Consider the following 56717-nt stretch of genomic DNA (forward strand, 5'->3'; position numbering starts at 1 on the left):
GAAAAAGACTCCATTCGTCCACTCATCAGAGGGATGAGGCAACGAATGCGGAGAAAAAGACTCCATTCGTCCACTCATCAGAGGGGTGAAGCAACGAATGCGGAGAAAAAGACTCCATTCGTCCACTCATCAGAGGGATGAAGCAACGAATGCGGAGAAAAACACACCATTCATTCACTCATCAGGGGGATGAGGCAACGAATGCGGGGAAAAACGCACCATTCATTCACTCATCAGGGGAATGAGGCAACGAACAAACAAGAAAATTGCATACAGGCCGCATGCACGATATTTACAGATTTGAATGGGAAATAGGGTTTGCAGAGCAATAAATATAAATTTGGAGCACATTTTAAGCTGGGAGGTGTTCATGGTGAAAAAAGTGTTCATGATAGTTATACTTTTAGCTATGTTTGGCTGGGCGGTTTACGAATTTGTTTTTCAGTCCAATGATTTTGTGGCACAGGAAGAAGCTGAGCGTGAAAATAATGACATCGAAATCGATGTAGACCTGAGTGATGATAAAACAAACAATGCCCGGGAGGAAGAAGCGGCAGCAGAGCAGGCAGAGGAAGAAGCCGATGAAGAAAGTGATGAAACGACAGAAGGCAGTGAAGTTGGACTTGAAGTCGGGAATAAGGCTCCTGATTTTCAGCTGAATACATTAAATGGAGGAGAAGCAAAACTTTCGGATTACCAAGGCAGCCGGGTAATGATTAATTTCTGGGCAACCTGGTGTCCCCCATGCCGTGCAGAAATGCCGGATATGGAACGGTTTTATCAGGATACAGATATTGAAATTCTTGCAGTGAATCTAACGGAAACAGAACCTCATACGGACCAAGTGCAACAGTTTGTCGATGAGTATGAATTAACTTTTCCTATTTTACTGGATGAAGTAATTGAAGTGGCAACAACCTATGCGATACAGCCCATCCCGACATCCTTTATGGTTGATGCGGACGGGATTATTCAATTTAAAACGTTTGGTCCGTTGACTTATGACAAAATGATCGAAGTGTATGAAGATATGGAATGATGCCTTGTGTTAGGATAAGAGTAAGAGGTGAACACGATGGATCAAACAATATTAATTGTGGAAGATGATAAAATGATCCGCGAGCTTGTCAGCATCTATTTGGAAAAGGCAGGCTACGATGTTGTCGAAGCTGCTGATGGAGAAGAAGCAAAAGAAGTTTTTATGGCAAACCATCCATGCATGGTGGTTCTTGATTTAATGCTGCCGAAATTATCGGGCGAGGAATTCTGTACCTGGGTTCGGGAACAGGAACGAAATGAAGTCTCCATCATTATGCTGTCTGCCAAGGCACGTACAGAGGATAAAATCAATGGGTTAAAGATCGGTGCTGATGATTACATCGTAAAGCCGTTTCATCCGGAAGAGCTTGTAGCACATGTGGAGGCTGTTTTGCGCCGCACAGGACAGTATTGTCAAAAAATCACCTACAATGGGCTGTGTATTAAACCGAGAAAAGGCGAAGTGTTGCTTTTTGATAAAAAACTGAAGCTGACGAAGCACGAGTTCAATCTTCTTTATCATTTCATGGAAAATCCAAATATAGTCATAACAAGGGAAGCACTTCTCGAACAATTATATCCCTATGCCGATAAAATGGTCATGGATCGTACCATTGACGCACATATTAAAAAGCTGCGTGGGAAAATAGAGAGAAATCCTGCCTCTCCAAGCCGGATAAAAACAGTGCGGGGAATGGGGTATACATTTGTTGCTGAATAATAATAACAGGACTTCCCTGCTTCCAAAACGGTTTCTGTTTCGACTGACATTTATTAATGTCATCGTAATTGCTTCTTTTATCGCATTAAGCAGCTGGGCCATTTATAATACAGCCTGCATGCTGCATGATAATCTGACAGCCGTAAGCAGCCAGTCACAGTTTGAATCGACACTTTTTCAGTATTTATGGATCTTTAGCATATCCGCTATCGTTGTTGGAAGTATGATTCATTTTTATTTAACAAAAAAACTGCTGCACCCGCTTAGGGAATTAATCGCATCTACCAAAATAATAAAACGGGGGGAATATCCCAAACCCATAAAAATAGAATCCGAGGATGAGATTGGTCAGCTGATCGGTCACTTTAATGATTTGGTATCCCAGTTGAAAGCCAATGAAGCACACAGACACAAGCTTGTTTCGGATCTTTCCCATGAATTCCGTACGCCTTTATCCAATTTAAATGGATACTTAAGCGCATTGAGTAAGGGTGTTATTGAAGGGGACAAAGAATTGTACCAATCACTCCATAATGAATCCGAGCGGCTTGTAAAATTGGTAGAGCAGATGGAACAATTGAAGGAATGGGATTTTGTATCAAAACAGAATTTTTCCGAAAAAGAAACTGTTGATATGCAGCGATTGACTAATCAATGTGTACAGATGTTTCAGAGAACATTAAAGGAGCAGGGGATCATAACAGAGGTACACGTGGAATCCGGTCTGATAAATACAAACAACGGGGGAATCTCCCAGGTGATCAGCAATTTACTTGATAATGCGATTCGTTACTATGAGGGGGAAGATCCGATAAAGATAACTGGAAGGGCGATGAATACGGAATATTTATTTCGTATTGCCGGTCCTGGTAAAAGTATTCCAGTTGCGGAACAGGATAGAATTTTTGAACGATTTTACCGTATCGATCCGTCCCGATCCAAAGAATCAGGTGGTTCAGGACTTGGTCTTGCCATCTCAAAGGAAATAATTGAGCATCATAACGGTAAAATTGGAATTACCTCTGATGGCAATCACCATACTTTTTGGTTTACATTGCCAATTTTAGGAGAATATTCATCTTCTCACATGGGTTAGATGAATTTTATAGAGAATATGTATGTCTGAAAATATTTTCAGTTGACTCATTTAGTTATCATTAAAAGATGGAGCCTGCTTTTGAAGAAATCAATCAGAACAGGCTCTTAAAAAATTTCAATTCCTTATCGGCACTTACCTGGATACTGCACTTAAATACACCTTATGAATGAATTGACGAGGCTTACTCCACTAACTCCACTGTATTCCCATCAACAGGCACGCGGTACCCTACCGGTGTCATGCTTGTTGTTGCCTTTGTATAATACAAATACTCATCAACGATATGCATGACAGTAACTTCACCCTCGTCTAACTTGTCGTTTTCACCCGTATCCGCATTATACCTGTACAGACTGCTGTCATCCTCTATATTTCGGTAAAAAATAAGATTGCCGTCTGCGTTAAACCCTTGGCTGCCTGCTTCTGTCAATTGATCGGTTTGTCCATTATCCAGGCTTAATCGGTAGATATAATCATCATTTGAACTTTCATAATAAAGCCAGCCGTCTGAAACGGAGAAGGACTTAGCCTGAATTCCTCCATACATAACAGGTTCCGTCTCTATATCATGCAGATCGAGATATGATATGTTTCCGGAATATTCCGTTTGGAAAAATAAATATCCTTGGGATACAGCGAATTGAAAGGCATCATCCAATAACCGTTCTTGTTCCGTTAGATCAGTACGGATCCGATATACTGGTGTTTCTCCCGTAGGTGTATCTGTAACGGCGGTAAAATAAATCCAGTCATCAACGACGACTAAGTTTTCAGTGAATGTATCGGTGATTTGTTTCCGCTCTGATCCGTCCGTTTTCATCTTGTAGACTTTATTTTCCTGATTTCTATCAATAAAGAAAAGCCACTCGTCCATCACATTTATGTGGGATACATCATTCTCCAGCAGCTGCTGCCTTTCACTGCCATCCGGTTTTTGCTTTATTAAACCTTCCCCGTTTAAGGAAAAGTAAATCCATTCACCATCCGTTGCCCAATTCCCGCCATTCATTAAATTAGCGCTGGAATTACCGGGGTTTTCATCTATCACTTCCGGAACATGTTCCTCCTTTGCTTTTTCCCGTTCTGCTTCAAGGATTTCCATATGTTCCTCGAAAGTCACTGCTTCTTCTATTTCTTCTTCCGGGATTGGAACATCTTCCAATCCATTATAGTTGGAAAAGGACATTTCAATTGATTCAGATAATTGAACAGGGCTGCCCGAATCAGCAAAATCATAATCCAGTATAAAATCCATCGTCATTTCCTGCACGTGGAAATTTTCCCGATTCACGGTGAGACCGACATGCAAATCGACGATGTCACTATGCTCCAGATAAAGGTCGCTGATCGATTGTTCCATTGGATCCGTTATGACAAAATAAGGGTATAATGAAGAGAAAAAGGCATGATCCTCTTCCTGTTCGACTGAATACTCATAGGTGTAATCATTTTCATTTTCTGTAACCTGTAGTTGGTCAAACCTGGAATGAAGTGCTTCTACCCCTTGAAGTAAATGGTCAGGCTGCTCATCGTTCCCTGTTCTAAATAAGAAGTCAGGTGCTGTGAAATCTTCATAATAAATCATGTCGTCTATATAATACGATTTCATTTCTCTCGATGTTCCCAACAATTCAACGTCTCGTTGGATTGAAGCATGGAACGGAGCAACAATAGTTTCCCCTTGTATGTCCAATACAATTTTATTTTCAAACCCATCTATCTGCTCAGCGTTAATCTCAAAAGAATAACTCTCCACATCGCTCATTTCTTCCATCATTCGCTCCATTATTTCCTTATGTGACAATTTTTCCTCTATATTCGTACACCCCGTAAGGAATAGAATTGCTGCCATCATCATCCACCATGTTACTCTCATTCAATTTCCCTCTCAGCTTATCTGTTACCATGAAATCATTCTAACATAGGTTTAAGGTGCCTGACACTCCCCGGATTTTGTCAAATTATGTCGAAATTGTTCCAGGATAATACGAACATTTCCAGGCACCGTTCGTATTAACCCAGAGTATATTTCCGCCCCAAACCGTCTACAATAAATAAGGATTCAGAATTTATGGATACTTTAATTTATACGCTTTTTTTAGTATTATGATAGTGTATGCATAAATAAAATGATAACCGGGTACTGACTAAGTCAGCCCGATTGATGATAAATTATAGCGTATTCACTGAGAACCGCCGGAGAGGGGCTTAAATATAATGGAGGAAACGGTTACGTACAATAGGAAGGTAGAAAAAGTACTTGCAAATATAAATAAAGTAATGATAGGCAAAGAGGATGCCGCAACACTCAGTCTTGTCGCCTTGCTGGCCCAGGGACATGTGCTGCTCGAAGATGTGCCTGGTGTGGGAAAAACAATGCTTGTCAAAACACTTGCAAAATCACTGGATTGTGATTTTAAAAGAATACAGTTCACACCTGACCTGCTACCGTCGGATGTGACTGGGGTTTCCATATATAATCCGCAAAAAATGGAATTTGAATTTCGCGGAGGTCCTATACTGGGAAACATTATACTTGCTGATGAAATTAATAGAACATCCCCAAAAACACAATCCTCCCTTTTGGAAGGAATGGAAGAAAAAAATGTAACGGTTGATGGAAAAACAATTCCGCTCAGTCAGCCTTTTTTTGTGATGGCCACACAAAATCCAATAGAATATGAAGGAACCTATCCTTTGCCTGAAGCACAGCTGGACAGGTTTATCCTGAAGCTGAGAATGGGGTATCCTTCTTTTATGGAAGAGTTGGAGATGCTCGAAATCACTTCGAAAGACCACCCGATTGAAACAATCGATGCGGTGATGACAAGAGAGGAACTGATCGGTGTACAGGAAGAAGTAAAAGAAGTATATATTGATAAGAATGTGCAGCACTATATTATTAATCTCGTATCCGGAACAAGGTCCCACCCTTCTATTTATCTCGGTGTAAGTCCGAGGGGATCGATTGCCTTAATGAAGGCGGCTAAAGCCTATGCCTATATTCTCGGCCGGGATTATGTATTGCCGGATGATGTGAAATTCCTGGCGCCATTTGTATTAACCCACCGGATTATTTTAACCAATGAAGCGAAATATGATGGTTTAACAGCTGAAGAACTGATTGATTCTATCGTGAACAAGACGCATATTCCAATTCGAAAGGAATTTCATTGATGAAGGAAAGAGTAAGATTTACAGGCAACTTTGTTTTTATCCTTTTTCTATTCCTCCTTCTCTATTCATTTGCGATGTTCCAGGGAGGGTTTGTCAGCTGGTTTCTTTTTTTCAGCTTCCTTCCGATATTCCTCTATCATATTGGACTATTGCTCTATCCGCTGAAAGAATGGCGGGTTACAAGGAAGATCTCCCGGCAAATTAACCGTGCGGGAGACAGTGTAACCATTCATGTGCACATGAAACGTAAAATACCATTTCCTTTATATTATTGTGTTTTTGAAGAAGTTTTGCCTGAATCGCTAAAGAAGATTGACAGCAGAAAAGATAAATATCATTTTATGGATGACCCTAATCAGCTTTTTGTCAACAGACAGGTAAAGAAAATCATATTCCCTTCTGTGAGGCGTGCAGTGGAGTTTACCTATACACTGGAACAAGTGCCAAGGGGAGAACATCATTTGCAGGCAATTCGCGTTCGTACCGGAGATGTTTTTGGATTTGTGAGGAAAACACATGTTTTTGAACTTCCGGACCGTCTTATAGCCTATCCGAATGAAAGGCCTGTTCGTCTCGTGGAACAATCCGCAAACTTTGAACAGGGCTCGACTGCTTCCTATATGATCAATTTAAAAAATACAAACGTAGCTACAGGAATACGTGAATATATGCCGGGAGATAAGTTTTCCTGGATTGACTGGAAACAGACTGCAAAGAAAAATACCGTTATGACAAAGGAGTTTGAGCAGGAAAAAAGCACGGACATCATGCTTGTGCTTGATGGCTGTGAATATGAAGGGATGAATTACCTTGCATTTGAAGCAGCAGTAGAGATGACGGTTTCCTTCATGGAAGAAATCCGGAAACAGTCTTCCCAGGTCGGACTTGTTACGATCGGAGAAAAAGCAGTGCATTTTCCTTTGCGGAATGAACCAGGGCAAATCAATATGGTGAAACAGCATTTAACCCATATCCAGCCTGTCGGAAAGAAGCCTTTTTCCATGAAGCTGAAAGAAGAAGTGATGAAGATGGATAGCGGGAATATCCTTGTTATTTTCACGAATAATTTAAATTCCGGTTTGCGCGGTGCGATTAAAAAAATGAAACAGCGTTCCAAACGGGTAATGGTTATATATATACAATCTGAAAATAAAATCAGGCAATTAAATCAGGAAAAAGCAAGAGAGCTAAAATTGGATGGCGTAAATGTGGTGACGATGAGCGAAGCAGATTTACTAAAAAATCCAATAGAGGTGAAACTCACATGATGCATATGGAAACAAATAAATCATTTTTATATACCTCTATTTTATATGTATGCGGATTTTTACTGTTTATGGAATGGATTTACCCGGTGAATGATATCACAGCTACAAGCAGTATTTCCGTATTCATTATTTATGCGGTTTTTTGCTTTGTTATATCCATGTTTCAGCTGAAGTGGTGGATATCTTTTTTACTGAAAGGCTTTGGATTATTGTTTATTATTAATGGACTTTTTTTTGAAGCTGGACTTTTTTCCCGGCTTTGGTTTGAACAGGGATTTTTGGAATTCAGTTATAACCTCTCGGCAATTCTTTCACAAGATTGGAATAATCTCACACCTATGTTCAGGAGTGCATTATTTCTCATTTTAATATGGCTGATGAGCTACTTATTGCATTATTGGTTTGTCGTTATGAAGCGCATTTTTCTATTTGTTATGCTGACTTTTATATACGTTGCTGTATTGGATACATTTACGGTTTACGATGCGGGCATGCCTATGGTACGCACCTTTATCATTGCATTCATTGCGCTGGGGATAGCCAATTTTATGAGGGAATTAAATAGGGAAGGCATTCATTTCAGATGGGTGAAAAAAACGCCGATATGGCTGATTCCGCTTGTGGTGACTGTTCTCTTTTCCTCTGTTATTGGGTATGCAGCACCGAAAGCGCCGCCGCAATGGCCGGATCCGGTGCCGTTCATTCAAAGTGCCGCACAGAATGCAGGCTCGGGCAATGAAGGCGGCGCAGTGCAAAAAGTTGGTTATGGCGAGGATGATACACAGCTGGGAGGTTCCTTTGTACAGGATTATACCCCTGTATTTCAGGCTGCAGCCAGTGATGAGCATTACTGGCGGATTGAAACGAAGGATGTATATACAGGTAAGGGCTGGGAAGCTTCTGATGGACCGGATTATCAGCGAATGACCGAAGGCGTCGGTCTGAATACATTTAATACCGGTTCTGATGGGGTGAATACGGAGCGGCTGGAGTCGATCGTGGAATTTCAAGATAATGTTTCCATAGAAAAGCTGGTTTATCCATATGGACTTCAGCAAGTCTATGCAGCAGAGGCTACTTTTCACATTGATATGTTCACAGAAGCCGTTCAGACGCAACTGAATCATGAAGTTGTTCAATTGGACCAATACACGCTTTCCTATGATAAGCCTTCCTTTTCCGTCGATAAGTTAAGGGAAGTGGAGCATGAAGAAAATCCAGTGGATGAGAGGTATACACAGATACCGGAAAACCTGCCGGATCGGGTCGCTGATTTGGCGGTTGAAATTACGGAAGAACATGATACACAATATGATAAAGCCAAAGCGGTTGAACAGTACTTTTCATCCAACGGTTTTGAATATGAAACCACCGGCGTTCCTGTTCCTGAAGATGATGAGGACTATGTAGACCAGTTTTTGTTTGAATCGCAAATCGGGTACTGTGATAACTTTTCCACCTCTATGGTTGTTTTGCTTCGTTCGCTGGATATTCCGGCCAGATGGGCAAAAGGCTTTACGAGTGGGGAAATGATCGAAGAAGATGTATCAAATACAGGAGATTCCTATGATGTGTATGAGGTTACGAATGCCAATGCCCATTCCTGGGTAGAGGTTTATTTTGATGGGGTTGGCTGGGTACCATTTGAACCGACACAAGGGTTTAATAACCTGTCTGATTTTCATACAGAAATGGAGAACATGGAAGGAGAACAGGAGCAGGAAAACGATCCTTTAGAGGCACCGGAAATGGAACAGCCGGAACTGCCTGAACAAACACAGGAGGAAGAAGAGGAATCGGAAGCTGTGGCGGGAAATAATACACGTCATTTCGACTTTGCATGGTGGCATGCCGGCCTGATTATTGCCGGAATTTCTATTATCGGATTTTTGATTTATAAAACAAGATTCCGCTGGCAAACCTATCTGCTGAAAAAGAAACTGGCACGCCATCAGAATGCGGCAGCTTACCAGGATGCCTACGCTCATTTATTAAAGCTCCTGGCTCATGCGGGGTTGAAAAGGGATCCCGGCCAGACCTTAAGGGAGTATGCGAAACGGATTGACGCGAGATATTCAACAAATGAAATGGGACAGTTAACCGCTCATTTCGAAAAAATAATTTATAAAAATGAGCTGAATGAGGAAAAAACGAGTAAACTCGCCGAAGTTTGGAAAAATTTAATAAACCGGATAATGACTTGACCCCTTTATGGAGGATTAGTAGAATAAAAAGATATGAAAAACGATCATGTCTAAATGCAGATAGGAGCTTAAAACATGGAACACAATGAAATGATTCTCGTTTTGGATTTTGGCAGTCAATATAACCAATTAATCACACGCCGCATCAGAGAGCTTGGCGTCTACAGTGAATTGCATTCACATCGGATCACAGCGGATGAGATTAAGCAGATGAACCCCAAAGGTATAATTTTATCCGGCGGACCGCATAGTGTCTATGATGAAAACAGCTTCCGTTGTGATGAAGAAATTTTTAAACTGGATATTCCCGTTTTGGGCATTTGCTATGGGATGCAGTTAATGGCCTTACATTATGGCGGCAAGGTGGAAAAAGCCAGAAACCGGGAATACGGCAAGGCGCTGATTGAACAAAAAGGCGAATCTGTTCTATTTAAAGATACACCCAAAAGTCAAACGGTATGGATGAGCCATGGCGATAAAGTGGTAGAAGCGCCGCAGTCCTTTATGATTGATGCTACAAGCCCATCGACACCGATTGCTGCTATGAGCCGTCCGGAGGAAAAGCTTTATGCGGTGCAATTTCACCCGGAAGTGCGTAATTCTGAATATGGGAATCATTTATTGAAACAGTTTGTATTTGAGGTTTGTGCGTGTGAGGGCGACTGGACCATGCAAAACTTTATTGATATGGAAGTAAACAATATACGTGAAAAAGTCGGGGACCGGAAAGTGTTATGTGCACTGAGCGGCGGGGTGGATTCTTCTGTAGTAGCCGCGCTCATCCATAAAGCAATCGGTGACCAGCTGACATGTATTTTTGTTGATCATGGCCTGCTCCGTAAAAATGAAGCCGATGACGTCATGAACGTGTTTGCAGATGACTTTCATATGAATATCATCAAAGTGGATGCCAAGGATCGCTTTCTTTCCAAACTGCAGGGTGTGGACGACCCGGAGGAGAAAAGAAAAATTATCGGCAATGAATTCATCTATGTATTTGACGATGAAGCAGCTAAATTAAAAGACATGGATTTCCTGGCACAAGGCACGCTTTATACGGATATTATCGAAAGCGGAACGGAAACCGCACAAACGATCAAATCTCACCATAACGTGGGCGGCCTGCCGGAAAATATGCAATTTGAGTTAATCGAGCCGCTGAATGCCCTGTTCAAAGATGAAGTGCGTGAACTTGGAACACAGCTTGGCATTCCTGATCATATCGTATGGCGTCAGCCTTTCCCCGGCCCCGGTCTTGCGATACGTGTGTTGGGTGAGATAACCGAAGAGAAACTGGAAATTGTCAGGGAATCCGATGCCATTCTCCGCGAGGAAATTGCTGCTGCGGGTCTGGAACGGGATATTTGGCAATACTTTACCGTGCTGCCGAATATAAGAAGTGTTGGTGTCATGGGAGACGCCAGAACCTATGATTACACAATCGGCATCCGTGCAGTCACCTCCGTGGACGGAATGACTTCCGACTGGGCGCGCATCCCCTGGGATGTTTTGGAGAAAATTTCCACCCGGATTGTCAATGATGTAGCGCAGATTAATCGGGTGGTTTATGACGTGACAAGCAAGCCTCCGAGCACCATAGAATGGGAATAAATGGAAATAAATGGTAATTCCTTTTAATCATCCAGATATCAACGAACTTTGTCAATAACGTTAAATAATGAAATGGTCAAAAGAGCTGGGAACCTTTGTTTAGAAGGGATTCCAGCTCTTTTTTATTACATGACAAAACCCCGGCAGCAGCGACCGGGGTTTTGTTATTGGCTGAATTTTCCTGAATGAATCTGTCTTACAATTTCTTTTTCCTTCTTTGGCGGGTGGAGAAATAATGCCAGTATAAATGCGACAAGGCTAAGAATAGTGCTCCCCATAAATGCCCATTCAAATCCAACGACCTGTGACAACTGTGCCGCCAGATCTGAAGATATATTTCCATCTGGCACATAACTTGCCGCGCCCATTGCGACCAATGTAACAAGGATAGCGGTACCGATTGATGCTGCAATTTGCTGCAATGTATTTGCCATGGCTGAACCATGCGCATACCATTTAGATGGCAGCTGATTCAAAGCGGATGTCATAATCGGCATCAGTGCCATGGAGAGTCCGAACATACGGATGGTGAATACCACTGTCATATACGTGGCTGTTGTCTCCAGTGACAGCTGGGTGAACATGAATGTTGTTACTGTCACAATGGCAAGTCCTGTCAATGCCAGCCATTTTGCACCATACTTATCAAACAGACGACCGGTAATCGGAGACATAATGCCAATCGCAATAGCCCCTGGAAGCAGTACAAGTCCCGACTCGAGCGGGGTAAAGCCAAGTACATTCTGCATAAAAAGCGGCAGCAATGTTTCTGCGCCGATTAATGACACTAATACGGTCATGGTAATAATGATAGCGAGTGTAAAAACCGGGAATTTAAACACTTTAAATTCGAGCATTGGTGTATCGAGAACGAATTGCCGCCATACGAACAGTCCAATAACCACTGCACCCCCGAATACAACTCCAAGAACGAGCGGGCTGGTCCAGCCGTGCTCCGAAGCGATGCTGAATCCGTACAGGAACGAACCGAATCCGATGGAAGACAGGATAATAGACAAAATATCGATTTTAGGCTTTCTTAAATCAGTGACGTTTTTTAAGAACAAGTACCCGACCAATAGTGTTACTGCTACTATTGGAATTACCGTGACGAATAAGGAACGCCATGAGAAAAATTGCAGGAGGAAGCCTGATAAAGTCGGTCCGATAGCTGGTCCAAATGCTATAACAATCCCCATCAATCCCATTGCGGTTCCGCGTTTTTCCACACTGATGACAGCAAGAAGAACAGTCATCAGAAGCGGCAGCATGATACCGGAGCCCGAGGCCTGGACAATCCTGCCTAAAAGGAGTAATGGGTAAGACATGGCCGCTGCTGCTATTGCGGTACCTAATCCGAATAATCCAATCGCGGTTAAAAATAATCCTCTCGTTGAAAATCGCTCAATTAAAAATGCCGATATAGGAATCATAATCCCGTTCGTCATCAGGAATGCTGTTGTCATCCATTGTACTTCATTTTGGGAAATGCCAAATGCTTCCTGTATGGACGGGAGTGCGGTTGCCAGTAATGTCTCGTTTGTTATGCCCATAAATGCTCCAGTAAGTAGTGCTGCTATCATAAATACTTTTTGTCTTTGGGGCAAATCCCAGCTGTTGCTCATTCATAACGCTCCTTCCATGCTTCCCGTGCAGTAATTGCTTTTGCTGGTTTTCTTTTAATTCCTGGTTTTGAGTAAATAATACATCTATCGTTTTCAATTTAGTATAAAACGTGATGTAAAGTGTCTGCAGAATTCACCCTTCAAGGTTCCTATGGCTGCCGTAATACCCTCGTTGCATGGGACTTTTTTCTAAAAAAGTTCCATTGCAGCATCCATTAATTTCTTCTTTTCACAAATCTACGTATTCACTGCATTTTAATTACAGGTATATTTTTTAGTGTCCATAGATTCACAGGATATACAATAACACAGCGGTTATATCCAATCAATTTTAGTGTTTGTCAAAAATTGAATAAGAATAACCATTTCCCGACCGGGTAGGCTTACTGGCTTTAGAAACACGAATAATGGAATCACTCCAACTAAACTTTATAATTAACCTACTTTGACAAAAATGGTTAGTGCATAAAGAAGTTTTTGGTAACTGACATATTTAAAATCTTTACTGAAACCAGTAAAAAAACTCCAGAAAAGTCACTTTACCTAATTGAAGAATATATACGGTGATTTTTCCAACGTTTAAAAAATACTCATAAGCGCAGAAAAGATAAAACAACCGTCCGTAAAGAAATCCGCCTCTTATTTATTAAATCTTTTGGTGAAAAAATTACATGGAACCCAGGAGAAAATTAAATAAAGAGTTGATTAAAACCAAACATTGCTAAAGTGATATATAATAATGTTCGCGTTTTATTGACATTTTAAGAGAGGGGTAGTAATATAATAACAGTTTCATAGTTTTGCGTATAATTTCGGGAATATGGCCCAAAGTTTCTACCGGACTACCGTAAATGGTCTGACTACGCAGGATACAGTAAAAGTGGATAATAGTTATTTTTGGCGGGTAAGTGTTGAAGACTTCCTTATCTGCATAAGCGGAACGAAGGCCTGGAATTGGCCGTGTTCTTAAAATATAACTGTTTTCTTCTTCCGATTACTTCATTCTGTAGTAGTAAAGTAGCGCTTTTGGCTCCGAGCTGAAAGTGCTTTTTATATTTTTAGGAGAATAAACCAAGGGGGAAGAAAATTGAAAAAGTATTTCCATTTTGAGGAATTAGGCACGAATTATAAATCAGAATTTATGGGCGGAATGACGACGTTTTTGGCAATGGCTTATATTTTGTTTGTCAATCCCGCTATGCTGAGTGAAGCCGGCATGGATGAGGGTGCCGTATTTGCTGCGACAGCTATTGCAGCAGCTGTTGGTACGCTGATTATGGGGGTGCTGGCAAAATATCCGATCGGCCTTGCCCCCGGGATGGGTCTAAATGCGTTTTTTGCCTATACAGTTGTCATCGGTTATGGAATCCCATGGGAAACAGCGCTTGCCGGTGTACTTGTCTCTGGTATTATATTTATGGTATTTACATTAACCGGTCTCAGGGAAAAGATCATCAATGCCATTCCTGCAAATTTAAAGTTGGCGGTGGGCGCCGGGATTGGTTTATTTATTGCATTTATTGGGTTTCAAAATGCACAAATTATCGTTGCAGACGAGGCAACATTGCTTGCGCTTGGCGATATAACTTCACCAGGTGTATTACTGGCAATCTTTGGTCTTGTTGTATCAGTTATATTGATGACCCTTGGGTTTAAAGGCGGTATTTTTTATGGTATGATCATCACTGCGATTTTGGGAATGATTGTTGGATTGATTCAGCCGCCGCAGGGGATCAGCGGGATTGTAGGCGGTGTTCCAAGTCTTGCGCCAACCTTTGGCCAGGCATTCCTGCACTTGGGTGATATTTTTACAGTACAAATGCTGGTTGTCATTTTGACTTTCCTTTTTGTTGACTTTTTCGATACGGCTGGCACGCTTGTCGGGGTTGCCAGGCAGGCAGGACTGATGAAGGATAATAAGCTGCCGCGTGCTGGAAAGGCGTTATTTGCTGACTCATCAGCCACGGTTATCGGTGCAGTGGTTGGTACATCTACAACAACAGCTTTTGTTGAATCATCATCCGGTGTAGGTGCCGGTGCACGTTCCGGGTTTGCTTCCGTGGTTACTGCAGGATTCTTCCTGTTGGCGATATTTTTCTCGCCATTATTAAGTGTAGTTACTTCAGAAGTAACTGCCCCGGCCTTAATCATTGTTGGTGTCCTGATGGCTTCTGCATTGAAGGATATCGAATGGGATCGATTTGAAATCGCCGTACCAGCCTTTTTAACCGTAGCAACCATGCCTTTGACTTACAGTATCGCAACAGGAATTGCAATTGGATTTATATTCTATCCAATTACTATGGTTCTAAAAGGCAGGGCAAAGGAAATACACCCGGTTATTTACGGATTGTTCGTTGTGTTTATCTTGTACTTTATGTTTTTGAGCTAGATTGTAACACCTTATAGTTTAGACGGAAGTCTTTACTGTAAGGTGTTTTTGTTTAAAAACCGATAAATTATCTGGAAAATCCTGCAGGAACGATCAAGCAGCAGTTTAACTCACTCGTGAGCGAGGCAGAATCGATCGAGCAGCAGTTAAAATCGATCGAGAGCGAGGCAGAAACGATCGAGAGCGCGATTGAATCGATCGAGAGCGAGGTAAAATCGATCGAGCAACGGTTGAAATCGATCGAGAGCGAGGCAAAATCGATCGAGCAGCAGTTGAAATCGATCGAGAGCGCGGCAAAATCGATCGAGCATCGGTTGAAATCGATCGAGAGCGAGGTAAAATCGATCGAGCATCGGTTGAAATCGATCGAGAGCGGGGCAGAAACGATCGAGCATCGGTTGAAATCGATCGAGAGCGAGGCAGAAACGATCGAGCGCAGTTCAAATCGATCGAGAGCGAGGCAAAGTCGATCGAGCAACAGTTTAAATCGATCGAGAGCGAGGCAAAGTCGATCGAGCAACGGTTAAAATCGATCGAGCGCGAGGCAGAAACGATCGAGAAGCAGTTCAAATCGATCGAGAGCGAGGTAAAAACGATCGAACTGCAGGTAATAATCGATCAAGAAAGTAAAGTGTGTAATGTTTATGGTTGCTTTTAGGCTGGTATAAGAACTATTAAATTTCAAGGCAGTCTATCAGATTTTCTTTCAATTGGAAAATTCCATCAAAAATATATCCTATTAGATAACAATATGCTATATTAGTATTAATTCTTCTAAAATTACATAAAGGAGCACAAAGAATGATACTCAGACACCGCTCAAAACCACTACCGCTGCAATTGATTGATGCAGCTATTCCGCGATTACCCCAACACTCTAAATTTCTTACAGAATTAAAAAAAGATGCAAAAATCCGGCAGCAAGGTTATAACGGCGAAATAAAGGTTGACTACTTTATTGATAGCCTGGCCCCCAAATACACAATTCTTCACGATGTTTACCTCCGCGAAAACGGCAGAAACTTTCAAATTGATTCTCTTGTCATTGCAGATCATTCTATTTTTATTGTAGACTCTAAAAATTATACCGGTAGCATTACATTTAATACTATTCTTAAACAACTCACCCGCAACGACGGCAAAGTTGAGTCAGGATACGAATATCCCATTACACAGGTCGAAAACCAAAGTTTCCATATGCAAAACTGGCTTGTCCAGCATAAAGTTACAGGGATTCCGATATACGGTTATGTTGCTATAGCTGATCCATCAACTATTATAAAAGTGGAAGGAAATGAGCAGGAAATTGCAGAAGTTGTCGGACATGGTGCAACCATTCCCAAAATGATTATGGACAAGGATGGTGCGATGGGAAGGACAGGTAAGGAAAAACTGCAAGCTTATCAAATCGGTAAAATTATATTACGGGAATGCCGCGAGTTTAATATTAATATGTTTAAGCATTATGGTATGCGTCCAACAGATATTTTGCCGGGTGTGATTTGTCCTGAGTGTAAGCTCCTGGGAATGTCCAGGGTGCACAGCAGTTGGGAGTGTAAAAGGTGCGGGTGCCATTCCCGTACTGCGCATTTGAATGCTTTATCGGATTATTTTTTATTAGTTAATGACTTGATATCAAATTCAGAATGCATGCGGTTTTTAGGATTGAATTCCAGGCATGCAGTCTCACGAATCTTAAAAAATAGTAATTTAATTTATTATCCACATGTAAGGAAGTGGGGTAAACCCGAAAATTAAAATACCAATTAGAATTCGAACGGGTAAGGAAAATCGATCGAGGCCACTTCGAAATCGATCGAGGCATCCAGAAAATCGATCGAGCTCACGACGAAATCGATCGAGCCCACCACGAAATCGATCGAGGCATCCAGAAAATCGATCGAGCCCATCCCAAAATCGATCGAGCCCGCCTCAAACATCGATCCGAAACGCCTCTCTCCACTACCTATTCCCGGCACTCAGACCTTTCCTATAGGAGTATACATGGTACACCATCAACAAAACCGTTCCAGTTGCTGCAAGGATGCCCATGGTAATATATAGTGCGCTCCCGCTGAACGTGTCGATCATTCTCCCGCCTGCCAAAGAGCCGATAATTCCGGAAACGCCAAAGAATGTTGCAAAAAACACCAAATGCCCGGTGGATTGGAGCAGCTTTGGTATGAGCCTTGTAATATAGGAGAAGGAAGCCAGGTAAAATACACCAAATGTGATCCCGTGCAAAAATTGCAGGGCAACAATATACATTGGATCATCTGCCCACCCGTAGATAAACCACCTTATGCTGTAAATTGCACCGGCAAATATAATAAAAATCAGCGGTTTAAACCTTTTGAACCAGAATCCCGCAAAGGCAAAAACCAGCGCCTCCGCAATGACGCCTACAAACCAGGCCAGACCCACTAACCCTTCCGTACCACCAAGCCTTGTAATATAAAGCCCCATATAACTATCATTTGCCCGGTGGGTAATGGAAAGGAACATGATCAGCAAAAGAAAGAGAATAAATGGCTTGTTTTTTACTATTTTGCCAATATCCCTGAATTGGACAGGTTCCGCATCGACTTTTACATCTTTCAGACGAAAAACAACCAGGAGTGCCAGGGTGCCAAAAAATAAGTAGGGCCAGATCATATATTCAATGCCTGCTCTGGCAAGAATCTCACCTACAATCAGAGAGGATGTTGCAAAGCCAACTGATCCCCACATCCGAATGGTTCCAAAGGAAATCTGAAGTTCATCTGCCCTGCGCTGTGCCAGACTGTCCCCTAACGCTCCAATCGGTGTGGTGAAAAAATAAAAAACAGCCCCCATCAGCATAATGGAAAGCAGTGTGTTCATTTGGAAGAAAAGCGTGCTGAAAATTAATAGCCCGATCACACAAATAAGCAATATCCATTTTACTGTTTTATATTTATCACTTAAATAACCGAAGAATGGCTGGGCAAAGATGGAAGCAAGCGGCCCGATAGCCAGTACCCAGCCGATTTCTGTTTCACTCAGCCCTCTGAAATCCAAATACAAAGGAAGGAAACTGAGAATGATTGTATTTGAAGCATGGAAGCTGAATAACAGCATTTTTAAAGGAACCAGGGAATCTTTCTTTATCAATGTAAGTTCTCCTCTAACTTTAAAGTCTACTTTTAACTATAGCACTTTTTGCCATGAACAGTAACAAAAAAATTTTTCTTGTCTGGACAGATGCTTCGGGGACGTTTAAACTATTGTTAAAATATACTGACATGCAGGGGGAGTTTATGATGAAACCAGTAATAGGTGTGACTGCATCCATGGAAATCGATCAGTCCGTTTATACTGTGAATAACAGAAATATAAAAGCAATCCTGAGAGCCGGCGGTATGCCTGTCATATTGCCTTATTACCTGGAAGAAGAGGATGTTCAGCAAATCGCATCCCAAATCGATGGCTTATATGCAACCGGGGGCTATGATATTGATCCTACACTATTTGGAGAAGAACCCCATCCCGATCTTGGCACGATTATTCCAGCCCGGGATCACTCGGAAATTAAATTAATGAAAAAGCTGCTGGAATGGAAGAAACCAATACTGGGTGTTTGCCGGGGCAGTCAGACGCTAAACATAGCAGCAGGTGGAGATATGTATCAGGATATTTACGCCCAAACAGATCAAGCGCTTCTGCAGCATACGCAAAAAGCGCCGATGGAGCATATGTCCCATTATGTTTATGTGGAAAAAGATTCACTGCTATACAGAATTACCGGTAAGGAGAAATTTAAGATTAATAGCTATCACCATCAGGCAAACCGTGATGTGTCCGGTGAATTTCGGATCAGCGGAAAAGCGAGTGATGGTGTTGTAGAGGCGGTGGAGAGCAAGGAATTGCCTTTTGTACTCGGTCTGCAGTGGCATCCCGAGGCAACTGCGGCAGTGAATGATCAGCCCTCGCTGAAAATATATGAAGCATTTATAGATGCATGCACCACAAAATAAAGGTTCCAGTGCTGCAGCGACAAAGCCCTTCTCTATGATTTCTTCCGCAAATGGCGCTGCAACACTTGAACCGTTCCGGTGTTTCACTTCCAAACCGATTGGATAAAGTCATCACGGCCGGATTTTTCCCGGTCTTCTTTGTAGTGCTTTTCATTTTTTTTATAATAATCCTGGTGGTAGTCTTCAGCGGGATAAAAGGTGTCAGCGGGTAAAATCTTTGTAACGATCGGTGCCGAAAATTTGCCGCTCTCCTCCAGTTCTTTTTTGGACTTTTCAGCTTGCTGTTTCTGTTCGTCCGTATAATAGAAGATGGCTGTCCGGTAGGAATCGCCCCGATCATGGAATTGTCCCCCATCATCAGTGGGATCGATCTGCTGCCAATAAATATTTAAAATTGTTTCATAGCTTATCACGGAAGGATCATACGTAATTTCCACCGCTTCGTAATGACCGGAGCCCCCCTGTTTGACTATTTCATAAGTCGGGTTTTCCACATGGCCTCCTGTGTAGCCGGAAATGACGTCATGAACCCCGTCCCACTGATCAAATGGCTTGACCATGCACCAAAAACATCCTCCGGCAAATATTGCTTTCTCCTGTTGCATTATTTTCCCTCCAAAATCAAATGATATAACTGTTATCATATTTTACGGTGTATAAAAGTATGGCATCTCCATATACTTGGCGAATGCCGGATTTTCTAATAGAATAAAGATACTATATCATAAATGGAGAGCTGATGTAATGATGGAAGAACCGCATGTTCATAAATTATTTACGGGAAAAGTAAAGAAGATGGGCACCGAAAATGCACAGGACCGAATGGAAAGACCATGGAAAAGCGGTATTTTTAAAACGGAAACAAAGGGAAAAGTGTGGCTTTCCGAAACAGGTTTTACCGGTGATGAGGTAGCAGATACAAAAAATCATGGAGGACCGGAAAAAGCCGTGTTTGCCTATCCGATTAAACATTATACAGACTGGCGACAGGAATTGGAGATTGATTCCATTGATATGGGCGGGTTCGGTGAAAATTTTGCTGTTTTGGAAATGGATGAATACTCCGTTTGCATTGGGGATACATATGAAATAGGCGATGCCATTATTCAAGTTTCACAGCCTCGTCAGCCATGCTGGAAGCCGGCCCGGCGCTATCGCATCATGGATCTGGCACTGCGTATACAAAATAGCGGGCGTACCGGGTGGTATTTTCGTGTATTAAAAGAAGGGTTTGTGGAAGCTGCATCAGATCTTAAATTAACAAACAGACCATATCCCCAGTGGACAATTGCAGCTTGTAATGAAGTCATGCATGTATATAAAGAGGATTTGCGCCTGGCAGAAGAACTTGCATCCTGTGAACTGCTGGCTCCAAACTGGAAGAGCAGATTGCAAAAACGTCTCCGCGGTACGGAATCATCCATTGACAAGCGAGTGTTTGGACCGAATAAAGAATAAACATGTTATGTTCGAATATAGCTATAGGGAAGCAGTTTCATTGAAAGTACAAGAAGCGGTAAGGACTTAGCAAGCGGGATTTACTTTTAGGGTAACTCGTTAAATCCCCCGGGTAAGAACGGATGCAAACGCAAAAATAGGAAAGGCGGGCGGTTTGATTGCTTAGTAATGCACTAGTAATGGTGGCGATTATTTTTGTCATCAATGTGGTATATGTTTCATTTTTTACGATCCGGATGATTTTAACGCTAAAAGGCCGCCGCTATATTGCAGCTTCTGTAAGCATGGTGGAAATTGTCATTTATATAATTGGGCTGGGTCTTGTATTGGATAATCTCAATGAAATACAAAATATTATTGCGTATGCACTCGGTTATGGCGTTGGAGTTATTGTAGGCACAAAAATTGAAGATAAGCTTGCCCTTGGCTATATAACCGTCAATGTCATATCTTCGAACCCGGATATTGAATTCACCAGGAAATTACGGGAAAAAGGGTATGGTGTTACAAGCTGGTTTGCATATGGCATGGAAGGGGACAGGCTGGCCATGCAGATTCTAACCCCGAGAAAGTATGAATTAAAACTCTATGAAACCATTAAGGAAATTGATCCGAAAGCATTTATCATTGCCTATGAACCGAAGCAGATTTACGGCGGATTCTGGGTGAAACAGTTACGCCGCGGAAGATTGATGAATCCGAAGAAAAGGAAGCATGCAGCGCAGGCACATTCAGAACAGCCTTCTGAAAAAACGGATATAAATGGGCATCCTTAAAAAAACAGACTCCATTTAACGAGTTTATTTTAGGATGTGAAATCTTGGCTGAAGTTCCATGCTGATCTGATAGACCCGTCTGGATTTAATCACAATAAATGAGTTGATAAAAACATAAACAAAAGGAATGACTTTTATGAATACATGCAGCCAATGCGGCAAACAGGATGCAATGATTACATTAACAACTGAAACGGAACAGCGTTCACTTTGCAGGGACTGCTACAACGAGGTGCTTTCCATCGAGCTGGGGGTTCAGTTAATAGACCTCCCTGATTCGATCATAGTAAAAGATTCCGAGGGTATAAGGCATTATTTTTATGTCAGGCCGGAATTATTTCATCAGGGTATTCGATTGGAAGCTGGAGAAAATGACTTTTATGGTTACCGATTTGAGGTTTTTGGAGAATTGGATTGTGACCAGCAGGAGCTGTTTCAGAAATTGTATGATAAAGTAAAAGATGGTGTTTCGAGAAAATATATAAACCAGAAAGTCTTACCAGGTGGTCATACATACCAGACGATGCCAGATGATGAGCTTGTCGGAAGAATTGAATATAATGAGGAAGATCCGGATGTTCCTCTTGTTATTATTGATGGTAAGCCATACAACTGGGAGGAAATTGGAAATATGATGAGGAGCTATGAAGGTTTTCAGTTTCATTTGCATATTTTAAATGAGGATGAATAATTACCCTAAACCTCTGAGAACTTTTTTCCATTACAAACCGATGTGTTTCTATTAAAGTGGTGAGCTGGCCGGAACACAAGTTTTTTAAACGTGAAGGAACAGATTTTTTGAAAGAAGCTTTCATGATAAAACCGGACATGAAGCTTTTTTATTTTTCTTTCTAACAATAGGGATTATATATTAATTACTGACAAGATTTGAAGAATAAAGGATGTTGCATGCAAAATCCGAACAATAATCAAATTTAAAGTTAAAACGTTCGCTAATTTGTTTGACAATACATGACTTCGTCTAGTATACTGAAACAAGAAAAACGAATAAAAAACACCTCATATATTTCTGGGAATATGGCCCGGAAGTCTCTACCCGGCTCCGTAAAAGCCGGACTATGGGGGAGGATGAAACATTGTATATCCGCAATGGTCTATTTTTCATGGATGCAGCCAAGCCTAATTCATCTTCTCTCATATGCCGGGGGAGACGATTAGGCTTTTTTCTGTTGGGGTTAGCCCCGCGTGGTATATTTCTGTCCTTAACTCCTTAACTGCAGAGAGTATTGTGAAGCTGATCGTCAAGAGGGGCTATTTCCCGGCGCGTTCACCATTAATTTTTATACATAGATGCATCTATAACAAACTTCGATATAGAAAGAGGGATTGTATGGCAACGGTTGGTGTCATTATGGGAAGCATTTCGGATTGGGAAACAATGCAGCATACATGCCATGTACTGGATGAATTGCAAATTCCATACGAAAAGGAAGTGATCTCCGCGCATCGCACGCCGGATGACATGTTTGCCTATGCAAAAGAAGCAAGAAAACGCGGTTTGAAAGTAATAATTGCAGGAGCAGGCGGAGCGGCACATCTTCCCGGCATGGTTGCTTCCCAGACTACGCTGCCTGTCATTGGGGTGCCGGTTCAAAGCAAAGCATTAAACGGTCTGGATTCCCTTTTATCCATTGTTCAAATGCCTGGCGGTGTGCCAACAGCAACAGTGGCAATCGGTAAAGCGGGAGCTGCCAATGCGGGACTCTTAGCTGCACAGATTATCGGTTCCCATGATGAATATATCACCGCAAAACTGGAGACCTACCGGGAAAATATGAAGAAAAAAGTTGCGGAAATGAGGGAAGAGCTTGCAGACAAATAAACAAATATTACCTGGGCAAACAATTGGTATTATCGGCGGCGGACAGCTTGGCAGAATGATGGCACTGGCCGCACGGCATATGGGATACCGGATCGCAGTACTCGATCCAACGCCGGATTGTCCTGCCGCCCAAGTGGCAGACCTTGCTATCACGGCTGCATACGATAATATGGATGCGATCAGGGAATTAAATAGCGTGAGTGACGTCATCACCTACGAATTTGAAAATGTGGATCTCCAGGCAGCAGCCTATCTGGAAAAGGAAGGAAAGCTGCCTCAGGGTGCCTTCGCCCTTGAGATCACGCAAAACAGGGAGAAAGAAAAGCAGCTGATAAAAAAAGCAGGCCTTCCTGTACCCGACTTTGCTATTGTACATCATGGCGGGGAATGTGAGGAAGCATTGCAAAACTTCCCTTTTCCCGCAGTCATTAAAACATGCAGCGGCGGATATGACGGGAAAGGGCAATTCAAACTTACGTCAAAAGTTGACGTACAGCCAGCAATAGACTTCGCAGCGGAGAAAGGACATTGCATTATTGAGCACTGGATTCCGTTCGATAAGGAAATTTCTGTCGTATTCACACGCTCACAATCCGGGGAAATAACCTATTTCCCATTAGCTGAAAATGACCATAAAGATCAAATTTTATATAAAACAACTGCACCCGCCCGCGTGTCCGGTAAATTGGAAGAAAAAGCAATACATGCAGCCGGAAGATTGGCGGAGGAAATGAATGTCGTGGGAACCTTTGCCATTGAAATGTTCGTAAAAGGAGAGAACATTTACTTAAATGAAATGGCACCGCGCCCGCATAATTCGGGCCATTATACGATGGAGGCATGCAATATTTCCCAATTCACCCAGCACATTCGGGCCATTTGCGGTCTTCCTTTAGGAAAAATAGAATTGCTGCGGCCCGCAATCATGGTAAATATATTAGGTGAGGATATCGGGGGAACGTTGAAAGTAATGCAGGAACAATCGGAACCCTTCGTTCATCTGTACGGAAAAGCAGAGGCAAAAACAAAACGGAAGATGGGGCATGTTACTTTCCTCGGGGAAACGATGGAGGAATTGGATAAAACAATAGAGCAATTTGAGGAGGCCAGGCAATGATTGAACGCTATACGAGAGAAGAAATGGGAGCTATTTGGACAGAAGAAAACAAGTACAAAGCTTGGCTGGAAGTAGAAATATTGGCCTGTGAGGCGTGGAGTGAGCTTGGTATGATTCCTGCCGGGGATGTAAAAAAATTGCGCGAAAATGCCAGCTTTGATGTTAGCCGGATTTACGAAATTGAACAGGAGACAAGGCATGATGTGGTAGCCTTCACCAGGGCAGTTTCCGAGTCACTTGGCCAGGAACGGAAATGGGTGCATTACGGACTGACTTCCACCGATGTAGTTGATACGGCATTATCCTATTTAATCAAACAGGCCAATGAGATCATCCGAAAAGACATCAACAATTTTATCCACGTTTTAAAAGAAAAAGCAATAGAGCATAAGCATACGGTCATGATGGGCAGAACCCACGGTGTTCATGCAGAGCCAACCACTTTTGGGCTGAAACTGGCGTTATGGTATGAAGAAATGAAGCGCAACCTGGAGCGTTTCGAGCTTGCCGCAGATCAGATAGCGTACGGCAAGCTTTCAGGTGCGGTGGGAACATATGCCAATATTGATCCATATGTGGAGAAATATGTGTGTGAAAAGCTCGGCTTGAAACCAGCACCTGTTTCCACGCAAACCCTGCAAAGAGACCGGCATGCAGCATATGTGTCAGCACTTGCTTTAATCGCAACATCCATTGAAAAATTTGCCACCGACATCCGCCATCTGCAAAAAACGGAAACACGGGAAGTGGAGGAGTTTTTCGCCAAGGGACAAAAAGGTTCCTCAGCCATGCCGCATAAGCGGAACCCGATTGGTTCGGAAAATATGAGCGGAATGGCCCGGGTCATACGCGGGTACATGACGACCGCATATGAAAATGTGGCATTATGGCATGAACGGGATATTTCCCATTCATCTGCAGAGCGCGTAATTTTACCTGACGCAACGATTGCATTGAATTATATGCTGAACCGGTTTAGCGGCATTGTCAAAAAACTGACCGTTTTCCCGGAAAACATGAAACGCAATATAGACAAAACATATGGCGTGATATTTTCCCAGCGTGTATTGCTGGCATTGATAGATAAAGGGATGGCTAGAGAAGCAGCATATGACATTGTACAGCCGAAAGCGATGGAAGCCTGGGAGACGGAGACACCATTCAGGCAGCTTGTGGAAAATGAACGGCAAATTACGGAAAAGTTATCCCGGGAGGAAATAGAGGATTGCTTTGATTACACCTATCACTTGAAAAATGTTGACGCAATTTTTGAGCGGATCGGTTTGACGGAAGCATAAATAAAGCTCATCTGTGTATACAAAATTGGAGGGGATCCTGTGGCAGAGATAAAAGATATTCAACCGGAACAGATTGAAAAAGATAAGCTTTACAGGGAAATGGGTTTGAGCGATGAAGAATATAATATGGTAAAGAAAATAATGAATCGTCTTCCGAATTTTACCGAGACGGGGATTTTTTCTGTCATGTGGTCAGAGCATTGCAGTTATAAAACATCGAAGCCGTTATTGCGAAAGTTTCCGGTACAGGGACCACAGGTGCTCCAGGGACCCGGGGAAGGCGCCGGTGTGGTTGATATTGGCGATAACCAGGCGGTAGTGTTTAAAATGGAAAGCCATAACCACCCTTCGGCAGTTAATCCATTTGACGGGGCTGCTACAGGTGTCGGCGGGATTGTCCGTGATGTATTTTCCATGGGCGCCCGTCCAATTGCTCTGCTGAATTCACTCCGGTTTGGAAACCTGAATACAGCTCGTGTTAAAAATTTATTTTCCGAAGTGGTAAAAGGAATGGCCTACTACGGAAAAGGGGTGGGTGTACCGACTGCAGGCGGAGAAGTGCAATTTGATGACAGCTATGAGGATAATCCGCTTGTCAATGCCATGTGTGTCGGACTGATTAATCATGAGGATATTCAAAAAGGAATTGCATCCGGTGCAGGAAATACAGTCATTTATGCCGGTGCTGCTACAGGCAGGGAAGGAATTCACGGAGCCACTTTTGCCTCAGATGATCTTGGTGAAGATGAATCAGAGGGTAATCCGTCTGTATCCGGTGACCCATATGTAGAAAAAAAATTAATAGAAGCCTGCCTTGAGGTAATAAAGTCTGATGCACTGGTTGGTATTCAGGACATGGGTGCAGCAGGACTCACTTCTTCAGCCAGTGAAATGGCCAGTAAAGCAGGTACCGGGGTGGAAATGGATCTGGATCTGGTTCCGCAAAAAGAAGAAAATATGAACGCCTATGAATTGATGCTTTCAGAATCCCAGGAAAGAATGCTCCTTGTTGTTAGAAAGGGCCGTGAACAGGAAATTATCGATATATTTAAAAAATATGATCTTCAGGCAGCAGCAGTTGGCAAAGTAATAAAAGATAAAGCTTTTCGCATTAAACATCATGGTGAAGTGATGGCGGATATCCCGGTTGATGCATTGACAGAAGATGTGCCGGAGTATGAAATGCCTTCAGAAGAAGCGGAGTACTTCAAAAGGTTTCAGCAGATGGAAAATACAGTTCCGCCGGTAGAGGATCATGCTCAAATAATGAAGCAATTGCTGCAGCAGCCAACGATTGCAAGCAAAGAATGGGCGTATAGCCAATTCGGTTCGGACGCAGATGAAAACATGCTTGTGCCTCCCGGCTCAGGTGCGGCGGCAGTCCGAATCGGTGACCAGGATAAATCGATTGCCATGACTGCAGACTGTAATTCCCGCTATATTTACCTGGATCCGGAGGCAGGCGGTAAAATCGCAGTAGCAGAGGCAGCCCGCAACCTGGTTTGTTCCGGTGCAAAACCGCTTGCACTCACAGATGGTTTAAACTATGGAAATCCAACCAATCCGGAGACCTTTTGGCAAATGGAAAAAAGTGTTGACGGGATGAGTAATGCAAGTGCAGCACTTGGTACCCCTGTAGTCAGCGGTAATGTTTCTCTGTATAACCAGTCAAAAGGAAGGTCGATTTTCCCGACACCGATTGTTGGCATGGTTGGACTGCATGAGTCGCTTGAGCATATTACTCCTGGCGTTTTCCAGAATGAAGGGGACATTATTTATATGATTGGAGAAACAAAGGCAGAGTTTGGCGGCAGTGAACTCCAAAATATGATTCATGGAAAATATGAAGGCAAGGCGCCGGAGATTGATTTGGCTGTGGAAGCAGTCCGTCAAAAACAGCTGCTGCAGGCAATCAGGCAGGGTATTGTCGAATCAGCACATGATCTTGCAGAAGGCGGACTTGCTGCCGCACTGGCTGAATGTACTTTTGGCGATCAAGGTCTTGGGGCTGAAACAGCACTTTCCGGAGATGCAACTGCGGTATTGTTCAGTGAAACCCAATCGAGATTTCTCGTTTCTGTGAAAGAATCGAATAAAGAAGCCTTTGAAGCCGGAGTGGAAGATGCAAAGGAAATTGGTGTCGTTACCGCAGCGCCGGCCCTCGTAATCAAAATAAACGGGGCTGCCGTGATCAACGAAGATGTAAAAGAATTGGAGAAGTTATGGAGGGGAGCGATCCCATGTATGCTGAATGCAAAGGCATAAATGAAGAATGTGGGGTATTTGGCATCTGGAATCATCAGAAAGCTGCCGAGCTGACTTACTATGGCCTCCATTCCATGCAGCATAGAGGACAGGAAGGGGCGGGCATTGTTGTCAGTGATGGGCGGGATCTCCGCTCCCATAAAGGGCTGGGACTGATAAATGACGTCTTCGGGGAAGTGAAGTTTGACAAACTTCCCGGGAGAAATGCCATTGGGCATGTGCGCTATACCACAGCTGGCGGCAGAACGATTGAAAATGTGCAGCCGCTGTTATTCCGTACCCAAACAGGCGGAAGCATGGCACTTGCCCAAAACGGCAACATTCTGAACTCCCGCTTACTGCGTGCCAAATTGGAAAACAAAGGAAGCATATTGCAGACTTCCTCAGACACGGAGTTGCTGGCACACCTGATCAGAAGAGGCGGGCAGACAGCAAACAAAAAATCAATTGCAGCAGCGCTGAATCAAATTGTTGGTGCATACACTTTCGTTATATTAACGGAAGACAAAATGTATGCAGCAGTAGATCCTGCAGGCATCCGCCCGCTATCAGTCGGAAAACTGGGAGATGCCTATGTAGTCGCTTCGGAAACCTGTGCATTTGATCAAATTGGTGCAGTATTTGAACGTGAAGCGCTGCCTGGTGAACTCATTATCATTAGTGATGAAGGAATAGAGATTACAAGATTTGCTCCCAGAGGCCGCAGAAGCATGTGCGGCATGGAATATGTGTATTTATCCAGACCGGACAGTGATGTCAATCGTGTTAATGTGCATGCTTCAAGAAAAAATGCCGGTAAGGAACTGGCAAGGGAAGCACCTGCTGAAGCAGATATGGTGATCGGGGTTCCGGACTCCAGTATTTCCGCAGCTATCGGCTATGCCGAGGAAAGCGGTCTGCCTTATGAAATGGGAATCTTAAAAAACCGCTATATCGGCAGAACCTTTATACAGCCTTCCCAGGAATTGCGGGAACAGGGTGTGAAAATGAAACTGGCCCCAGTCCGGAGCATAGTGGACGGTAAAAAAATTATTATGATTGATGATTCCATCGTCAGAGGAACGACAAGCAAGCGAATTGTAAAGATGCTGAAAAAAGCCGGAGCCAAGGAAGTACACGTTCGGATCGCTTCGCCGCCGATTACACATCCCTGCTATTACGGCATTGATATGTCAACACGTAAAGACCTGATTGCGGCTAATTATACCGTGGATGAGATCGCCGATGTAATTGGTGCAGACAGTATTGCTTATTTATCCGAATCCGGTCTGGAAAAAGCGATCGTGAAAGATAAAACAATTCATCAGGGAATATGTATGGCGTGTATGACAGGAAATTACCCTGTAACAGCAGAAGAAACAGAGCAAATTTTTATAAATAGTTAAAGCGGAGGATGGACCATGTCAGAGATATATAAAGATGCCGGAGTGGATGTGGAAAAAGGATATGAAGCTGTAGAGCGGATGAAAAAACATATTGCAAGAACTTCACGGAAAGAAGTGCTTGGCGGTGTCGGTGCTTTTGCCGGTTTGTTTGATCTATCATCCTTTTCCTTTAAGGAGCCCGTACTCGTTTCAGGGACAGATGGAGTAGGGACAAAGTTGAAACTCGCTTTTCAGATGAAAAAGTATGATACTGTCGGAATAGATTTGGTCGCCATGTGTGTGAATGATATTGTTGCACAAGGTGCAGCGCCTTTGTTTTTTCTTGATTATATTGCCTGCGGAAAAAATGATCCTGCCATGATTGAGCAGATTGTTGCCGGGATTGCCGACGGATGCGAGTATGCAGGTGCTGCACTGATTGGCGGGGAAACAGCAGAAATGCCCGGCATGTATGGAGCCGATGAATTTGATCTGGCTGGTTTCACCGTAGGAATCGCAGAGAAGTCAAAACTTGTCACCGGGGAAAATATACAGGCAGAGGACATCATTATCGGACTCCACTCCAGCGGTATTCATTCCAATGGCTATTCCCTTGTCCGTAAAATCGTTTCCGGTATGGACTTAAATGAAGAACACGGACTTGGAAAACCGCTTGGGGAAGTGCTGATGGAGCCCACCAGGATATATGCAAAACCGGTAAAAGCTGTTTTGGAACAATACGATGTAAAAGGAATTTCCCATATTACCGGTGGAGGTTTTTATGAAAATCTCCCGCGCATTCTTCCATCAGGCCTGGGTGTGACGCTTGATCCGCTGCAATGGCAAGTACCCAAGATCTTTTCGTTTTTACAGGATCAGGGGAAAATGGAAGAAAAAGAAATGTACGGTGTATTTAATATGGGGATCGGCATGGCGCTTGTTGTTCAACAAGAGGATGCAGATGACGTGCTGCAGCTGCTTGCGGAAAATGGAGAGGCTGCCAGTGTCATTGGTAAAATAACTAAAACTGAGGGAGTGAATTTTACCTCATGAGCAAGCCAAAAGCGGCAGTATTTGCTTCCGGAACAGGCAGTAACTTTCAGGCGATCATGGAGCAGCCTGATCTGGCCTGCGATATTGCACTGCTCGTTTCTGATCAGCCTGTGGCTAAAGTAATCGAAAAGGCCAAGAACAACCATGTGCCAACAGTTATTTTTCAAGCGAAGGACTATAAAGATAAAAGTGCCTATGAAGAAATGCTTGCCGATAAACTTATAAAAGCGGGTGTGGAATGGATATTTCTTGCGGGTTACATGCGTATTGTCGGAGAAACCTTACTAAAAAAGTTTGAAAAGCGAATCGTGAATATTCATCCATCCCTGCTTCCTGATTTTCCCGGAAAGGATGCCATCGGAGAAGCCTTTCGTGCCGGCGTGAACAAAACGGGGGTAACAGTGCATTATATAGATGCAGGAATTGATACAGGACCGGTGATTGCACAAGCAGAAGTAGCAGTGCTTCCCGACGATACGGAAGAAACGTTAAAAAAACGGATCCAGCGGGCAGAGCACAGGCTTTATCCGGAAGTGATCAATCATCTGCTCGGAAAATGATAGAAAAGTGAGGGGTCAAAATGGAAAAAAGAGCATTAATCAGTGTTTCCGACAAAGAGAATATAATTGAGTTTGCCAAAGGTATTATCGGGTTGGGTTATGAGATTCTTTCCACCGGCGGTACATTGCGTACATTAGAGGAAGCGGACATTCCTGCAACGGCGGTAGATGAAATAACAGGATTTCCGGAAATCCTGGATGGCCGGGTGAAAACATTGCATCCTGCAATTCACGGCGGATTGCTTGCGAAGCGTTCCGACCGCACCCATCGGAACCAGCTGGAAGAAAATAATATCATGCCGATTGATATGGTGGTCGTAAACCTTTACCCATTTAAACAAACGTTGGAAAAAGAAGGCGTCACAGATGAAGATATTATTGAAAACATTGATATCGGCGGACCAGCTATGTTGCGTGCATCCGCGAAAAACTATGCTGATGTAACCGTGGTCGTTGATCCTGCAGATTATCCTGCTGTTTTGAAGCATTTGCAAGAGGACAGCTTAACAGCGGGAATACGAAAAAGTCTGGCAGCGAAAGTTTTTCGGCATACAGCCAACTATGATGCGATGATTGCCGGTTATTTTACCGGGGAAACAAAAGAAGACTTTCCGGAAACCTATACAGTTACATATGAAAAAGTGCAGACATTGCGTTATGGTGAAAACCCCCATCAAAAGGCGGCATTTTACAAAATCCCATTGCCTCATGAGGGAAGTATTGCCAATGCAAAGCAGCTTCACGGAAAAGAACTTTCCTACAATAACATTCAGGATGCCAATGCCGCTCTTGATATTGTTTCGGAATTTGAGGAACCGGCAGCTGTGGCAGTAAAACATATGAATCCATGCGGAATCGGTACTGCCGATAGTTTGGATACGGCTTTTATGCGGGCTTATGATGCAGACCCGGTATCCATTTTCGGAGGAATTGTTGCAGTGAATCGACAGATCAATGAGGCTGTCGCTGAGAAATTAAGTGATATCTTTTTGGAAATTATTATTGCTCCCGGGTTTACCGCCGAAGCAATGGAATTATTAACGAAAAAGAAAAATATTCGGCTGCTCGAGCTGGATGCAACTGATTCGGCAGCTGAGCATGAAAAACTGACTGCCGTTCAGGGCGGCGTATTAATTCAACAGCGTGATAATGGAAAAGTATCGGAACGTGATGTAACTGTTCCTACCAAACGAAACCCTGAAGTTCAGGAAATGAAAGACCTGCTGTTTGCCTGGAAAGCAGTGAAGCACGTAAAATCAAATGCAATTGTTTTGGCGAAAGATAACCAAACCATTGGTGTGGGAGCCGGGCAGATGAATCGGATCGGGGCAGCAAATATCGCGATTGAACAAGCAGGTGAAAAAGCAAAAGGAGCCGTACTTGCCTCAGATGCATTTTTCCCGATGCCGGATACAGTGGAAGCGGCGGCAAAAGCAGGGATTACGGCAATCATCCAGCCGGGCGGTTCAAAACGTGATCAGGAGTCCATTGATGTATGTGACAAATATGGTATCGCAATGGTGTATACCGGCATGCGGCATTTTAAGCATTAGAAAAACGGAACCAGGGAGGAGTGAGCTTCATGAAAATATTGGTGGTAGGCAGCGGCGGACGGGAGCACAGCATGGTAATGAAACTCTCCGAAAGTAAAGGGGTCACCGAAATCTTTGCAGCTCCCGGAAATGCCGGGATGGCGAAGGATGCCGTGTGTGTGCCCATTGATGAAAGGGATATCCGGAGGTTGGCGGATTTTGCTAAAGTGAAGGCTATAGATTTGACCATTATTGGACCGGAAGCGCCATTAAACTTGGGGATTGCCAACCTTTTCCAGGAGGAGAACCTTGCCATCTTCGCACCAGTAAAGGAAGCGGCCCTTTTGGAAGGAAGCAAAAGCTTTGCCAAGGAATTTATGGAGAAATATCAAATACCGACTGCCGCCTATGAAACTTTTACTTCAATAGATGATGCAAAACGCTATATTGATAAAAAAGGTGCCCCAATCGTTGTGAAGGCAGACGGTCTTGCAGCGGGAAAAGGTGTCGTTGTTGCTAAAACAAAAGAACAGGCCCATCAGGCAGTGGAAGACATGCTCGTAGCCAAAACCTTCTCAGAGGCAGGTGCAAAAGTGGTCATTGAGGAATTTCTGGATGGAAAGGAATTTTCCCTGATGGCCTTTGTCCATGAAAATAACGTCTATCCAATGGTTACCGCAAGAGACCATAAGCGGGCCTATGATCATGATGAAGGTCCAAATACAGGCGGCATGGGGGCATTCGCGCCAGTCGAAGATGTTACGGAAGACCACTTGAATTTTGCCATAGAAAACATTCTGCAAAAGACGGTAAACGGAATGATGAAGGAAGGCCGCCCATTTACAGGCATCTTATATGCAGGCTTAATCATGACCGAAGAGGGACCAAAGGTGATTGAGTTCAATACTCGCTTTGGCGACCCGGAAACACAGGTGGTGCTGCCTTTATTGAAAAATGATCTCGAACAGGTCATGCTGGATGTACTGGACGGAAAAGATCCGCTGCTGGAGTGGGAGGATCTCTCAGCTGTAGGTGTAGTAGTTGCCTCAAAAGGCTATCCGGGGAAATACAAAAAAGGTATTGAGCTTCCTGATTTGTCTGCATCAGACGTGGCATATGCAGTACATGCGGGAACAAAGCTTGTTGAAGAAGGATTTGTATCCAATGGCGGGCGTGTACTGCTTGTTGGCGCGAAAGCTTCAGAACAGAAGGAAGCAGCCGGGATAGTCTATGAAACTCTGAAATCCTTCAGGGGGCGGGATGAATTCTTTTTCAGGTCGGATATAGGAGTCCTGAAATAAATACGTACAGCCCTTAATGACAATCTGCCCTTAATGACAATAGTTGTTAAGGGTTTTTTGAGCATACGAATGGAGTTGTATGTCGAAAGCAGAAAAGTTAGCAGAAGCTTTTCCAAATCAACAGGAACTCATGCAAATCGATCGGGAACACATCCAAATCGATCGAGCCGCAACCAAAATCGATCGGGAACACATCCGAATCGATCGAGTCGCAACCAAAATCGATCGGGAATGCATGTAAATCGATCGAGCCGCAACCAAAATCGATCGATAACACATCCGAATCGATCGGGAGCGCACCCAAATCGATCGAGTCGCAACCAAAATCGATCGGGAATGCATCCGAATCGATCGAGCGGCAACCAAAATCGATCGAGAACACATCCGAATTGATCGAGCCGCAATCCAAATCGATCGAACCGCACCCGAATCGATCGAGCCGCACCCAAATCGATCGAGAACGCAACCAATTGCTCGGGACCGCACCCGAATCGATCGAGCCGCAACCAAAATCGCTCGGGACCGCATCCGAATCGATCGAGCCGCAACTAAAATCGATCGGGAACACATCCGAATCGATCGAGCCGCAACCAAAATCGATCGGGAACACATCCGAATCGATCGAGCCGCAACCAAATCGCTCGGGAATGCACCTGAATCGATCGAGTCGCAACCAAAATCGATCGGGAATGCATCCGAATCGATCGGGCGCAATCCAAATCGCTCGAACCGCACCCGAATCGATCGAGAACGCAACCAAATCGATCAAGCCGCAATCAAAATCGATCGAGAACACATCCAAATCGATCGGAACCGCAACCAAAATCGATCGAACACAAGTAAAATTCCACTAGTGCACATCCTCAGCAAAAATTTAAATCCAAATATCCTTAAGTCTATAAAAACCGCGAAAATAAAACACCTCTCCATGCAAACTCTCCATCAATCCATCATAGAACAAATGTCACAAAAAATTCACTTTGATTAACAAAAACTTTACAGTACTAAAGCATATATTGTGTTAAACTAGAGAAAAATAACTATTTGGAGAGTTGCAGTATGTTAGACAAAGGCTATCAATGGAGAAACCGCGAGCTTAGACAGCATGTGCGTGTAATAGATGGAAAAGAAGCACCAACCATGATTTTAACAAATGGTGTTTATTTAAATATGTATACAAAGCAATGGATCAAAGCAAATATATGGATTGTTCACGACCGGATTATCTATGTAGGAGATAAAATGCCGGACAGGCAGGATGGAACAGAAATCATTGATTGCGAAGGGAAGTACCTGGTACCTGGATATGTTGAGCCGCACGCCCATCCTTCGCAGATTTACAATCCGGAAACGTTGGCTGATTATGCTGCCAAAACCGGGACAACCACACTGATTAATGATAACCTTTTATGGCTATTTTTAACAGACAGAAAGAAAGCGTTTTCTCTGCTTGATGATTTCAGCAGTCATCCTGTATCCATGTACTGGTGGGCGAGGTATGATGCACAGACTGTGCTGCAGGACGAACAGGAAGAAAAATTATTTAATACAAATGAATTAATAAATTGGATTTCTCACCCTGCCGTTGTTCAAGGTGGAGAACTAACGTCATGGCCAAGATTGCTCTCCGGAGATGATCGGCTGCTGTATTGGATTCAGGAAACAAAACAGCGCGGCAAACCTGTGGAAGGCCATTTTCCCGGGGCTTCGGAAAGAACTTTAACCAAAATGAAATTGCTTGGGATAAGCGGGGATCACGAGTCAATGACAGGGAAGGAAGTGATCAGCCGGCTGCAAATGGGCTATCATACCTCCTTGAGATACTCCTCCATCCGGCCCGACTTGCCAAAACTGATTGAAGAACTTCTTGAAGAGGGTATTACTACTTTTGATAACCTGTCAATGACGACAGATGGATCTACCTCGGCATTTTACGAAAGTGGATTAATGAATGTATGTATAGATATAGCAATTAAAAAAGGAATTCCAGTGGAAGATGCCTATCGGATGGGAAGCTATAATGCCGCAAAACATTTTCATTTGGACGAGCAGCTTGGAAGTATCGCGCCCGGCAGAATTGCTCATATAAATATTTTGAAGGAAAAGAACGATCCGACTCCTGAAAGTGTACTGGCAAAAGGGGAATGGGTGGTTCGAGAGGCAAAAGCAATAAACAGGAAGCCGCTCATTGACTGGAAAGCTTATGATATAGAGCCATTGGAGCTGGACTTTAACTTGACGGAAGATGAATTGCAGTTTTCCGTGCCCCTCGGCCTGGAAATGATGAATCAAGTTATAATGAAACCGTATGCGCTGGAAGTGGATATTACTCCAGATACCCTGCCTGCACATAATAAAGAGGCATTTCTTGTGCTTATGGATAAAGGTGGTACATGGAGGGTAAATACGACGATCCGGGGATTCACCAGAGAATTGGGTGCTTTGGCCAGTTCCTATTCAACTACAGGAGATTTGGTTTTCATTGGTAAAAGCAAACCGGATATCATGAAGGCAGCTAAAAGATTGAAAGAAATCGGAGGGGGAATTGTCTTAGTAAATAACGGGGAAATATTGATGGAAATCCCTCTATCTTTATCCGGGTTTATGTACCAGGGAAAAATGGAGGAATTGATAGAGAGGGAAAAACTATTAAAAAAATATTTGAGAGAGTTCGGTTATCCTTTTGACGATCCCATTTATTCCATTTTCTTTTTATCATCCACCCACTTGCCTTATGTAAGAATAACCCAGCAGGGGATTATAGATGTCATGAAGCAGGAAGTGCTATTTCCAGCTACGATGAATTAGGGTATAATAAAATATAACATTTGAGCAATACAGGCTTGGACTTGGCGTTCAGCCAAGTTTTCTAATAGAAATAAAATAAAAGGTGTTGGGGAAATGAGAAAGTTTGTTTATTTGCTGCTTGCATCTGTTATATTGATTTTCGCAGGATGCTCGGGTGACGCTGGGGATGCGCAGGAAAACGAAGGAAAAGACAGCAGTTTGCAGGATAAATCGGAGAAGGAAGAACAGTTTGACCATGTGTATCCATTGACAGGGCTGGGAACCAATGATGATATCGACAACCGTACGATTGGTGTCATGGTAAATAATCATGCCGAGGCGAGACCGCAATCGGGCCTCTCCCAAGCAGATGTTGTTTTTGAAATTTTGGCAGAGGCAAGAATTACCCGCCTGCTGGCCCTTTATCAAAGTGAGGTGCCACAAGTTGTCGGGCCTGTCCGAAGTGCCCGTGAATATTATTTTACATTGGCAAATAATTATGGTGCCCTGTATGTTTATCATGGTGCTGCTGATTTTGTTAATGATATGATTAGAAACAGGGGAATCGAATATTTAGACGGAGCTGTTTATGATAATGATGGGACGTTATTTAAACGGGAAAGCTTCCGGAAAGCCCCGCATAACTCCTATGTGTTTCTAAATGCAGCTTATGAAAGAGCGGAAGAGAAAGGTTATGAAATTACTCAATCACAGGATCCCCTTCCATTTTTAACAGAGGATGAAGGTTCGGATATTACTGGTGATGCTGCAAGTCACGCGGAAGTCGTTTATGCGGATAAGCCGATGAATATCGTGGAATATGAGTACGAGCCCGCAACGGAAAAATATATTAGATATAGCGATCGGGAAAAGACAGTAGAACTTGATACAGAAGAAGAAATCAAACTGGATAACGTATTTATTGTTGAGACCCGCCATGAAACGATTGATGACCAGGGGCGCCGTGCTGTCGATTTGGAAACCGGCGGGAATGCATATTTATTGCAAAAAGGAAAGATTCAAGAGGTACAATGGGAAAATAGAGAAGGCAGAATTATTCCAGTAAAAGACGGAGAAGTGTTAGGCTTTGTTCCGGGAAAAACATGGGTGAATGTAATCCCTGACAGTCCGGGATTAGAACAATCGGTAACGGTGACAAATTAGATTCCGGAAAAAACTTTTCAGGAAGCAGGAGGGTTTGGGTTGCAAATTGATAAATTACGGGGAAAACAATTGGATCAATTATTTGATGCGATCCTTTCATTAAAGGATCGTGAGGAGTGCTATCGATTTTTCGACGATATAGCGACCATGTCGGAAATTCAGTCCATTTCCCAACGGCTGCAAGTGGCGAAAATGCTGACGGAAGGGCAAACGTACAGTGCGATTGAACAGGAAACAAAAGCTTCCACCGCCACGATTTCCAGAGTAAGAAGATGCATTAATTATGGAAGCGACGGCTACCAAATGGTGCTTGACCGTATTTTGGATGATAAAGAAACGGAAAAATAGTTGCCGCTGCCTCCTGCAGCGGCTTTTCCCCATCAAAAACCCCATAATAGTTAACATTCTTTATTCTTTATATGAAAACTCATGGATTGTAAAATAATGGAAACCTTATGGGTTAAGAGGAACAGGTTCATTGCATGATCCGCCCAATGAGTGGACGAATGATGCGAAAATCGTCCCGTTCATTGCATGATGCATCCGATGAGTGGACGAATGAAGAAAAGTCTGCTCCGTTCGTTGCATGATTCGCCCGATGAGTGAACTAATGGAGATAAATCTCCCCCGTTCATTGCATGAAGCGTTCGATGAGTGAACGACCGAAGCGAAATCCGCTCCGTTCATTGCATGATCCGCCCGATGAGTGGACGAATGATGCGAAAATCGTCCCGTTCATTGCATGATGCATCCGATGAGTGGACGAATGAAGATAGATCCGTCCCGTTCATTGCATGATTCGTCCGATGAGTGAACGAACGAAGATAAATCCGCCCCGTTCATTGTATGATGCATCCGATGAGTGGACGAATGAAGAAAAATCTGCTCCGTTCGTTGAATGATCCGACCGATGAGTGAACGAATGGAGAGAAATCCGCTCCCTTCGTTGCATGATTCGCCCGATGAGTGAACGAATGTAGAGAAAATCGTCCCGTTCATTGTATGATGCATCCGATGAGTGAACGAATGTAGAGAAATCTGCTCCTTTCATTGCATGATCCGCCCGATGAGTGAACGAATGTAGAGAAAAGCGTCTCGTTCATTGCATGATCCGCCCGATGAGTGAACGACCGAATCGAAATCCGCCCCGTTCATTGCATAATCCGACCTATGAGTCCAACGAACGAAGATAGATCCGTCCCATTCATTGCATGACCCGTCCTCATGATTAGATGGTTGAAAACTCCACCTGCATTTCCGATAACGGCCACATCCTGCAGTTCATTTCAGAAGGTCTTCTTTTGTAACGCCCGTGCGCATTCCAGAATGACTAAAGTCCACCTTATTCCTGCAGCTGATTAAATAGATCCAAATTTCACAAAAACAGTCTTCTGAAAAATATTACCCATATCCCTAAATTCCATCCCTGATTTTTGGTATAATATACGAACGTACTATAGTAATGGAGGATATAGATCTTGAATAATTCAATAGATAACTGGAAGCATCTGTTTAAACTGGATCCGGCAAAAGAAATTTCGGATGAGGATTTGGAATTGATTTGTGAATCAGGCACAGATGCCGTTATGGTAGGAGGTACGGATAATGTTACCCTGGATGGGGTGCTGGACTTATTATCCCGTATCCGCAGGTACACGGTGCCTTGTATTCTGGAAATATCCACGATGGATGCAATCACGCCGGGGTTTGATTATTATTACATACCGATGGTGCTCAATTCAAAAGAAAAAAAGTGGATGATGGATATTCAGCACCAGGCTATCAAACAATACGTGGACATGATGGAATATAGTGAAATCCTGTTTGAAGGCTATTGTATTTTAAATGAGGAGGCAAAGGCCTTCCAGCGTACAAACAGCTTTCTGCCGGATGAAGGAGACGTGCTCGCCTACGCATATATGGCTGAAAAAGTATTTCATTTGCCTGTATTTTACATGGAGTATAGTGGAAAATACGGTGATCCAGCACTGGTGAAAAAGGTAAAACACCAATTAGATCATACTAAACTGATTTATGGCGGCGGGATTGAAACTGTTTTTCAAGCCCGGGAAATGAAGGATCATGCTGATATTATCGTAGTTGGAAATGTTATATATACAGATATAAAAAAAGCATTAAAGACGGTAAAGGCCGTCAGGGATAACGGATAAAAGGCGGTGTAGCTATGAGTCAGACAGTGAATGACTTATTGAAAGGGTTGAATAAAGAGCAGCAAAAGGCTGTTAAGCATACAGAGGGGCCATTATTGATCATGGCAGGTGCGGGCAGCGGGAAAACCCGTGTGCTTACTCACCGGATTGCTTATTTGCTGAGCGAGAAAGACGTAAGCGCCAGAAATGTGCTAGCCATTACCTTTACGAATAAAGCAGCAAGAGAAATGAAAGACAGGGTCCGGAAACTGATTGGCCCGGAAAGCGAATATATGTGGGTTTCCACGTTTCACTCCATGTGTGTCCGGATTTTGCGCAGGGATATTGACCGTATTGGATATAACCGAAACTTTACCATACTGGACAGCAGTGATCAGCTGTCGGTCATTAAACAAGTATTAAAAAACTTAAATATAGACAAAAAACAGTTCGACCCCCGTGCTATGCTCGGACAAATCAGTGCAGCAAAAAATGAACTTATTACTGTCGAAGAATACAACAAAAACGTGGGTAATTTTTACGAGCGGCAGGTCGGGCAAATTTATGAAGCTTATCAAAAAATACTGCAAAAAAATCAGTCACTTGACTTTGATGATTTAATTATGCAGACGATTCATTTATTTAAGCGTGTCCCGGAAGTACTGGAATATTATCAGCGAAGATTTCAATATATTCATGTGGATGAGTATCAGGATACAAACCATGCACAATATATATTAGTCGGTCTTCTGGCAAACCGCTATCAGAACCTTTGTGTTGTCGGTGATTCTGACCAGTCTATATATCGTTGGCGTGGTGCTGATATCGCAAATATCCTATCCTTTGAAAAAGACTATCCTGCCTCAAAGACTATTTTTCTGGAACAAAATTACCGTTCCACTAAATCGATTTTGAATGCAGCCAATCATGTCATCGAAAATAATACGAGCCGTAAACCAAAGAAACTGTGGACGGACAATCCGGAAGGGAAAAAAATCCACTACTTTCAAGGGGCAACAGAACAGGAAGAAGCATTGTTTGTTGTAGAAAAGATCCAGGAGCTGACAACTGAAAATAAATTTTCGCCAAGTGAAGTGGCGATACTTTACAGAACGAATGCCCAGTCCCGGGCCATTGAGGATACGCTTGTAAAAGCGAATGTTCCTTACCAGATGGTCGGCGGGCTGAAATTCTATGAGCGTAAAGAAATTAAAGACATGCTGTCCTATCTGCGTTTAATTACAAATCCGGACGATGATTTAAGCTTTGAACGGGTGGTAAACGTCCCGAAACGCGGTATCGGAAAAACTTCTATTGAACGATTGCAGGAATATGCGGCAGCAAATGATTTATCGCTTCATGAAGCTGTACAGGAAATTGATTTTACCGGTGTGCCGAAAAAAGCTGCACAGGCATTGGCGGAATTCAGTGAACTGATTGAATCCCTGGCCAAACAGCAGGAATTTTTGACAGCAACCGATATGGTAGAAGCAGTCTTGTCACGAACAGGCTATATAGAAATGCTGAAAAATGAACAGACCCTGGAATCGCAAAGCCGCATGGAAAACCTGGAAGAGTTTATGACGGTGACACAGGATTTCGAAGCAGCTGCGGAAGAAGACAAGACACTGGTGGCTTTTCTCACTGATTTGGCTTTAATCGCGGATATTGACCGAGTGGAAGAGGAAACCGATGATGAAAAAATTACACTGATGACACTGCATTCTGCCAAGGGATTGGAATTTCCGGTCGTTTTCTTAATCGGGATGGAGGAAAATATTTTCCCGCATAACCGTTCCATGTTCGATGAGAAAGAGATGGAGGAAGAACGCAGATTGGCGTATGTAGGCATTACCCGGGCGGAGCAGGAATTATATTTGACGCATGCTAAAATGCGGACGCTATTTGGAAGAACAAACATGAATCCCGTCAGCCGTTTTATCAATGAAATACCCGAGGAGCTGGTGGAAGGGCTGGAGGAAGCTAATACAGCGATGTTCGGCACTCCTTTTGCCCGTCCGGTGGAAAAAATGGCTGCTGCCCCAAAACGTAGAGCTGGCCGAATTAAAAATACTGCTGACTCAGTTGATGAGATATGGGCGCCGGGGGATAAAGCAAAACACAAAAAATGGGGGACTGGAACGGTTGTGAAGGTGCAGGGAGAAGGAGAAGCAACAGAACTGGATATTGCCTTTCCTGCACCGGTCGGCATTAAACGGGTGCTGGCACAGCTTGCTCCGATTACGAAAGAAGACTAAGGAGGTTTCCGGTTTGGATAAACAACAAGCCCAGAAAGAAATAAACGAACTTAGAGAACTGCTGAATCAATACGGGTATGAGTATTATGTGCTCGATAAGCCAACAGTTCCGGATGCAGAATATGACCGGAAATTACAGGAGCTCACCAAGCTTGAAGCGGAATTTCCGGAACTTATTACGGAGGATTCTCCCACGCAGCGGGTAGGCGGAGAACCGCTGGAAGGTTTTCAGAAGGTAGAGCATATTGTCCCAATGATGAGCCTCGGGAATGCGTTTGATGAACAGGATCTGCGGGACTTTGTAAGGCGTGCAAGCCAGGGAACAAATGATAAGATCAGCTTTGTCTGTGAATTAAAAATTGACGGGCTGGCAGTCTCCCTGACCTATGAAAATGGCAGGCTGGTAAGGGGTGCCACCAGGGGTGACGGAACCATCGGGGAAGATATCACGAGCAACCTGAAAACTATTCGCAGCATTCCTTTGACGATAAAAGAAACAGGAAGGATTGAAGTACGGGGCGAAGCATTCATGCCGCATAAATCCTTTTTGGCTTTAAATGAGGCGAAAAAAGAAAGGGAAGAAGAACCGTTCGCCAATCCGAGAAATGCTGCAGCGGGATCGTTAAGGCAGCTGGATCCGAAAATCGCAGCAAGACGCCACCTGGATATATATTTGTACGGTGTCGGTGAATGGCAGGCGGAAGCATTGGAAACACATAGCGAGCGGCTGAACAAGCTGAAGGAACTGGGCTTTAAAACGAACCCGGAATGGAAAAAATGTAAAACTGTAGAAGAAGTGATGGAATTTGTTGAATACTGGACAAAGGAACGGCCAAATTTAAGCTATGAAATTGACGGGATTGTTATTAAAGTAGATAACCTGAAGCAACAGGAAGAATTGGGTTTTACAGCAAAAAGCCCGCGCTGGGCAATTGCTTACAAGTTTCCGGCGGAAGAAGCGATTACGAAGCTTACGGCCATTGAGCTCAATGTAGGCAGAACCGGTGTGGTGACGCCAACTGCTATTTTGGAACCGGTGAAGGTTGCAGGAACCACAGTTCAGCGGGCGACACTGCATAATGAAGATTTAATCCGTGAACAGGATATCCGCATCGGGGATACCCTGGTGATCAAAAAGGCCGGGGACATTATTCCCAAAGTTGTTCGAGTGATGGAAGAAAAACGGACCGGTGAGGAAGAAGAGTTCCATATGCCTGAAAACTGTCCGGAATGCGGGAATGAATTGGTCCGGCTGGAAGAGGAAGTCGCACTCCGCTGCATAAATCCGAATTGTCCGGCCCAATTAAAGGAAGGGCTCATTCATTTCGTGTCCAGAGATGCAATGAATATTGACGGTCTGGGCGAAAAAGTAATTACACAGCTTTTTCGGGAAAAACTCATTCATACGATTGCTGATCTGTATCGTCTAAAAAAAGATGAGCTGCTGGAACTGGAGCGAATGGGGGAAAAATCCGTCAACAATTTATTGCAGGCCATAGAAGATTCCAAAGAAAATTCACTCGAAAAACTGCTGTTTGGTCTCGGCATCCGCTATGTCGGGTCTAAAGCAGCGAGAACGCTTGCGATGGAATTTGAAACCATGGAAAACCTGCAGCAGGCAAGCTTTGAAGACCTTATCGCCATTGATGAAATCGGTGATAAAATGGCAGATGCTATCGTTAAGCATTTTGCCGAGGAAAAGGTAACCAATCTGTTAGAAGAGCTTCAACAGCTTGGGATAAATATGGCGTATAAAGGACCGAAACAAACCACGGTGGAAGAAGACGCTGTTTTTGCCGGGAAAACCATTGTGCTGACAGGAAAAATGGAGAATTATACAAGAAATGAAGCAAAAGAGCTGATTGAAGCAAGAGGCGGATCCGTTACAGGAAGCGTCAGCAAAAAGACTGATTTGCTTATTGCGGGAGAAGATGCCGGCAGCAAACTGGAAAAAGCAGAAAAGCTCGGTGTAGCTATATGGAATGAACAACAGCTTAAAAGTGCCATTGAGGGATAGAGGTGTCAGGAGTGAAAAAAACAGGTATTTGGTTAGCAGTCTCCGTTTTCCTAGTACTGGCAGGCTGCTTTCCTCAACAAGAGCCGGAGGAAGAAGTTGTGCAAAATGATCCGGAATCCGAACAGGAAACTTCCATCGTGCCGGGCAATCAATTGGATGAGGAAAATTACAGAATGATAATTCCCTACAAACCGAGTGAAGCACGCGGTGTCATTACCAACCAGGTAGCAAACCGGCTGGATATTGATGAACTGGAAGAAGGTTTGATGCGTCATTCCAAGGATGTGTTTGATCCGGAAGATTATTTATTTCAGGAAGGGCAGTATTTAACTTCCGATATGGTATATGACTGGCTTGGCAGAGCATTAACGGAGGAAGAACTGGAAAACCGGGTGAAAGAGCGAATAGAATGGCTTGAAGAGAATAAGATGACGGTAGACGAAGATCAGATCAGAGAAGAGCTGCAGCAGGGCTTAAACCCGGAGATAGAAGATGTGGAAGGTCTTGAGGAAGAGGAAGCTATTGAAATGCATGAGGAAAATCCGCGTTATCTGTCCCATATACTGGAGCAGAACTTTTTGCGAAAGAGAGAGGACGATTCCGTTGAACTGGCCGGTATTTCAGTCGGCATTGCGATGAAGTCGGTATACAGATATCAGCTGGAAACCGGCGGTCCGGATTATTATGAGGAGATTTCCGAAAGTGAAATGCTTGAACAGGGAGAAGAGATTGCACAGGAAATTATAAATCGCATCAGGCAAATAGAAGGTCTGGAAGAGATTCCTATTATGCTTGCAATTTACAGGGAAGCAGAGCAGTCTTCACCTATCCCTGGAAATTTTGTTGCAAAAACGACGATTGACAGTGGCGGAGATACGATAGGAGACTGGGAATCACTTGGGGAAGAGTATATTCTATTTCCTTCCGATGAAGGAAGAGAGAAATACTTTGACGATCAGGAAATAGTAACAAGTTTTGGAGAAGAAATTGCCCAGTTTTTTCCTAATTACGTGGGTGTTATCGGAGAAGGATTCTATATTGATGAGGAGCTGCAGCGGCTCTCCATCGAAATTCCCCTTGAATTTTACGGGAAAGCTGAAGTGATGGGCTTTACCCAGTTTGCTTACGGTTTGGTACAGGATATGTTCTCCAATTATTTTGAGCTGGAAATAAAGGTAACTTCGAGCGATCAGGTCGAAAGTTTAATTTACAGACCGGCTGATGCAGAATCGCCTACGGTGCATATTTTTCATTAGTATCTGAAACGTGAACGGGATGCCGGGTCTATTTATAACAAACCATCCTTATATAATGAAGAAAAAACGTTTGAAATCAGAACGATGGGAGAGTATAAAAATAGACCATTATAGGAGGAGGTATTTTTAAAAAATGGTAGTACCATACAAGCATGAACCGTTCACTGATTTCAGCAAAGAAGAAAACCGGAAAGCGATGCTGGAAGCTTTGGAAAAAGTGGAAAAGGATTTTGGTAAAGAATATCCGTTAATTATTGGCGGGGAGCGTATTACGACAGAGGACAAAATAGAATCCGTCAATCCGGCCAATAAGAAGGAAATCATCGGATATGTTTCCAAAGCAAATAAAGAGTTGGCTGAGCAGGCAATGAAAGTGGCGGATTCCACTTTTGAAACCTGGAGAAAATCAGACCCGAAATTCCGGGCGGATATTCTTTTCCGCGCAGCAGCGATTGTCCGCCGCCGCAAACATGAGTTTTCCGCGCATTTGGTCAAAGAAGGCGGAAAGCCATGGAAGGAAGCGGATGCCGATACTGCTGAAGCTATTGATTTTATGGAATATTACGGCAGGCAAATGCTCGAAATAATGGATGGAAAAAAGGTGGAAAGCCGTCCAATTGAATATAATCAGTACCATTACATCCCGCTCGGTGTCGGTGTGGTCATTTCACCGTGGAATTTTCTGTTCGCCATCATGTGCGGCACAGCGGTTTCCGCCATGGTGACAGGGAACACTGTGCTGTTAAAACCGGCAAGTCCCACCCCCGTGATTGCATATAAAATGATGGAGGTACTGGAGGAGGCCGGACTTCCGGATGGTGTCATCAATTATATACCCGGACCGGGAGGGGAGGTTGGCGACTACTTAGTAGATCACCCGCGTACTCGCTTTGTCAGCTTCACCGGTTCCCGTGACATTGGTACACGGATTTTTGAACGAGCTGCCAAAATCCAGGAGGGTCAGAAATGGCTGAAGCGTACCATTATTGAAATGGGCGGGAAAGATACCATTATCGTTGATAACAATGCTGACCTTGAACTTGCAGCCCAGTCCATTGTCCAATCTGCATTTGGTTTCTCCGGACAAAAATGTTCGGCTTGTTCCCGGGCAGTGATTCATGAAGATGTATATGATGAGGTGGCTAACCGGATAGTGGAGTTGACAAAGGAACTATCTGCAGGGGACCCCCATGACAATACCCATTTTATGGGGCCGGTTATTAATCAGAAAGGCTTCGATAAAATTATGGGTTATATTGATATCGGAAAAAATGAAGGGAAATTGCTTGCAGGCGGAAAAGGGGATGACAGCAAGGGCTGGTTTATAGAGCCAACAGTATTTGGCGAAGTGGACCCGCACGCTACGATTATGCAGGAAGAAATTTTCGGGCCAGTAGTGGGATTAACCAAAGCAAAAGATTTCGATGAAGCCATTGAAATTGCAAATAATACGGAATACGGTCTGACCGGTGCAGTAATTACGAATAACAGGGAGCATTTGGAAAAGGCTAGAGAAGATTTTCATGTTGGAAACCTTTATTTCAACCGCGGTTGTACAGCTGCAATTGTCGGTTATCAGCCATTTGGCGGCTTTAATATGTCGGGAACAGACTCTAAAGCAGGTGGGCCTGATTACCTAGGACAGCTCATGCAGCCTAAAACAACATCGGAAATGTTTTAAGTAATGGGTAATTAGTCATATTTTGTCGATAAGCCTTTTTTTGAGCAAATTCAGCTTAAAAAAGGGCTTTTTTTCCTCGGATAGGAAAATTGGAAAGTTTTATAGGCGATTACCGCTATATTTACCCAGTGAATTTCCCAATATGAATTATCTGAAAGTATGTTATAATATCAATATACAGAGTCATATAATTCTAGTAAAGGTTAGGGTGGGTATATTGATAGAGGTAGGGTCTCTAATTAAATTGCAGCGGACAAAACAGAACATGACCCAGGGTGATCTTGCCAAAGGCATTGTTTCCTTATCATATTTATCCAAGATTGAGAACCTAAAGACAGAGGCGAGCCCTGAAATCATCCAAGCACTATGTACGAGGCTTGGGATACAAATTGATAATTCCCAGAATAACATGATCTTGGAAAAGTGCACAGAATGGTATGGAATGTTATTTGAAGCAAATGATAAAGAAGAGATTATAGCTAAGTATAAGGAAATACAGGAACTAATGGACGAGAACCTCACTGAAAACCTGCTAATGTTTGAAATACATAAAATAAGATATTATCTAGTAATCGGTAGCTATGATAAAGCAGAAGAAAAGATTAAGCAGCTTAATGATATATCTGGGACGTTCGATAATTTACATTTGTACTACTGGTATAAGTTTAAAGGTAATTACAATACAGTAGTGAATGATGAGCATAACGAAAGTATGCGTTTGTATAAAAAAGCAGAAGAAAAAGGAAGACAAATTGATGTTTCAGAAGAAGAAATAGCTGATCTATATTATACAATTGGTGTGACCCATAGTAAGCTGCGTAATACTTTGGAAGCGATTGATTATGCTAGAAAAGCTTTAGAAGTATTTATGAAGGAATACAATTTTCTTAGATGTGCTCAGTGTCACATTATACTTGGAATATCATATAGAAGAATTAAAATGTATGATAATGCAATTAAAAACTATAATTTAGCTCTACATCTGGGCAAATTAAATAAAAATAAGGTTTTAATTTTGTTAGCTCAAGAAAATCTTGGACATTTATACACTACTACAAGAGAATCTAAGAAGGCAATAACCCATTTTCAAGCGGTGCTTGATGATGAGGAAGCTCATCCTGCTGATCATTTATATACAATAGCATCTTTAGTGGGGTTGTATTATAGTGTTGGAAACTTCGAAGAGACTAGAAACACTGTAAATTACGGTTTGAAATTATTGGAGGAATTTGGTAAATACGAGGAATATAAGCTTTATTATTATATAATTATTGCGTACGACCACCTATTAAAAGAGGAATATAAAGAGTTTGAAAAGCTAATGATACATGGATTTTTGCCTTCACTGGAAAAACAAGAAGATTATGGAAATATAGCTATTTATGCTGAATTATTGGCAAGTCATTTTGAGAAATTCCATAAATATAAAGATGCAACAAAATATTATAAAGTGGCTAACTTTGCCTATGAGCAAATTACCAATATTTAATTCTACACGAGGGGGGAGAAAATGAAAAAAATGATTTCAGCTGTTGCAATTGGTGCTTTACTCGTAACCGGTTTTCTTTTAGCTCAACCACAGGAGGATGTATCCATTGGCCCTAGGCATCCAGGGGTCCTCTCAGTACCACAACCTACACACTTCTTTTAATCACTAAAGGAAGTAATTACATCAGTAATTTATTAACCCTATTAACCATATGATAAATTGGCCTGAAACGGTGTGGAAACTGTTTTGGGCATTTTTTTGTTTAAAATCATTATCATTTCACGATACTTGTAAAGAGCAGCTGCAAAATACGAAAAAGAAGAGGGCAAAAGTTGCTTACAGCAGGCATGTTCTGCTATCATCAATAGTGTTATACTTGTTTAATGTAAAATAGAGCGACGATATAAAACAATGCTTGCCTGGAGGGTTATCGATGACGAATATTTCAAAGGAACAAGTGAAACATGTAGCGGATCTGGCACGTCTGGAAGTTTCTGAAGAAGAAGCAGATATGCTGAAAGATCAATTAAGTGAAATTATAACGTATGCCGAATTATTAAATGAATTGGATACAACGGATGTAGAGCCAATAACGCATGCATCGGACTTGAAAAACGTATTGCGCAAGGACGAGCCTGCATCATGGATCACGAAAGAGGAGGCACTAAAAAATGCCCCTGATCAAAAGGATGGACTTTTTCGTGTGCCATCTATTCTGGAGTAAGGAGGGAAATTAATGTCGCTATTTGATCATACTATTAGAGAACTGGAAGAAAAACTACATAATAAAGAAATAAAGGTTGCTGACTTAGTGGATGCATCCTATAAACGTATTCATGAGGTCGACGACCAGGTACATGCTTTCTTAACACTGAATGAGGAAAATGCACGGACTGCAGCGCAGGAAATGGACGAAGCAGCTGACAAATCGGGCAGCTTATTTGGTATTCCTGCAGGTATTAAGGATAATATTGTTACTAAGGCATTACGTACGACTTGTGCAAGTAAAATGCTGGATAACTTCAATGATCCCCTATATGATGCTACCGTCATGAAAAAATTAAATGAACAAAATATGATTACCATTGGAAAGCTGAACATGGATGAGTTTGCTATGGGTTCCTCCAATGAAAACTCCGGCTACTTCATTACGAGAAATCCATGGAATACGGATTACGTGCCGGGTGGTTCAAGCGGCGGTTCTGCAGCATCTGTTGCCGCAGGGGAAGTCTTATTTTCCCTTGGCTCGGATACAGGCGGTTCGATTCGGGAGCCGGCTTCATTTTGCGGTGTTGTCGGGATGAAACCAACGTATGGGCGTGTTTCCCGTTTTGGTCTTGTGGCATTTGCATCTTCGTTGGATCAAATTGGCCCGATAACCAGATCAGTGGAGGATAATGCCAGAGTACTTGAAGTGCTGGCAGGACAGGACCCAAATGATTCTACCAGTGCCCATTTGGAGGTTCCTAAATACACAGATGCATTAACGAATGACGTAAAAGGCATGAAAATTGCGGTTCCAAAAGAGTATCTTGGGGAAGGTGTTTCTCCTGAGGTAAAAGAAGCAGTGGAAAAAGCACTGAAAGTATATGAATCCCTGGGAGCAACGTGGGAAGAAGTGTCTCTTCCACACTCAAAATATGCGGTTGCCACTTACTATATCATTGCTTCCTCAGAGGCATCATCCAACCTTGCCCGCTTTGACGGCGTGCGTTATGGTGTGCGTGCCGAAGCGGATAACATGATGGACATGTTTAAAAAGTCCCGGAGCCAGGGCTTTGGAGAAGAAGTGAAGCGCCGTATTATGCTCGGAACTTTTGCGCTGAGCTCAGGTTATTATGATGCTTATTATAAAAAGGCCCAAAAAGTGCGTACGCTGATGAAAAATGATTATGACAAAATCTTTGAAGAATATGATGTGGTCATTGGACCTACTGCGCCGACACCGGCGTTTAAGGTTGGCGAGAAAACGGATGATCCGCTAACGATGTATGCCAGTGATATTTTAACCATACCGGTTAATCTTGCCGGTGTACCCGGAATATCCATTCCGTGCGGTTTGTCAGATGATGGACTTCCAATCGGCCTGCAAATCATTGGAAATCATTTTGATGAGAGCACTGTTTATCGTGCGGCCCATGCTTTTGAACAGGCTACAGACCACCATAAAAAACGACCTCAAATTGGAGGTGCGAACTAATGAACTTTGAAACAATAATTGGACTGGAAGTACATGTGGAGCTGAAGACAAAATCAAAAATTTTCAGCCCCAGCGTAAATGCATTTGGCACTGACCCGAATACAAATGTGAACCCGATCGACCTTGGGTATCCGGGTGTGCTGCCTGTGCTGAACGAAGAAGCAGTTAATTTTGCAATGAAAGCAGCAATGGCATTGAACTGTGAAATTGCCACACATACAAAATTTGACCGGAAAAATTACTTTTATCCCGACAATCCGAAAGCATATCAGATTTCCCAATTTGATCAGCCAATCGGGGAAAATGGCTGGATTGATATTGAAGTGAATGGGAAGAAGAAGCGGATTGGGATTACTCGTCTTCATATGGAAGAGGATGCCGGAAAGTTAACTCACGGGGACGATGGATATTCCTTAGTGGACTTTAACCGCCAGGGAACACCGCTTGTGGAGATTGTTTCCGAACCGGATATCCGTACTCCCGAGGAAGCTTATGCATATTTGGAGAAGCTGAAAAATATTATTCAGTATACCGGTGTATCTGATGTGAAAATGCAGGAAGGCTCACTGAGATGTGATGCAAATATTTCCCTGAGACCAATTGGCCAGGAGGAATTTGGCACGAAAACGGAATTGAAGAACCTGAACTCGTTTAATTTCGTCCAGAAAGGACTGGAGTTTGAGGAAAAACGCCAGGAAAAAGTGCTCTTATCCGGCAGAGAAATTTTGCAGGAAACCCGCAGATACGACGAGAAAACAAAAGAAACTGTTTTAATGCGTGTCAAAGAGGGTGCGGATGACTACCGTTACTTCCCGGAGCCGGATCTTTTGCCGATATACATTGATGAGGAATGGAAAGAACGGATCCGCCGGGAAATTCCGGAACTGCCGGATGCCCGCAAAAAACGGTATATTGATGAATTGGGACTATCGGAATATGATGCAGAAGTGCTCACCAGTTCCAAGGAAATGGCTGACTTTTTTGAGGAAGCACTGGAATTTGATGCTGATAAAAAGCAGGTTTCCAACTGGCTTATGGGTGAAGTTTCCGCATATATGAATAAACATTATAAAGAATTGCAGGAGCTGGCGATCACACCAAAGGCTTTAGCAAAAATGATCAATCTCATTGAAGACGGCACCATCTCATCCAAGATGGCGAAAAAAGTTTTTGCAGAACTTGTGGAAAACGGGGGAGACCCGGAAAAGATCGTAAAAGAAAAAGGGCTTGTGCAAATCTCGGATGAAGGCCAGCTGAAGGAAATTATAGGCAAAGTACTCGATGAGAATGAACAATCGATTATTGATTATAAAAACGGGAAAGCGAAAGCACAGAAATTTCTCGTCGGACAAGTGATGAAAGCAACGAAAGGGCAGGCAAACCCGCCTATGGTTAATAAAATTCTTAAGGAAGAATTGGATAAACGGTAAGTTGTGCGCCAGACTGCTGTCTTCTATGATAGCGGTCTGGGATTTTTACGGCAGAGGAAAATTAATTATTATACATATCTACATGCTGTTTATGAACATTCATCCTAGATATTAATATAATTAAAGATACCTCATCACCGGTTTCTGTGAAGGTAAGCTTACCAAGCGTGTGAAGAAGTTAATGGGGGAAAGCAAAATGAAAAGAGCAAGAATCATTTATAATCCAACGTCAGGCAGGGAGTCCTTTAAAAAAGAATTGCCAAATGTGCTGGAACGGTTGGAGGTTGCCGGATATGAAACATCGGCCCATGCTACAAACGGGGTAGATGATGCCATGGAAGCAGCGAAAATTGCTGTGGAAAGAAAATTCGACTTAGTTGTAGCTGCCGGCGGGGACGGTACGATCAATGAAGTAATTAATGGGATAGCAGAACAGGAATACCGTCCGAAGCTCGGAATAATACCGGCCGGCACGACCAATGATTTTGCCAGGGCACTTCGGATCCCAAAGGACATTAAAAAAGCTGTGGATGTCATTATAAATGGTTCCTCTAAATTCCTTGATATCGGGAAGGTAAATGACCAATACTTTATGAATATTGCGGGCGGAGGAAAGCTGACGGAACTGACCTATGAAGTGCCCAGTAAATTAAAAACGATGATTGGGCAGCTTGCCTATTATGTAAAAGGTATTGAAATGCTGCCATCCCTGAAACCGACTCATGCTAAAATCATCTGTGACGGGGAAGTTATTATTGATGAGGACATCATGCTGTTCCTGATTGCAAATACAAACTCTGTCGGCGGGTTTGAAAAACTGGCACCAGATGCAAAAATGGATGATGGCAAATTCGATTTAATAATATTACGTAAGACCAACTTGGCCGATTTTATCCGGCTCGTAACATTAGCTTTGCGCGGAACCCATTTGGAAGATGATCTGATTATTTATAGGCAGGCCAAACTTATTGAAGTGACGACAGAGGAAAAAATGCAACTGAATATTGATGGGGAGTATGGCGGACTGCTGCCTGGAGAGCTGATAAACCTGCGGCAGCATATTGAATTTTTTCTCCCGGAAGAATTTTAATTTGAAAGGATTACTGGAAGTAGTCCTTTTTTGCACGTTAAAAAAGATTAAGGTTTATGATGGACGAGGAATAACTCTACCGCAGATCCAAATCTTTTTGGTGGGACGAGGAACCGCTGTACCGCAGTCCCAGATCTTTACGGTGGAGCACATCTGTACCGCAGACTCAAAGAACTGGGTGGAGGAAGCCTGGAATTTTTTAAGTGTTAAGCAGCAGGAAAACTAACGCGTTCACCTGTCGACGGGAGAATGTTAGTTTTCCAGGCTGGAAATGAATCTGACGGAAAACCTATGATAAAATGGATGGAACATATCAGCACATAAAGGAAGAGAAGCATGTCAAAAACCAATGCACCAGTAAAGAAAAATGAGACGCTCACACTGAAATTTGAAGATTTAACCCATGAAGGAAATGGTGTAGGTAAAATTGACGGCTATCCATTATTTGTCCCATATGGATTGCCTGGTGAGGAAGCCGTCGTAAAGGTAGTAAAAGTAAATAAAAACTTCGGCTTTGGGAAATTGCTTGAGACGAAGATAAAAAGTGATGACAGGGTGGAGCCGCCATGCAATGTTTTTTATCAATGCGGCGGATGTCAACTGCAGCATATGAGTTATGATCTGCAATTACAGATGAAACACGACCAGGTGAAAAACGTAATGCGGAAGATTGCAAAGCTGGAACATGTCCCTGTACATCCGACAATCGGAATGAATGACCCCTGGCGTTACCGCAACAAAGTGCAAATGCCTGTGGGAGAAAGAGATGGAGAATTAATCACCGGTTTTTACCGGAAACGCAGCCATGACATCATTGATGATATGGAAACCTGTGTCATTCAGGATGAATTAAATGACAGATCGATCCATGCTGTCCGCCGCATTGCAAACCAATTGGGCATCCGCGCTTACGATGAAAAGACTGGTCGGGGTGTATTAAGGCATATCATGGTGCGGACAGGGAAGGAAACGAAAGAAACGATGGTCGTGTTAATTACACGCACAAAGGAATTGCCGCATAAAAAAGCGTTCATTCGTGAAATAACGGAAACATTCCCGCATGTGAAATCCATCGTGCATAATATCAATGATAGACGAACCAATGTAATTATGGGGAAAGAAACAAAGGTCATCTGGGGAGAAGAATATATTTACGATACGATTGGCGATATCCGCTTTGCGATTTCGGCAAAGTCATTTTACCAGGTAAATCCGGAGCAGACGAAAGTGCTGTATGATAAAGCAATGGAATATGCGCAAATCGGCAGCGATGATGTTGTGGTGGATGCTTATTGCGGGATTGGCACCATTTCTTTATTTTTGGCACAGCAGGCAAAGAAGGTTTATGGGATTGAGGTTGTACCGGAAGCTATCGATGATGCAAAAATGAATGCCAAAATCAATCAAATTACAAATGCCGAATTTTTTGCAGGTAAAGCAGAGGAAGTCATGCCATGGTGGAAGGCCCAGGGATTGAACCCCGATGTCATTGTAGTTGATCCTCCCCGTAAGGGCTGTGAAGTGGATTTCCTGCAGGCCATGATTGCTATGGAGCCAAAACGGATTGTGTATGTCTCCTGTAACCCTTCTACCCTTGCCAGGGATCTGCGCGTGCTGGAGGATGGCGGCTATGAAACCATGGAAGTTCAGCCGGTGGATAACTTCCCGCAGACGAATCATATTGAGTGTGTGGGCTGGTTGAGGAAACGGGTGTAGCCCATAAACATGTCTCCGGATCCGTTTTTTGAACCATCAGTCTCCCTTTAGATTTTTATCTAAAGGGAGTTTTCTATGAAACATGAGTCATTTAATTAATAAACAAATTTAACACTTTAGAAGCTTATCCTTCATGACCATTTTTTTCAAAATGACGTGATAACATTATTAAAAACGCCCCCTTATAATGTGTAAAAACTTAGCACATTACCTCATTAAAGTAAGTAATTAATCTGGAGGAATTTGAATAGAATCTCGTATTTCTGAGGGAATAAAGTGTTTTTTTTCCTGATGTCATAGGTACTCGCATCATTTTCGTACTTGCTTATACGAAGTCTTGATTTTTCCTTTTCGAATGGGTTGGTTTGATTATAGAATCTATTCGCCAAGATCTTAGCCATCCCGTCCAGCAACTCTTTTTCCTGTACTTCTATATGGAATTTGCCGCATCTTGCTTACGGCATTCCAGGGCGATGGAGTCTGCGTTAATGTGTGATTATCCTTCGTTATAGATAGGAAGGACAAATTGTATTCTAATTATGAATAGTTTAGAATAAATAAGTATAAAGAAAGGAGGACATCCAATGAACATGAACATTTTTATTATCGAAGACGATTCCCTTCTCTTAGAAGCACTAAATGAAGGGTTAAGCCAGTGGTCATATGAGGTAAGTAGTCCAAGTAATTTTTCTAATGTAATGGAAGACTTTGCAGCGCATCAGCCTCACTTAGTCATGATTGATATACAGCTTCCTAAGTTTGATGGGTTTCATTGGTGTAGAGAAATACGTGCCGTGTCCGAAGTTCCCATTATTTTTCTTTCATCAAGAGATCATCCGATGGATATGGTGATGGCCATGAACTTGGGGGCGGATGATTACGTTCAGAAACCATTTCATATGGATGTCCTTCTCGCCAAAGTTCAGGCAATTCTTCGTCGAACCTATACGTATGAAGAAGCAACCTCCGATGTAATTGAATGGAATCAAGCTATTATTGACGTAAAGGCTGGAAGAATTTATAAGGATGGGCAAAGCATTGAACTTACCAAAAATGAATTCTTTATTCTTTCGGTATTAGTCAAATCAAATAATAAAATTGTTTCCCGACACGAGTTAATGAAAATGCTTTGGGATGATGATCAGTTTATTAATGATAATACGCTTACAGCTAATGTTACCAGGTTACGGCAAAAGCTCTCCTCTCTTAATTTAGCCAATGGGATTGTGACGAAAAAAGGACTTGGTTATATGTCCGTTACACTATAGGAGGGTTCAAAATGTTTATCTCTTACCTAGTTTATAAAAAGAGTTGGATTGGCCTAATTGCGTTACTCCTTCTGCTTACTAACGCTTTAATCCTATTTGATGCGGGCATTCGTGTGGATTCACACTCAATCATTTATTTAAACGTGTTGTTTCTAACAATGAACTGCCCCCTGTCAAGTAGACAGTGGAAATAATAAAAACGATTTATGCGGCCATAGCTCTATATTCTATAGGGCTGTGGCCATTTAATTTATCTTGATATCTATCATAATTATAGAATTGAATGTACTCGTCAATTGCTCTTTTCAGTTCTTCAAACGTTTCGTATTTATGTATATAATACTTTTCACATTTAAGAGTTCCCCAAAATGATTCCATTGGTCCATTATCAATACATTTACCAACCCGAGACATGCTGTGTATCATCTCTGCCTTATCTATCCTGCGTTTGAATCCATGAGAGGTATATTGAAATCCTCGATCACTATGAATGAGTGGATGTTCCTCATCATTC

The 56717-nt window shown here is 42.9% G+C and carries 47 protein-coding genes and 2 riboswitches; of the genes, 40 read left to right on the forward strand and 7 right to left on the reverse strand.

The window, feature by feature from the left end; genetic code table 11:
* The first annotated feature begins 370 nt into the window (after positions 1-370).
* Genes GHD25_RS16895 through GHD25_RS16905 form a run of 3 tightly spaced genes read left to right on the forward strand, consistent with a single transcriptional unit; the run spans position 371 to position 2855 of the window.
* Positions 371-1039, forward strand: a complete 669-nt coding sequence (locus GHD25_RS16895; protein ID WP_346426799.1) for a redoxin domain-containing protein — start codon at positions 371-373, stop codon at positions 1037-1039.
* A 36-nt stretch (positions 1040-1075) separates the two neighbouring features.
* Positions 1076-1759, forward strand: a complete 684-nt coding sequence (locus GHD25_RS16900) for a response regulator transcription factor (RefSeq protein ID WP_164219043.1) — start codon at positions 1076-1078, stop codon at positions 1757-1759.
* Positions 1746-2855: a sensor histidine kinase gene (locus GHD25_RS16905; RefSeq protein WP_240452400.1), complete on the forward strand. Its 1110-nt coding sequence runs from the start codon at positions 1746-1748 to the stop codon at positions 2853-2855. Before GHD25_RS16900 ends, GHD25_RS16905 begins: the two co-directional genes overlap by 14 nt.
* A 184-nt stretch (positions 2856-3039) precedes the next feature.
* Here GHD25_RS16905 and GHD25_RS16910 read toward each other — a convergent pair whose 3' ends face one another.
* Positions 3040-4734, reverse strand: a complete 1695-nt coding sequence (locus GHD25_RS16910) for a DUF6612 family protein (protein ID WP_164219045.1) — start codon at positions 4732-4734, stop codon at positions 3040-3042.
* A gap of 341 nt (positions 4735-5075) precedes the next feature.
* Between GHD25_RS16910 and GHD25_RS16915 the strand changes: the two genes are divergently transcribed.
* From GHD25_RS16915 to guaA, 4 genes are all read left to right on the forward strand, one after another.
* On the forward strand, positions 5076-6035 hold the full coding sequence (locus GHD25_RS16915; RefSeq protein ID WP_205601380.1) for an AAA family ATPase: 960 nt from the start codon (positions 5076-5078) through the stop codon (positions 6033-6035).
* Positions 6035-7303 carry a DUF58 domain-containing protein gene (locus GHD25_RS16920; protein WP_164219047.1) on the forward strand — a complete coding sequence of 423 codons (1269 nt, stop codon included), beginning with the start codon at positions 6035-6037 and terminating at the stop codon, positions 7301-7303. Before GHD25_RS16915 ends, GHD25_RS16920 begins: the two co-directional genes overlap by 1 nt.
* Positions 7300-9507: a transglutaminase TgpA family protein gene (locus GHD25_RS16925; RefSeq protein WP_240452401.1), complete on the forward strand. Its 2208-nt coding sequence runs from the start codon at positions 7300-7302 to the stop codon at positions 9505-9507. Before GHD25_RS16920 ends, GHD25_RS16925 begins: the two co-directional genes overlap by 4 nt.
* A 75-nt stretch (positions 9508-9582) precedes the next feature.
* Positions 9583-11118, forward strand: a complete 1536-nt coding sequence (gene guaA, locus GHD25_RS16930; RefSeq protein WP_164219049.1) for a glutamine-hydrolyzing GMP synthase — start codon at positions 9583-9585, stop codon at positions 11116-11118.
* Between the two features lie 164 nt (positions 11119-11282).
* Here guaA and GHD25_RS16935 read toward each other — a convergent pair whose 3' ends face one another.
* The gene (locus GHD25_RS16935; RefSeq protein ID WP_164219051.1) at positions 11283-12743 is read right to left on the reverse strand and encodes an MDR family MFS transporter; all 1461 of its coding nucleotides are present in this window, start codon (positions 12741-12743) and stop codon (positions 11283-11285) included.
* Positions 12744-13525: 782 nt separating this feature from the next.
* Positions 13526-13626, forward strand: a riboswitch (purine riboswitch).
* A gap of 204 nt (positions 13627-13830) precedes the next feature.
* On the opposite strand from GHD25_RS16935, the gene GHD25_RS16940 reads away from it, so the two are divergent.
* From GHD25_RS16940 to GHD25_RS16950, 3 genes are all read left to right on the forward strand, one after another.
* Positions 13831-15135 (forward strand): NCS2 family permease, encoded by a 1305-nt coding sequence (locus GHD25_RS16940; protein WP_164219053.1) that lies wholly within the window; start codon positions 13831-13833, stop codon positions 15133-15135.
* A 116-nt stretch (positions 15136-15251) separates the two neighbouring features.
* The gene (locus GHD25_RS16945; protein ID WP_164219055.1) at positions 15252-15662 is read left to right on the forward strand and encodes a V-type ATP synthase subunit I domain-containing protein; all 411 of its coding nucleotides are present in this window, start codon (positions 15252-15254) and stop codon (positions 15660-15662) included.
* Between the two features lie 313 nt (positions 15663-15975).
* A complete protein-coding gene (locus tag GHD25_RS16950) occupies positions 15976-16893 on the forward strand; it encodes a nuclease-related domain-containing protein (protein WP_240452402.1) in 918 nt (305 codons plus the stop codon).
* Between the two features lie 8 nt (positions 16894-16901).
* On the opposite strand, the gene GHD25_RS16955 is transcribed toward GHD25_RS16950, so the two are convergent.
* Positions 16902-17075 carry a hypothetical protein gene (locus GHD25_RS16955; RefSeq protein ID WP_164219060.1) on the reverse strand — a complete coding sequence of 58 codons (174 nt, stop codon included), beginning with the start codon at positions 17073-17075 and terminating at the stop codon, positions 16902-16904.
* A 22-nt stretch (positions 17076-17097) separates the two neighbouring features.
* Positions 17098-18267, reverse strand: a complete 1170-nt coding sequence (locus GHD25_RS16960; RefSeq protein WP_164219062.1) for an MFS transporter — start codon at positions 18265-18267, stop codon at positions 17098-17100.
* Between the two features lie 149 nt (positions 18268-18416).
* Here GHD25_RS16960 and GHD25_RS16965 point away from each other — a divergent pair, with 149 nt between their 5' ends.
* On the forward strand, positions 18417-19130 hold the full coding sequence (locus GHD25_RS16965; RefSeq protein ID WP_164219064.1) for a gamma-glutamyl-gamma-aminobutyrate hydrolase family protein: 714 nt from the start codon (positions 18417-18419) through the stop codon (positions 19128-19130).
* Between the two features lie 83 nt (positions 19131-19213).
* Here the strand turns inward: GHD25_RS16965 and msrA are convergent, their stop codons facing one another.
* Positions 19214-19735: a peptide-methionine (S)-S-oxide reductase MsrA gene (gene msrA, locus GHD25_RS16970; RefSeq protein WP_164219066.1), complete on the reverse strand. Its 522-nt coding sequence runs from the start codon at positions 19733-19735 to the stop codon at positions 19214-19216.
* A gap of 142 nt (positions 19736-19877) precedes the next feature.
* Between msrA and GHD25_RS16975 the strand changes: the two genes are divergently transcribed.
* The 12 genes from GHD25_RS16975 to purD all read left to right on the forward strand — a co-directional run bounded on the left by GHD25_RS16975 (position 19878) and on the right by purD (position 33697).
* Positions 19878-20588, forward strand: a complete 711-nt coding sequence (locus tag GHD25_RS16975) for an MOSC domain-containing protein (RefSeq protein ID WP_164219129.1) — start codon at positions 19878-19880, stop codon at positions 20586-20588.
* A 158-nt stretch (positions 20589-20746) separates the two neighbouring features.
* Positions 20747-21364 (forward strand): DUF2179 domain-containing protein, encoded by a 618-nt coding sequence (locus GHD25_RS16980; RefSeq protein ID WP_164219068.1) that lies wholly within the window; start codon positions 20747-20749, stop codon positions 21362-21364.
* Positions 21365-21500: 136 nt separating this feature from the next.
* The gene (locus GHD25_RS16985; RefSeq protein WP_164219070.1) at positions 21501-22055 is read left to right on the forward strand and encodes a DUF7713 domain-containing protein; all 555 of its coding nucleotides are present in this window, start codon (positions 21501-21503) and stop codon (positions 22053-22055) included.
* 309 nt (positions 22056-22364) lie between these two features.
* A riboswitch (purine riboswitch) is annotated at positions 22365-22464 on the forward strand.
* Positions 22465-22715: 251 nt separating this feature from the next.
* Positions 22716-23207, forward strand: coding sequence for a 5-(carboxyamino)imidazole ribonucleotide mutase (purE, locus tag GHD25_RS16990; protein WP_164219072.1), 492 nt, complete (start codon positions 22716-22718; stop codon positions 23205-23207).
* On the forward strand, positions 23194-24324 hold the full coding sequence (gene purK / locus GHD25_RS16995) for a 5-(carboxyamino)imidazole ribonucleotide synthase (RefSeq protein ID WP_164219075.1): 1131 nt from the start codon (positions 23194-23196) through the stop codon (positions 24322-24324). Before purE ends, purK begins: the two co-directional genes overlap by 14 nt.
* Positions 24321-25622, forward strand: coding sequence for an adenylosuccinate lyase (purB, locus tag GHD25_RS17000; protein WP_164219077.1), 1302 nt, complete (start codon positions 24321-24323; stop codon positions 25620-25622). Before purK ends, purB begins: the two co-directional genes overlap by 4 nt.
* Positions 25623-25721: 99 nt before the next feature.
* Positions 25722-27887 (forward strand): phosphoribosylformylglycinamidine synthase subunit PurL, encoded by a 2166-nt coding sequence (gene purL, locus GHD25_RS17005; RefSeq protein WP_462943935.1) that lies wholly within the window; start codon positions 25722-25724, stop codon positions 27885-27887.
* Positions 27863-29272: an amidophosphoribosyltransferase gene (gene purF, locus GHD25_RS17010; RefSeq protein WP_164219081.1), complete on the forward strand. Its 1410-nt coding sequence runs from the start codon at positions 27863-27865 to the stop codon at positions 29270-29272. Before purL ends, purF begins: the two co-directional genes overlap by 25 nt.
* A 15-nt stretch (positions 29273-29287) precedes the next feature.
* Positions 29288-30304, forward strand: a complete 1017-nt coding sequence (gene purM / locus GHD25_RS17015; protein ID WP_164219083.1) for a phosphoribosylformylglycinamidine cyclo-ligase — start codon at positions 29288-29290, stop codon at positions 30302-30304.
* Positions 30301-30864 carry a phosphoribosylglycinamide formyltransferase gene (gene purN / locus GHD25_RS17020; RefSeq protein ID WP_164219085.1) on the forward strand — a complete coding sequence of 188 codons (564 nt, stop codon included), beginning with the start codon at positions 30301-30303 and terminating at the stop codon, positions 30862-30864. Before purM ends, purN begins: the two co-directional genes overlap by 4 nt.
* Positions 30865-30884: 20 nt before the next feature.
* Positions 30885-32417: a bifunctional phosphoribosylaminoimidazolecarboxamide formyltransferase/IMP cyclohydrolase gene (gene purH / locus GHD25_RS17025; protein ID WP_164219087.1), complete on the forward strand. Its 1533-nt coding sequence runs from the start codon at positions 30885-30887 to the stop codon at positions 32415-32417.
* Between the two features lie 29 nt (positions 32418-32446).
* Positions 32447-33697, forward strand: a complete 1251-nt coding sequence (gene purD, locus GHD25_RS17030; protein WP_164219089.1) for a phosphoribosylamine--glycine ligase — start codon at positions 32447-32449, stop codon at positions 33695-33697.
* A 97-nt stretch (positions 33698-33794) separates the two neighbouring features.
* Here purD and GHD25_RS17035 read toward each other — a convergent pair whose 3' ends face one another.
* The gene (locus GHD25_RS17035; RefSeq protein WP_164219091.1) at positions 33795-34520 is read right to left on the reverse strand and encodes a hypothetical protein; all 726 of its coding nucleotides are present in this window, start codon (positions 34518-34520) and stop codon (positions 33795-33797) included.
* A gap of 236 nt (positions 34521-34756) precedes the next feature.
* Here GHD25_RS17035 and GHD25_RS17040 point away from each other — a divergent pair, with 236 nt between their 5' ends.
* From GHD25_RS17040 to GHD25_RS17115, 17 genes are all read left to right on the forward strand, one after another.
* Positions 34757-36505, forward strand: a complete 1749-nt coding sequence (locus GHD25_RS17040) for an adenine deaminase C-terminal domain-containing protein (protein WP_164219093.1) — start codon at positions 34757-34759, stop codon at positions 36503-36505.
* A 93-nt stretch (positions 36506-36598) separates the two neighbouring features.
* On the forward strand, positions 36599-37648 hold the full coding sequence (locus GHD25_RS17045) for a DUF3048 domain-containing protein (RefSeq protein WP_164219095.1): 1050 nt from the start codon (positions 36599-36601) through the stop codon (positions 37646-37648).
* Between the two features lie 39 nt (positions 37649-37687).
* Positions 37688-37996: a YerC/YecD family TrpR-related protein gene (locus tag GHD25_RS17050; protein WP_164219097.1), complete on the forward strand. Its 309-nt coding sequence runs from the start codon at positions 37688-37690 to the stop codon at positions 37994-37996.
* A 722-nt stretch (positions 37997-38718) separates the two neighbouring features.
* Positions 38719-38841 carry a hypothetical protein gene (locus tag GHD25_RS20265; protein WP_276207848.1) on the forward strand — a complete coding sequence of 41 codons (123 nt, stop codon included), beginning with the start codon at positions 38719-38721 and terminating at the stop codon, positions 38839-38841.
* 285 nt (positions 38842-39126) lie between these two features.
* The gene (gene pcrB, locus GHD25_RS17055) at positions 39127-39819 is read left to right on the forward strand and encodes a heptaprenylglyceryl phosphate synthase (protein ID WP_164219099.1); all 693 of its coding nucleotides are present in this window, start codon (positions 39127-39129) and stop codon (positions 39817-39819) included.
* A 14-nt stretch (positions 39820-39833) separates the two neighbouring features.
* Complete coding sequence (gene pcrA / locus GHD25_RS17060; RefSeq protein ID WP_164219101.1) at positions 39834-42056, forward strand: DNA helicase PcrA; 2223 nt, start codon at positions 39834-39836, stop codon at positions 42054-42056.
* 13 nt (positions 42057-42069) lie between these two features.
* Positions 42070-44073 carry an NAD-dependent DNA ligase LigA gene (gene ligA / locus GHD25_RS17065; protein ID WP_164219103.1) on the forward strand — a complete coding sequence of 668 codons (2004 nt, stop codon included), beginning with the start codon at positions 42070-42072 and terminating at the stop codon, positions 44071-44073.
* Positions 44074-44084: 11 nt separating this feature from the next.
* A complete protein-coding gene (locus GHD25_RS17070) occupies positions 44085-45329 on the forward strand; it encodes a CamS family sex pheromone protein (RefSeq protein ID WP_164219105.1) in 1245 nt (414 codons plus the stop codon).
* Between the two features lie 133 nt (positions 45330-45462).
* On the forward strand, positions 45463-47010 hold the full coding sequence (gene pruA, locus GHD25_RS17075) for an L-glutamate gamma-semialdehyde dehydrogenase (RefSeq protein ID WP_164219107.1): 1548 nt from the start codon (positions 45463-45465) through the stop codon (positions 47008-47010).
* 208 nt (positions 47011-47218) lie between these two features.
* Complete coding sequence (locus GHD25_RS17080) at positions 47219-48499, forward strand: helix-turn-helix domain-containing protein (protein WP_346426800.1); 1281 nt, start codon at positions 47219-47221, stop codon at positions 48497-48499.
* A gap of 21 nt (positions 48500-48520) precedes the next feature.
* Positions 48521-48661: a hypothetical protein gene (locus GHD25_RS17085; RefSeq protein ID WP_164219111.1), complete on the forward strand. Its 141-nt coding sequence runs from the start codon at positions 48521-48523 to the stop codon at positions 48659-48661.
* 271 nt (positions 48662-48932) lie between these two features.
* Complete coding sequence (gene gatC / locus GHD25_RS17090; protein ID WP_164219113.1) at positions 48933-49223, forward strand: Asp-tRNA(Asn)/Glu-tRNA(Gln) amidotransferase subunit GatC; 291 nt, start codon at positions 48933-48935, stop codon at positions 49221-49223.
* Between the two features lie 12 nt (positions 49224-49235).
* Complete coding sequence (gene gatA / locus GHD25_RS17095; RefSeq protein ID WP_164219114.1) at positions 49236-50699, forward strand: Asp-tRNA(Asn)/Glu-tRNA(Gln) amidotransferase subunit GatA; 1464 nt, start codon at positions 49236-49238, stop codon at positions 50697-50699.
* The gene (gatB, locus tag GHD25_RS17100) at positions 50699-52129 is read left to right on the forward strand and encodes an Asp-tRNA(Asn)/Glu-tRNA(Gln) amidotransferase subunit GatB (RefSeq protein WP_164219115.1); all 1431 of its coding nucleotides are present in this window, start codon (positions 50699-50701) and stop codon (positions 52127-52129) included. Before gatA ends, gatB begins: the two co-directional genes overlap by 1 nt.
* Before the next feature lie 196 nt (positions 52130-52325).
* The gene (locus GHD25_RS17105) at positions 52326-53219 is read left to right on the forward strand and encodes a diacylglycerol kinase (protein ID WP_164219116.1); all 894 of its coding nucleotides are present in this window, start codon (positions 52326-52328) and stop codon (positions 53217-53219) included.
* 336 nt (positions 53220-53555) lie between these two features.
* Positions 53556-54935, forward strand: a complete 1380-nt coding sequence (rlmD, locus tag GHD25_RS17110) for a 23S rRNA (uracil(1939)-C(5))-methyltransferase RlmD (RefSeq protein ID WP_164219117.1) — start codon at positions 53556-53558, stop codon at positions 54933-54935.
* Positions 54936-55519: 584 nt separating this feature from the next.
* Positions 55520-56203 (forward strand): response regulator transcription factor, encoded by a 684-nt coding sequence (locus GHD25_RS17115; protein WP_164219118.1) that lies wholly within the window; start codon positions 55520-55522, stop codon positions 56201-56203.
* Positions 56204-56407: 204 nt separating this feature from the next.
* Here GHD25_RS17115 and GHD25_RS17120 read toward each other — a convergent pair.
* Positions 56408-56717, reverse strand: a 310-nt coding sequence (locus GHD25_RS17120) for an IS3 family transposase (RefSeq protein ID WP_164219120.1), incomplete at its 5' end; no start/stop codon positions are given.

Source organism: Virgibacillus aidingensis (assembly GCF_010994035.1).
Lineage (GTDB): Bacteria > Bacillota > Bacilli > Bacillales > Amphibacillaceae > Virgibacillus_N.

Coding starts and splice junctions, on each gene's coding strand:
- GHD25_RS16895 (WP_346426799.1), top strand. CDS start 371: ATGGTGAAAAAAGTGTTCATGATAGTTATACTTTTAGCTATGTTTGGC.
- GHD25_RS16900 (WP_164219043.1), top strand. CDS start 1,076: ATGGATCAAACAATATTAATTGTGGAAGATGATAAAATGATCCGCGAG.
- GHD25_RS16910 (WP_164219045.1), bottom strand. CDS start 4,734: ATGAGAGTAACATGGTGGATGATGATGGCAGCAATTCTATTCCTTACG.
- GHD25_RS16915 (WP_205601380.1), top strand. CDS start 5,076: ATGGAGGAAACGGTTACGTACAATAGGAAGGTAGAAAAAGTACTTGCA.
- GHD25_RS16920 (WP_164219047.1), top strand. CDS start 6,035: ATGAAGGAAAGAGTAAGATTTACAGGCAACTTTGTTTTTATCCTTTTT.
- GHD25_RS16925 (WP_240452401.1), top strand. CDS start 7,300: ATGATGCATATGGAAACAAATAAATCATTTTTATATACCTCTATTTTA.
- guaA (WP_164219049.1), top strand. CDS start 9,583: ATGGAACACAATGAAATGATTCTCGTTTTGGATTTTGGCAGTCAATAT.
- GHD25_RS16935 (WP_164219051.1), bottom strand. CDS start 12,743: ATGAGCAACAGCTGGGATTTGCCCCAAAGACAAAAAGTATTTATGATA.
- GHD25_RS16955 (WP_164219060.1), bottom strand. CDS start 17,075: ATGTTTGAGGCGGGCTCGATCGATTTTGGGATGGGCTCGATCGATTTT.
- GHD25_RS16965 (WP_164219064.1), top strand. CDS start 18,417: ATGAAACCAGTAATAGGTGTGACTGCATCCATGGAAATCGATCAGTCC.
- msrA (WP_164219066.1), bottom strand. CDS start 19,735: ATGCAACAGGAGAAAGCAATATTTGCCGGAGGATGTTTTTGGTGCATG.
- GHD25_RS16975 (WP_164219129.1), top strand. CDS start 19,878: ATGGAAGAACCGCATGTTCATAAATTATTTACGGGAAAAGTAAAGAAG.
- GHD25_RS16985 (WP_164219070.1), top strand. CDS start 21,501: ATGAATACATGCAGCCAATGCGGCAAACAGGATGCAATGATTACATTA.
- purE (WP_164219072.1), top strand. CDS start 22,716: ATGGCAACGGTTGGTGTCATTATGGGAAGCATTTCGGATTGGGAAACA.
- purB (WP_164219077.1), top strand. CDS start 24,321: ATGATTGAACGCTATACGAGAGAAGAAATGGGAGCTATTTGGACAGAA.
- purL (WP_462943935.1), top strand. CDS start 25,722: ATGGGTTTGAGCGATGAAGAATATAATATGGTAAAGAAAATAATGAAT.
- purF (WP_164219081.1), top strand. CDS start 27,863: ATGTATGCTGAATGCAAAGGCATAAATGAAGAATGTGGGGTATTTGGC.
- purM (WP_164219083.1), top strand. CDS start 29,288: ATGTCAGAGATATATAAAGATGCCGGAGTGGATGTGGAAAAAGGATAT.
- purN (WP_164219085.1), top strand. CDS start 30,301: ATGAGCAAGCCAAAAGCGGCAGTATTTGCTTCCGGAACAGGCAGTAAC.
- purH (WP_164219087.1), top strand. CDS start 30,885: ATGGAAAAAAGAGCATTAATCAGTGTTTCCGACAAAGAGAATATAATT.
- purD (WP_164219089.1), top strand. CDS start 32,447: ATGAAAATATTGGTGGTAGGCAGCGGCGGACGGGAGCACAGCATGGTA.
- GHD25_RS17040 (WP_164219093.1), top strand. CDS start 34,757: ATGTTAGACAAAGGCTATCAATGGAGAAACCGCGAGCTTAGACAGCAT.
- GHD25_RS17045 (WP_164219095.1), top strand. CDS start 36,599: ATGAGAAAGTTTGTTTATTTGCTGCTTGCATCTGTTATATTGATTTTC.
- pcrA (WP_164219101.1), top strand. CDS start 39,834: ATGAGTCAGACAGTGAATGACTTATTGAAAGGGTTGAATAAAGAGCAG.
- pruA (WP_164219107.1), top strand. CDS start 45,463: ATGGTAGTACCATACAAGCATGAACCGTTCACTGATTTCAGCAAAGAA.
- GHD25_RS17085 (WP_164219111.1), top strand. CDS start 48,521: ATGAAAAAAATGATTTCAGCTGTTGCAATTGGTGCTTTACTCGTAACC.
- gatC (WP_164219113.1), top strand. CDS start 48,933: ATGACGAATATTTCAAAGGAACAAGTGAAACATGTAGCGGATCTGGCA.
- gatA (WP_164219114.1), top strand. CDS start 49,236: ATGTCGCTATTTGATCATACTATTAGAGAACTGGAAGAAAAACTACAT.
- gatB (WP_164219115.1), top strand. CDS start 50,699: ATGAACTTTGAAACAATAATTGGACTGGAAGTACATGTGGAGCTGAAG.
- GHD25_RS17105 (WP_164219116.1), top strand. CDS start 52,326: ATGAAAAGAGCAAGAATCATTTATAATCCAACGTCAGGCAGGGAGTCC.
- rlmD (WP_164219117.1), top strand. CDS start 53,556: ATGTCAAAAACCAATGCACCAGTAAAGAAAAATGAGACGCTCACACTG.
- GHD25_RS17115 (WP_164219118.1), top strand. CDS start 55,520: ATGAACATGAACATTTTTATTATCGAAGACGATTCCCTTCTCTTAGAA.